This window comes from Streptomyces sp. NPDC037271, from assembly GCF_055603605.1.
Genome location: NZ_JBVJVN010000029.1, coordinates 1 through 56,065, shown reverse-complemented (window position 1 = coordinate 56,065; position 56,065 = coordinate 1). Strand labels below are relative to the sequence as shown.

The 56,065-nt window shown below is 73.2% G+C and carries 45 protein-coding genes and 1 pseudogene (1 of these 46 cut by a window edge); 30 read left to right on the top strand and 16 right to left on the bottom strand.

Annotation, left to right across the window (positions count from 1 at the left end):
- On the bottom strand, positions 1-618 hold the 5' portion of the coding sequence (locus ACZ7G3_RS32005; RefSeq protein ID WP_470929855.1) for a WD40/YVTN/BNR-like repeat-containing protein. It extends 492 nt beyond the left edge of the window; only the first 618 of its 1,110 coding nucleotides appear in the window; its start codon is at positions 616-618; its stop codon lies beyond the left edge, outside the window.
- A gap of 266 nt (positions 619-884) precedes the next feature.
- Here ACZ7G3_RS32005 and ssgD point away from each other — a divergent pair, with 266 nt between their 5' ends.
- Positions 885-1,301 (top strand): spore wall synthesis regulator SsgD, encoded by a 417-nt coding sequence (gene ssgD, locus ACZ7G3_RS32000; RefSeq protein WP_426597303.1) that lies wholly within the window; start codon positions 885-887, stop codon positions 1,299-1,301.
- A 224-nt stretch (positions 1,302-1,525) separates the two neighbouring features.
- Here the strand turns inward: ssgD and ACZ7G3_RS31995 are convergent, their stop codons facing one another.
- A complete protein-coding gene (locus ACZ7G3_RS31995) occupies positions 1,526-2,224 on the bottom strand; it encodes a GOLPH3/VPS74 family protein (RefSeq protein WP_470929852.1) in 699 nt (232 codons plus the stop codon).
- 322 nt (positions 2,225-2,546) lie between these two features.
- Between ACZ7G3_RS31995 and ACZ7G3_RS31990 the strand changes: the two genes are divergently transcribed.
- The 4 genes from ACZ7G3_RS31990 (at position 2,547) to ACZ7G3_RS31975 (ending at position 8,494) form a co-directional block, all read left to right on the top strand.
- Complete coding sequence (locus ACZ7G3_RS31990) at positions 2,547-4,172, top strand: ABC-F family ATP-binding cassette domain-containing protein (RefSeq protein WP_470929850.1); 1,626 nt, start codon at positions 2,547-2,549, stop codon at positions 4,170-4,172.
- A gap of 10 nt (positions 4,173-4,182) precedes the next feature.
- A complete protein-coding gene (locus tag ACZ7G3_RS31985; RefSeq protein ID WP_470929848.1) occupies positions 4,183-6,441 on the top strand; it encodes an ATP-binding cassette domain-containing protein in 2,259 nt (752 codons plus the stop codon).
- Between the two features lie 94 nt (positions 6,442-6,535).
- Positions 6,536-7,312, top strand: coding sequence for a dimethylargininase (gene ddaH, locus ACZ7G3_RS31980; RefSeq protein WP_470929846.1), 777 nt, complete (start codon positions 6,536-6,538; stop codon positions 7,310-7,312).
- 207 nt (positions 7,313-7,519) lie between these two features.
- Positions 7,520-8,494 (top strand): acyl-ACP desaturase, encoded by a 975-nt coding sequence (locus tag ACZ7G3_RS31975; RefSeq protein ID WP_426597308.1) that lies wholly within the window; start codon positions 7,520-7,522, stop codon positions 8,492-8,494.
- Between the two features lie 142 nt (positions 8,495-8,636).
- Here ACZ7G3_RS31975 and ACZ7G3_RS31970 read toward each other — a convergent pair whose 3' ends face one another.
- Together ACZ7G3_RS31970 and ACZ7G3_RS31965 are read right to left on the bottom strand one after the other, a co-directional pair.
- On the bottom strand, positions 8,637-11,996 hold the full coding sequence (locus ACZ7G3_RS31970) for a hypothetical protein (protein WP_470929844.1): 3,360 nt from the start codon (positions 11,994-11,996) through the stop codon (positions 8,637-8,639).
- Positions 11,997-12,080: 84 nt separating this feature from the next.
- Complete coding sequence (locus ACZ7G3_RS31965) at positions 12,081-12,326, bottom strand: WhiB family transcriptional regulator (RefSeq protein WP_470929842.1); 246 nt, start codon at positions 12,324-12,326, stop codon at positions 12,081-12,083.
- A gap of 190 nt (positions 12,327-12,516) precedes the next feature.
- Here ACZ7G3_RS31965 and ACZ7G3_RS31960 point away from each other — a divergent pair, with 190 nt between their 5' ends.
- Positions 12,517-13,305: a VOC family protein gene (locus ACZ7G3_RS31960; protein WP_470929840.1), complete on the top strand. Its 789-nt coding sequence runs from the start codon at positions 12,517-12,519 to the stop codon at positions 13,303-13,305.
- Positions 13,306-13,375: 70 nt separating this feature from the next.
- Here the strand turns inward: ACZ7G3_RS31960 and ACZ7G3_RS31955 are convergent, their stop codons facing one another.
- Positions 13,376-14,383 carry a multicopper oxidase domain-containing protein gene (locus ACZ7G3_RS31955; protein WP_470929838.1) on the bottom strand — a complete coding sequence of 336 codons (1,008 nt, stop codon included), beginning with the start codon at positions 14,381-14,383 and terminating at the stop codon, positions 13,376-13,378.
- A 206-nt stretch (positions 14,384-14,589) separates the two neighbouring features.
- Between ACZ7G3_RS31955 and ACZ7G3_RS31950 the strand changes: the two genes are divergently transcribed.
- Together ACZ7G3_RS31950 and ACZ7G3_RS31945 are read left to right on the top strand one after the other, a co-directional pair.
- Positions 14,590-17,067, top strand: a complete 2,478-nt coding sequence (locus tag ACZ7G3_RS31950; protein WP_470929836.1) for a ThuA domain-containing protein — start codon at positions 14,590-14,592, stop codon at positions 17,065-17,067.
- Positions 17,068-17,081: 14 nt separating this feature from the next.
- Positions 17,082-19,271 carry an OmpL47-type beta-barrel domain-containing protein gene (locus ACZ7G3_RS31945; RefSeq protein WP_470929834.1) on the top strand — a complete coding sequence of 730 codons (2,190 nt, stop codon included), beginning with the start codon at positions 17,082-17,084 and terminating at the stop codon, positions 19,269-19,271.
- Position 19,272: 1 nt separating this feature from the next.
- Here ACZ7G3_RS31945 and ligD read toward each other — a convergent pair whose 3' ends face one another.
- From ligD to ACZ7G3_RS31930, 3 genes are all read right to left on the bottom strand, one after another.
- Complete coding sequence (gene ligD, locus ACZ7G3_RS31940; protein WP_470929832.1) at positions 19,273-20,298, bottom strand: non-homologous end-joining DNA ligase; 1,026 nt, start codon at positions 20,296-20,298, stop codon at positions 19,273-19,275.
- Between the two features lie 106 nt (positions 20,299-20,404).
- Positions 20,405-20,779 (bottom strand): hypothetical protein, encoded by a 375-nt coding sequence (locus tag ACZ7G3_RS31935; RefSeq protein ID WP_426556653.1) that lies wholly within the window; start codon positions 20,777-20,779, stop codon positions 20,405-20,407.
- Positions 20,780-20,842: 63 nt separating this feature from the next.
- Positions 20,843-22,543, bottom strand: a complete 1,701-nt coding sequence (locus ACZ7G3_RS31930) for a TlrC/CarA/OleB/SrmB family ABC-F type ribosomal protection protein (protein ID WP_470929831.1) — start codon at positions 22,541-22,543, stop codon at positions 20,843-20,845.
- Between the two features lie 259 nt (positions 22,544-22,802).
- Here ACZ7G3_RS31930 and ACZ7G3_RS31925 point away from each other — a divergent pair, with 259 nt between their 5' ends.
- On the top strand, positions 22,803-23,870 hold the full coding sequence (locus tag ACZ7G3_RS31925) for an ATP-dependent DNA ligase (protein WP_426597318.1): 1,068 nt from the start codon (positions 22,803-22,805) through the stop codon (positions 23,868-23,870).
- Between the two features lie 16 nt (positions 23,871-23,886).
- Here ACZ7G3_RS31925 and ACZ7G3_RS31920 read toward each other — a convergent pair whose 3' ends face one another.
- Complete coding sequence (locus ACZ7G3_RS31920) at positions 23,887-25,077, bottom strand: zinc-dependent alcohol dehydrogenase (RefSeq protein WP_426597319.1); 1,191 nt, start codon at positions 25,075-25,077, stop codon at positions 23,887-23,889.
- A 209-nt stretch (positions 25,078-25,286) separates the two neighbouring features.
- On the opposite strand from ACZ7G3_RS31920, the gene ACZ7G3_RS31915 reads away from it, so the two are divergent.
- Positions 25,287-26,270, top strand: a complete 984-nt coding sequence (locus tag ACZ7G3_RS31915) for a DUF3048 domain-containing protein (RefSeq protein WP_470929828.1) — start codon at positions 25,287-25,289, stop codon at positions 26,268-26,270.
- Here the strand turns inward: ACZ7G3_RS31915 and ACZ7G3_RS31910 are convergent, their stop codons facing one another.
- Positions 26,271-26,738 carry a MarR family winged helix-turn-helix transcriptional regulator gene (locus ACZ7G3_RS31910; RefSeq protein WP_470929826.1) on the bottom strand — a complete coding sequence of 156 codons (468 nt, stop codon included), beginning with the start codon at positions 26,736-26,738 and terminating at the stop codon, positions 26,271-26,273. It abuts the gene before it with no gap.
- A 230-nt stretch (positions 26,739-26,968) separates the two neighbouring features.
- Here ACZ7G3_RS31910 and ACZ7G3_RS31905 point away from each other — a divergent pair, with 230 nt between their 5' ends.
- Genes ACZ7G3_RS31905 through pcaDC form a run of 7 tightly spaced genes read left to right on the top strand, consistent with a single transcriptional unit; the run spans position 26,969 to position 33,431 of the window.
- A complete protein-coding gene (locus ACZ7G3_RS31905; protein WP_470929824.1) occupies positions 26,969-27,724 on the top strand; it encodes a CoA transferase subunit A in 756 nt (251 codons plus the stop codon).
- Positions 27,724-28,368, top strand: a complete 645-nt coding sequence (locus ACZ7G3_RS31900; RefSeq protein WP_470929822.1) for a CoA transferase subunit B — start codon at positions 27,724-27,726, stop codon at positions 28,366-28,368. The genes ACZ7G3_RS31905 and ACZ7G3_RS31900 overlap by 1 nt, the downstream gene beginning before the upstream one ends.
- Positions 28,365-29,567: a thiolase family protein gene (locus ACZ7G3_RS31895; protein ID WP_470929820.1), complete on the top strand. Its 1,203-nt coding sequence runs from the start codon at positions 28,365-28,367 to the stop codon at positions 29,565-29,567. The genes ACZ7G3_RS31900 and ACZ7G3_RS31895 overlap by 4 nt, the downstream gene beginning before the upstream one ends.
- A gap of 23 nt (positions 29,568-29,590) precedes the next feature.
- Positions 29,591-30,364, top strand: coding sequence for a protocatechuate 3,4-dioxygenase subunit beta (pcaH, locus tag ACZ7G3_RS31890; RefSeq protein ID WP_426597325.1), 774 nt, complete (start codon positions 29,591-29,593; stop codon positions 30,362-30,364).
- A gap of 6 nt (positions 30,365-30,370) precedes the next feature.
- A complete protein-coding gene (pcaG, locus tag ACZ7G3_RS31885; RefSeq protein ID WP_426597326.1) occupies positions 30,371-30,976 on the top strand; it encodes a protocatechuate 3,4-dioxygenase subunit alpha in 606 nt (201 codons plus the stop codon).
- Positions 30,973-32,313, top strand: a complete 1,341-nt coding sequence (gene pcaB, locus ACZ7G3_RS31880) for a 3-carboxy-cis,cis-muconate cycloisomerase (protein WP_470929818.1) — start codon at positions 30,973-30,975, stop codon at positions 32,311-32,313. Before pcaG ends, pcaB begins: the two co-directional genes overlap by 4 nt.
- Positions 32,314-32,315: 2 nt before the next feature.
- On the top strand, positions 32,316-33,431 hold the full coding sequence (gene pcaDC / locus ACZ7G3_RS31875) for a bifunctional 3-oxoadipate enol-lactonase/4-carboxymuconolactone decarboxylase PcaDC (RefSeq protein ID WP_470929916.1): 1,116 nt from the start codon (positions 32,316-32,318) through the stop codon (positions 33,429-33,431).
- Between the two features lie 39 nt (positions 33,432-33,470).
- Here the strand turns inward: pcaDC and ACZ7G3_RS31870 are convergent, their stop codons facing one another.
- Positions 33,471-36,143, bottom strand: coding sequence for an ATP-binding protein (locus tag ACZ7G3_RS31870; RefSeq protein ID WP_470929816.1), 2,673 nt, complete (start codon positions 36,141-36,143; stop codon positions 33,471-33,473).
- Between the two features lie 264 nt (positions 36,144-36,407).
- On the opposite strand from ACZ7G3_RS31870, the gene ACZ7G3_RS31865 reads away from it, so the two are divergent.
- A complete protein-coding gene (locus ACZ7G3_RS31865) occupies positions 36,408-37,448 on the top strand; it encodes a DUF2510 domain-containing protein (RefSeq protein ID WP_470929814.1) in 1,041 nt (346 codons plus the stop codon).
- 145 nt (positions 37,449-37,593) lie between these two features.
- Here ACZ7G3_RS31865 and ACZ7G3_RS31860 read toward each other — a convergent pair whose 3' ends face one another.
- Positions 37,594-38,208 carry a TetR/AcrR family transcriptional regulator gene (locus ACZ7G3_RS31860; protein ID WP_426597330.1) on the bottom strand — a complete coding sequence of 205 codons (615 nt, stop codon included), beginning with the start codon at positions 38,206-38,208 and terminating at the stop codon, positions 37,594-37,596.
- Between the two features lie 212 nt (positions 38,209-38,420).
- Between ACZ7G3_RS31860 and ACZ7G3_RS31855 the strand changes: the two genes are divergently transcribed.
- Positions 38,421-39,227, top strand: a complete 807-nt coding sequence (locus ACZ7G3_RS31855) for a phosphatase PAP2 family protein (RefSeq protein WP_470929812.1) — start codon at positions 38,421-38,423, stop codon at positions 39,225-39,227.
- Positions 39,224-40,258, top strand: coding sequence for a DMT family protein (locus ACZ7G3_RS31850; RefSeq protein WP_470929810.1), 1,035 nt, complete (start codon positions 39,224-39,226; stop codon positions 40,256-40,258). The genes ACZ7G3_RS31855 and ACZ7G3_RS31850 overlap by 4 nt, the downstream gene beginning before the upstream one ends.
- A 457-nt stretch (positions 40,259-40,715) precedes the next feature.
- Here the strand turns inward: ACZ7G3_RS31850 and ACZ7G3_RS31845 are convergent, their stop codons facing one another.
- Both ACZ7G3_RS31845 and ACZ7G3_RS31840 read right to left on the bottom strand, forming a co-directional pair.
- Positions 40,716-45,764 carry a DNA-binding protein gene (locus ACZ7G3_RS31845; RefSeq protein ID WP_470929808.1) on the bottom strand — a complete coding sequence of 1,683 codons (5,049 nt, stop codon included), beginning with the start codon at positions 45,762-45,764 and terminating at the stop codon, positions 40,716-40,718.
- A 38-nt stretch (positions 45,765-45,802) separates the two neighbouring features.
- Complete coding sequence (locus tag ACZ7G3_RS31840) at positions 45,803-46,687, bottom strand: DUF4132 domain-containing protein (RefSeq protein WP_470929806.1); 885 nt, start codon at positions 46,685-46,687, stop codon at positions 45,803-45,805.
- Positions 46,688-46,894: 207 nt separating this feature from the next.
- Here ACZ7G3_RS31840 and ACZ7G3_RS31835 point away from each other — a divergent pair, with 207 nt between their 5' ends.
- Genes ACZ7G3_RS31835 through ACZ7G3_RS31825 form a run of 3 tightly spaced genes read left to right on the top strand, consistent with a single transcriptional unit; the run spans position 46,895 to position 49,115 of the window.
- Entirely contained in the window at positions 46,895-47,968 is a 1,074-nt protein-coding gene (locus ACZ7G3_RS31835; protein ID WP_470929805.1) for an aromatic ring-hydroxylating dioxygenase subunit alpha, read from the top strand.
- Positions 47,965-48,180: a hypothetical protein gene (locus ACZ7G3_RS31830; RefSeq protein ID WP_470929804.1), complete on the top strand. Its 216-nt coding sequence runs from the start codon at positions 47,965-47,967 to the stop codon at positions 48,178-48,180. The genes ACZ7G3_RS31835 and ACZ7G3_RS31830 overlap by 4 nt, the downstream gene beginning before the upstream one ends.
- Complete coding sequence (locus ACZ7G3_RS31825; RefSeq protein WP_470929802.1) at positions 48,177-49,115, top strand: PDR/VanB family oxidoreductase; 939 nt, start codon at positions 48,177-48,179, stop codon at positions 49,113-49,115. The genes ACZ7G3_RS31830 and ACZ7G3_RS31825 overlap by 4 nt, the downstream gene beginning before the upstream one ends.
- On the opposite strand, the pseudogene ACZ7G3_RS31820 reads toward ACZ7G3_RS31825, so the two are convergent.
- A pseudogene (locus ACZ7G3_RS31820) lies at positions 49,066-49,490 on the bottom strand (helix-turn-helix domain-containing protein). The gene ACZ7G3_RS31825 and the pseudogene ACZ7G3_RS31820 overlap by 50 nt on opposite strands.
- Positions 49,491-49,773: 283 nt before the next feature.
- Here ACZ7G3_RS31820 and ACZ7G3_RS31815 point away from each other — a divergent pair.
- Genes ACZ7G3_RS31815 through ACZ7G3_RS31800 form a run of 4 tightly spaced genes read left to right on the top strand, consistent with a single transcriptional unit; the run spans position 49,774 to position 53,112 of the window.
- On the top strand, positions 49,774-50,742 hold the full coding sequence (locus ACZ7G3_RS31815; protein ID WP_470929800.1) for an ABC transporter substrate-binding protein: 969 nt from the start codon (positions 49,774-49,776) through the stop codon (positions 50,740-50,742).
- A complete protein-coding gene (locus ACZ7G3_RS31810) occupies positions 50,739-51,512 on the top strand; it encodes an ABC transporter permease (RefSeq protein WP_470929798.1) in 774 nt (257 codons plus the stop codon). Before ACZ7G3_RS31815 ends, ACZ7G3_RS31810 begins: the two co-directional genes overlap by 4 nt.
- Positions 51,509-52,288, top strand: a complete 780-nt coding sequence (locus ACZ7G3_RS31805; RefSeq protein ID WP_470929796.1) for an ABC transporter permease — start codon at positions 51,509-51,511, stop codon at positions 52,286-52,288. Before ACZ7G3_RS31810 ends, ACZ7G3_RS31805 begins: the two co-directional genes overlap by 4 nt.
- A gap of 20 nt (positions 52,289-52,308) precedes the next feature.
- A complete protein-coding gene (locus ACZ7G3_RS31800; RefSeq protein ID WP_470929795.1) occupies positions 52,309-53,112 on the top strand; it encodes an ABC transporter ATP-binding protein in 804 nt (267 codons plus the stop codon).
- 79 nt (positions 53,113-53,191) lie between these two features.
- On the opposite strand, the gene ACZ7G3_RS31795 is transcribed toward ACZ7G3_RS31800, so the two are convergent.
- On the bottom strand, positions 53,192-53,845 hold the full coding sequence (locus tag ACZ7G3_RS31795) for an MmyB family transcriptional regulator (RefSeq protein WP_470929793.1): 654 nt from the start codon (positions 53,843-53,845) through the stop codon (positions 53,192-53,194).
- A gap of 231 nt (positions 53,846-54,076) precedes the next feature.
- On the opposite strand from ACZ7G3_RS31795, the gene ACZ7G3_RS31790 reads away from it, so the two are divergent.
- The 3 genes from ACZ7G3_RS31790 to ACZ7G3_RS31780 all read left to right on the top strand — a co-directional run bounded on the left by ACZ7G3_RS31790 (position 54,077) and on the right by ACZ7G3_RS31780 (position 55,678).
- Positions 54,077-54,733, top strand: a complete 657-nt coding sequence (locus tag ACZ7G3_RS31790; RefSeq protein WP_426517810.1) for a helix-turn-helix domain-containing protein — start codon at positions 54,077-54,079, stop codon at positions 54,731-54,733.
- A 32-nt stretch (positions 54,734-54,765) separates the two neighbouring features.
- Entirely contained in the window at positions 54,766-55,305 is a 540-nt protein-coding gene (locus tag ACZ7G3_RS31785; protein ID WP_426517812.1) for a toxin-antitoxin system, toxin component, read from the top strand.
- A gap of 136 nt (positions 55,306-55,441) precedes the next feature.
- Complete coding sequence (locus ACZ7G3_RS31780) at positions 55,442-55,678, top strand: hypothetical protein (RefSeq protein ID WP_426597345.1); 237 nt, start codon at positions 55,442-55,444, stop codon at positions 55,676-55,678.
- Positions 55,679-56,065 lie beyond the last annotated feature (387 nt).

Sequence of the window (56,065 nt, the reverse complement as noted above, 5' to 3'; positions counted from 1 at the left end):
ACTGGCCGCGAACCCGGCCTCGCCGTCCTGCGCGGACGGCATGCCCTCGCTCGGCAGCACCGTCCAGGAGCGCCCGCCGTCGCTGGTCGACAGGATGCGGAACTTCCCGTCCACCGGGTCGCTCATGGCGAGGCCGTGGCGGCGGTCGAAGAAGGTGAGGCAGTCGTAGAAGGCGCGCGCGTCGGTGTTGCGGAAGGACTCGGTCCAGGTCGCTCCGCCGTCGTCGGTGCGGTAGACGCGGGACGCCTCGCCCTCGCCGATGGCCAGGACCACGGCCCGGCGGGCGTCGAACGCCTCGATGTCCCGGAACTGCAGCTCACCCGCGCCCGGTGGGGAGACGTTCCGCCAGCTGTCGCCGCCGTCGGTGGTGCGCAGGACGGTGCCCTGGGTGCCGGCCACCCAGGCGGTGTGCCGGCTGACGGCCGCGAGCCCCCGGAACCGGACGTCGGACGCCCCGGTGCCCCCGGTGTCCTTCAGCTCCCAGTGCGGGCGCTGGTGCGCCTGCGCGGGGGCGGCCGCCGTCAGCGCGGCCAGCGCCGCCGCGCACACCGCTCCGGCGATCACCACCCGTCCCGCGCGCCCGCCGCCGGTTCGGGCGGACCGTGCCGTGCGTCGCATGCTCCCCAAGCGCCTCATGGCGGGCGAAGCTAGCCCACCGCCCCGCCGCCGTCCAGAGGCCCGTGTGCGGCACGCGCGTGCGGGCACGAGTGCCATCAAGTTCCTTACGGGGCACATGAGAAGAGTCGCGTCACCTCCGCGCATGAACGCGGTGACAGAGGTCACTCGGTCATCGTGTGCACGGATTGGCTGATTCCGTCGTCTCTTCCAGTGCCCGGCCCGCACGACCCCGCAAGCACGTCCAGCCGTCACGAGGGAGCAAGGCGTTGTCCACCGTCATCGAGCAGCCCGTCGAGGCGCGTCTTGTCGCCGCCGCGCCGCGTATGCCGAGCATTCCCGCCACGCTGCACTACGACCGCAGCGACCCGTTCGCCGTCCGCATGACCTTCCCGGCTCCGGCCACGCTCGAGGGCGTGGAGGTCTGCTGGACCTTCTCCCGCGAGCTGCTCATCTCGGGGATGCGGGAGCCGGACGGTCACGGTGACGTGCGGGTCCGCCCGTACGGGTACGACCGCACCGTCCTGGAGTTCCACGCGCCCGAGGGCACCGCCGTGATCCACGTGCGCTCGGGCGAACTGCGCCGTTTCCTGCAGGCCACCGGCGAGCTGGTGCCGGTCGGCCTGGAGCACCTCCAGCTGGACCTGGACCACGATCTGGCGGAGCTGATGCGCGGGACGTGCTGACGCGGCCCCGCCGCCGCCACACACGCCGACCGCGGGAGCTGCCGACGCGGCCCGGGACGCCGCCGCACGGCACCCGCCGGCGCAACCTCGCACAACCACGCACGGCACCCGCCGGCGCAACCTCGCGCAACCACGCACGGAACCCGCCGGCGCAGCCCCCGCCGCCACGCACGCCGACCGCGGGACCGGCCGGCGCGGCCCGGGACGCCGCCGCACGGGCCGGCTCACCCGCCCGCCGACGCCACGGCCCGCGCCGTCTCCGCGCTCACCGCTCCCCGCACCTCGTCGACGATCCTCCGCAGCCCGGGTGCCGCCGCGCCGCCGCGCCCGGCCAGCTCGGCGACGCGGTCGTCCCGGCGCGCACCGGTCACGGCGGACTCGACGGTGCGGAACCCGAGGGTGCGCGGTTGCGCGGCGGCCGCCAGTGCGGCCACGGCCGCGTCCCGCTCCGCGACCTCCCCGGCCGGTACCGGCCCCTCCAGGACGTACCGCGTCTCCTCGCGCAGCGCCCGCGCCGCCGCAGCCCGCGCCAGGACGTACTCCACGGACGGGAAGACACCGAGGACGCGCTTCTTCTCGGCGCGCAGATACCCCTCGGCCACCAACTGCTCCCGGACCGCGTCGAAGGTGACCCGCGCGTGCAGCCGCACCCAGGTACGCCACCGGTGCGGCATCGACTCGCGGACGAGGTCCAGCAGTCCGTCGAGGACGGTGTCCCCGGTGCGGGAGTCCAGGTCGACGGGGGTGGCGATCCCGTCGTCGTCGGTGAGCAGACCGCGCTGGGCCAGTTCGGTGAGCGCGCCGGCGCGCACCAGGTGGTGGAGCAGGGCGGCGTCGGCGGCGCCGGGCCGCGCCGGGTCCCAGGCCAGCAGGCAGAGCCTGGCCGGCAGTGAGAGCGAGTCGTCGGGCGAGCCGTTGGGCACGGGGCCTCCTTGGGGCCGTGAAACCGATCCGCGGTAAGGCGTTGACAGCCCACCCGGTTTCTCGTACGGTGTACAGCGCTTCTGTTGCCGCCGATTGGAGAAGGACGTTGCTCGTCTGAGGTCCTGAGACACCGCGTCACACATGTCATGTGTGTACGCCGCGTGCGACCTCGGCGTTCGAGCCGTCCTTGCGGAGCAGGGCTTTTTTCATGCCCGAGCACTCCCCGTGACTCCTCCTTCCCTCGCCCGACGGCGTCGCCGCCTCCCGGTGTCTCGATACGCGTTTGCCCCTGACCGCTTCAAGCAACCGCGGAGACCCTGTATGTCTGCTTCCATCACCTGTACGTCCCTTTCCTTCGCCTGGCCCGACGGCACGCCCGTCTTCGAGGGACTCGACACCGCTTTCGGCCCCGGCAGGACCGGGCTCGTCGGTGTCAACGGGTCGGGCAAGTCCACCCTGTTGAAACTGATCGCCGGGCAGCTCACCCCGGCCGACGGCACGGCCCGCGTGGCCGGTGAGGTCGGATACCTGCCGCAGAACGTCACGCTCGACACCGCGCTGCGGGTCGACGAGGCGCTCGGCATCGCCGCTCGACGCGCCGCGCTGCACGCCATCGAGGCGGGCGACGTGGCCGAGGAGCACTTCGAGACGGTCGGCGACGACTGGGACGTCGAGGAGCGCGCCCTCGCCACGCTCGGCGAACTCGGTCTCGGTCACGTCGGGCTCGACCGCACCGTCGGCGAGGTCTCGGGCGGCGAGTCGGTACTGCTGCGCCTGGCCTCGCTGCTGCTGCGCCGGCCCGACGTCCTGCTCCTGGACGAGCCCACCAACAACCTCGACCTGTACGCACGCAGGCGGCTGTACGCGGCCGTGGCCTCCTGGCCCGGGGTGATGGTCGTGGTCAGCCACGACCGCGAGCTGCTGGACCTCGTCGACCAGATCGCCGACCTGCGCTCCGGTGAGATCACCTGGTACGGCGGCAACTTCTCGGCGTACGAGGAGGCGCTGGCCGTGGAGCAGGACGCGGCCGAACGCATGGTGCGCGTCGCCGAGTCGGACCTGCGCAAGCAGAAGCGCGAGCTGGCCGACGCCCAGGTCAAACTGGCCCGCCGCAAGCGGTACGGCCAGAAGATGTGGGACCAGAAGCGCGAACCGAAGATCGTCATGGGCGCACGCAAGCGCGCGGCGCAGGAGTCCGCGGGCAAGCACCGGATCATGCACGAGGAGAAGCTCGCCGAGGCCAGGGAGCGGCTCGACGACGCGGTGGAGGCGGTACGGGACGACGACGAGATCCGCGTCGACCTGCCGTACACCGCCGTGCCGCCGGGCCGCTCGGTGCTGACGCTCCGGGACCTGGAACTCCTCTACGGCGCGCGGGTGGAGGGCGGTTTCGATCTGCACGGCCCCGAGCGGATCGCGCTGATCGGGCGCAACGGCGCGGGCAAGACCACGCTGCTGCGCACGGTCGCCGGCGAGCTGGAGCCGGTGGCGGGCGAGGCGACGGCGCACGTCCCGATGCGGTTCCTGCCGCAGCGCCTGGACGTCCTCGACGGCGAGCTGAGCGTCGCCGAGAACGTGGCCCGGTTCGCGCCGGGCGCCACCAACAACCGGATCCGGGCGCGGCTGGCCCGCTTCCTGTTCCGGGGCGCCCGTGCCGACCAGAAGGCGGCGACACTGTCGGGCGGCGAGCGTTTCCGGGCGGCGCTGGCCGCGCTGATGCTGGCCGAGCCCGCCCCGCAGCTGCTGATGCTGGACGAACCGACGAACAACCTGGACATGGCGAGCGTGCGGCAGCTCACCACCGCGCTGGAATCGTACGAGGGGGCGCTGATCGTGGCCAGCCACGACCTGCCGTTCCTGGAGTCGATCGGCATCACCCGATGGCTGCTGCTGGAGGAGGGAGAGCTGAAGGAAATCACGCCAGAAGCTGTCGGGTATCCCGCCTAGCGTCGCTCGCATGAGCGAGTTCATCAGCATCACCGGAGCCCGGGAGAACAACCTCCAGGACGTCACGCTCCGCATTCCGAAGGGCCGGCTGACCGTGTTCACCGGCGTTTCGGGGTCGGGGAAGTCGTCGGTCGTGTTCGACACGATCGCGGTCGAGTCGCAGCGCCAGCTGAACGAGACGTACACCTGGTTCGTACGCAACCGGCTGCCCAAGTACGAGCGGCCGCGCGCGGACGCCCTGGAGGATCTCTCCCCCGCCATCGTCGTCGACCAGCGGCCGGTCGGCGGCCACTCCCGTTCCACGGTCGGCACGATGACCGACATCCACTCGGTGCTGAGGGTGCTGTTCTCCCGGCACGGCACCCCCAGCGCCGGGGCGGCGACGGCGTACTCGTTCAACGACCCGTCGGGCATGTGCCCCGGCTGCGACGGCCTGGGCCGCAAGGTGCAGCCCGACTGGGACCGCGTCCTCGACCCGGCCAGGTCCCTGGCCGGCGGGGCGGTCCGCTTCCCGCCCTTCGCGGCGGGGACCTGGCAGGGGCAGACGTACACCAACACCGGCGAACTGGACCCGGACAAGCCGGTAGGTGACTTCACGGACGCCGAGCGCGCGTTCCTGATGCGCGGACGGCCCGGCAGCAAGGTCACCGTCAACGGCACGGGCGGCACCTGGATCACGGAGTACGAGGGCCTCGCCGACCGTTTCGAGCGGCTGTACCTGAAGCGAGACCTGTCGGCGATGAGCGACAAGACCCGGGACCTGGTGCGTGAGTTCATGGTCGAGGGCAGCTGTCCCGACTGCGGCGGCGCCCGGCTCAACGCGGCGGCACTCGCGACGCGCATCGGTGGGCACTCCATCGCCGACTGTTCCCGCATGCAGATCACCGACCTCATCGCCGTACTGAAGGAGATCGACGACCCGGTGGCACGGCCGGTCGCCGGAGCCGCCGTCGCCGCGCTGGAGCGCATCGAGGCGATCGGCCTCGGCTACCTCAGCCTCGACCGGGAGACCGCCACCCTCTCCGGTGGCGAGGGACAGCGGCTGAAGACCGTGCGACACCTCGGATCCAGCCTGACCGGGATGACGTACATCTTCGACGAGCCCAGCGTCGGGCTGCACCCGCGCGACGTCGGACGCCTCGGCGACCTGCTGCTGCGGCTGCGCGACAAGGGCAACACGGTGCTGGTCGTCGAGCACGACCCGGACGTCATCGCGCTCGCGGACCACGTCGTCGACATGGGGCCGCGGGGCGGCGCGGGCGGCGGCCGGGTCGTCTTCGAGGGGACGCCGGGTCAACTGGCCGCGGCGGACACGCTCACCGGACGGTTCCTCGGACGCCGTACGAGGGTGAAGGAGGAGACGCGGACGGCGGCCGGGGAGCTGTGGGTGAAGGGCGCCGGCCGGCACAACCTGCGGGACGTGACGGTGGCCTTCCCCACCGGGGTGCTGACCGCGGTCACCGGCGTCGCCGGATCGGGCAAGAGCACGCTGATCGCGGAGCTGATCGCCGCCCACGCGGACGCGGTGGCCGTCGACCAGTCCGCGATCGGCATCTCGGCACGGTCGACCCCGGCCACGTACCTCGGGATCATGGACACGGTACGGAAGATCTTCGCGCGGGAGACGGGCGCCGAGCCCGGGCTCTTCAGCTTCAACTCGGCGGGGGCGTGCGACACCTGCGAGGGACGCGGAGTCATCCACACCGACCTCGCCTTCATGGACCCGGTGACCACCACCTGCCACGACTGCGAGGGGCGGCGCTTCCGGGAGGAGGTGCTGCGGCTGACGATCGACGGCAGCTCCATCGCCGACGTGCTGGCGATGACCGCCGACCAGGCACTGGACTTCTTCGCCGACACCGGCGTACGGCGGCGGCTGCGGGCCCTGCGCGACGTCGGCCTCACGTACCTCGCACTCGGGCAGCCGCTGTCCACGCTCTCCGGCGGAGAGAGACAGCGCATCAAGCTGGCCACCCGGCTGCACCGCACCGGCGCCGTGTACGTCCTGGACGAACCGACCACCGGACTGCACATGTCCGACGTCGAGGGGCTGCTCGCCCTGCTGGACCGGCTGGTCGGCACCGGCAACACGGTCGTGGTCGTCGAACACAACCTGGACGTGGTGGCGCACGCCGACTGGGTGATCGACCTCGGCCCGGACGGAGGCCGGGACGGCGGCCGGGTGCTCTTCGAGGGCACCCCGCGCGAACTGCTCACGGCCCGCGGGTCCAGCACGGCGGAGCATCTCAGGAGGGCCGCGGGACACTGACGGGGGTTACGTCGGCGCGGGCCCGCGCTGCATGATGGCCGACCGGCGCCGCGACACGGGCGCCGGAAGCCTGCGCCGATACGGAGACCCCCTCGTGCCCAGTAAGAAGGCCCTCGTCCGCCGCCCCGGCCCGCGACTCGCGGAAGGACTGGTGACCCACGCCGAGCGGCGGGAGGTCGACCACGGCCTCGCGGTCGAGCAGTGGGAGGCGTACACCGAGGCCCTGCGCACGCACGGCTGGGAGACGCTGGAGGTGGATCCGGCCGACGACAGTCCCGACTCCGTCTTCGTCGAGGACACGGTCGTCATGTTCCGGAACGTCGCGCTGATCACGCGGCCCGGCGCCGAGTCGCGGCGTGCGGAGACCGCCGGTGTCGAGGAGGCCGTGGCCCGGCTGGGCTGCTCGGTCAACTGGGTCTGGGAACCGGGGACCCTGGACGGCGGCGACGTCCTGAAGATCGACGACACGGTCTACGTCGGACGCGGGGGCCGCACCAACGCGGCCGGCGTCCAGCAGCTGCGGGCGGCCTTCGAACCGCTGGGCGCCCGGGTCGTCGCCGTGCCCGTGAGCAAGGTGCTGCACCTGAAGTCGGCGGTCACCGCGCTGCCGGACGGGACGGTGATCGGACACATCCCGATGCTGGACGTGCCGTCGCTGTTCCCCCGTTTCCTCCCGGTACCGGAGGAGTCGGGCGCGCACGTGGTGCTGCTCGGCGGCGGCAGGCTGCTGATGGCGGCGAGCGCCCCGAAGACGGCGGAACTGCTCGCCGGCCTCGGTCACGAGCCGGTGGTCGTGGACATCGGCGAGTTCGAGAAGCTCGAGGGCTGTGTGACGTGCCTCTCGGTCCGCCTGCGGGAGCTGTACGTCTGAGTCCTGTGGACGTCACCCGTTCGGCCGCGTGGACCTGCGTGTCCCGGCACCTTGCCGTACCCCGGTGGACGGTGGCTGATCAGGGGCCTTTACAGTGCGTTTAACCTACGGTCTCGTAACCTACGGTTTCGTAGCCTACGATCCCGTAGGTTCCCGGCACCGCTCGCCGGCGCTTTCCGCTCTGTCGCACGTCCCCTGGAGTTCTCTGTGACGATCGTCTCCCCGCACCTCGGCAATTCCGCCGAATGGACCGACGCCCGGCTGCTGTACGCGCTGGAGGAAGTGGTCGAGACCGAACTCAACCGGCATCTGAAGGTCGCCAAGGACTGGATGCCGCACGAGTACGTGCCGTGGACCGACGGCCGGAACTTCCCGGGGATCTTCGAGGACGGCGAGGCCTGGGAGAAGGGCCAGTCCAAGGTCACCGACATCGGGCGGATCGCCCTCGTGGTGAACCTCCTGACGGAGGACAACCTCCCCAGCTACCACCACGAGATCGCGAGCCTCTTCGGCCGGGACGGCGCGTGGGGCACCTGGGTGCACCGCTGGACCGCGGAGGAGGGCCGGCACGGCATCGTGATGCGCGACTACCTGCTCGCCTCGCGCGCGGTCGACCCGGACCAGCTGGAGCAGTTCCGCATGGCCCACATGAGTGAGGGCTTCGAGTCGGACAACCGTCACTCGATGCTGCACTCGGTGGCGTACGTCGCCTTCCAGGAGCTGGCCACCCGCATCTCGCACCGCAACACGGGCCACCAGTCCGGCGACCCGGTCTGCGACCGGATGCTGGCCCGCATCGCGACCGACGAGAACCTGCACATGGTCTTCTACCGCAACCTGCTCAAGGCCGCCTTCGAGATCGCGCCCGACCTGACGATGCAGGCGGTGCGGGACGTGGTCGTGAACTTCCGGATGCCCGGTCACGGCATGCCCGGCTTCGAGCGGGCCGCCGCCCAGATGGCGATCGGCGAGGTCTACAACCTGCGCATCCACCACGACGACGTGATCCAGCCCGTGCTGCGCTTCCTGAAGATCATGGAGATCGACGGCCTCGGCCCCGAGGGGCAGGCGGCCCAGGAGGAGCTGGGGCTGTACATGGACGGGCTGGACGCCGAGGCGTCCAAGTTCGACGAGAAGCTGGCCGCGCGCAAGGCGCGGATGGCGGCCCGGGCGGCGGGCTGACCGCACCCGCCTCCCCCGTACCGCTCGGCCGTGCCCGGCCCCGCCGTCACCCGTCGGCCGCTGTCTCCCATGGACCGACGGTAGGCCGCCGCCACCGACAGGCCGCCGTCTCCCGTAGACCGCCGCCGCCCGCAGGCCGCCGTCACTCGTAGGCCGTGGTCTCCTCCAGCGCCGCGTCGCGCACGTCGGGGAGCGGGTGGCGGCGCAGCGTCCGCAGCAGTTCGCGCCAGGGCGCGGGCCACTGCTCGCGGCTGCCGAGCGCGCCGGTCACGGCGACGGCCATCAGCCCCTCGGCGTGGCCGCCGTGCTCGGCCAGGGCCAGCGCCTCGACGCGCAGCGCCTCGAGGTCGCCCGGCTGCCCCCGGCGCTCCAGACGTCCGCGCAGTTCCCCGGCGACGCGCGCGGCGAGTGCCGGGCGGTCGGCTCCGGCCAGGGCGGTCACCCGGTCCAGGCGCGGCGGTACGGCGGTCAGGTCGAGGTGGGTCGCCGCCAGGACGGCGGCCTGCACGGCGTACGCCTCGTACTCCGCCAGCAGGTCGGCGGCGGCGAGGCCCGTCGGGCGGACGGCCGACTCGGAGCCGGAGAAGGTCGCCCCGAGCCGGGCGACGAGGAACTCGACGCGCCGCCGCGCCGGCCGGTCGCGCCGCGCCGTGGCATCGCTGTCGTCGTCGGACGCCGTGCCGGCGAGCGTGCGCAGCGCGTCCAGGAGCCCGGCCAGGCCGTGCGGGGCGGCCGATGCCGCGCTGATCAGGGCGTTGGCCGCGGAGTGCCAGCTTCCCCTCTTCGCGAGGTCCGTGACGGCTCCGGCCAGCACCGCGGGCGCCTCGGCCGACCAGGGGGTCCAGCGGGCCAGCGCCTCGTAGGCGAGGGCCGCGGTGCCGGGGTCGTCGGTGGCGGCGACCCCGCGGACCAGGCGGGCGTAGCGCGCGCGGTACTCCTCGGGCAGGTCCAGCGGCGCCGTCCGCAGCACCGCGGCCCGCAGGACCGGCGCACCGGCGGCCGCGTCGCGCAGCAGTTCCCAGACCTCGTCGCGCGCGAGCAGGCCGCCGGCGAAGGCGACACAGGCGGCGCGTACGTCGGGGTGGGTGCCCGGCCGGGTGTAGACCTCGCTGATCAGGGCAGCCGCGTCCGGGACGGGAAGCCGGGCCGCGGCGAGCCGGACCGCCTCCTTACGGCTGGTCACCTTGGCGTCCGGCGATCGCAGTACGTCCCCCAGGTGGGCGGCGAGGCGCGACGGGCGCACCTGCCGGGACACCTGGGTGACCGCGTACACGGCGACGCGGGCCCGGTCGCCGCCGGCGTGCGCCAGCAGCTCGGGCAGCGCCTCGGCGGCCCGGTCGGTGCGGGCCAGGCCGGCGAGCGCGGCCTCCGAGAGGACGACGTCCGCGGACCCGGTCCAGCGGCGCAGGAGGCCGGCGCCCCCGTCGGACACGGCGGCGGCCAGGGTGAGGGCACGCGCGCGGTGGTGCAGCGGCAGCCCGGAGTCGGCGACCGCCTCGGCGCACCGGCGGAGCAGGGCGTCCCGCTGGCGCGGCACCCACCGGCGCACGTCGTACGCGGACACCGGCAGGGACCAGGGGGTGCCCTTGGTCAGGAAACGGCCGTGGGGCGGGGTGCCGGCGAGCAGCGGGTCGAGGAGGTCGGTGCGGCGCCGGACGACCACGTCGCGGACCGGCGGCAGGGCGGCCGCCGACGGTTCGTGGGCGAGGACGCGGGCCGCTCGCTCGTCGCGGGTGGCGGGCGGTTCGAGCCACAGACCGACCGCGGTGCGCGCGGTCGTGTCATCGCCGTACCGCACGGCCCGCCAGAGCATGTCCTGCAGTTCGGCCATGCCGGCGGCCCGGGGGCCCACCGCGCGGGCGAACGCGAGGACGAGGCCGTAGTCCGCCCTCTCGGCGCCCGCCTCGATCCACGGCCTCAGGGCCTCGTACACCCGGTGCTCCTGGCCGCGCCGCAAGGTGCGGTCGAGACGGCCGAGGTCGGCGCCGCCGGTGGTGCCGGATATCCGTACGAGGGTGCGCAGCGCCCAGTTCACCAACGCGGGTGTTCCGTCCGCCGCGTGCTCGCGCAGCACGCCGAGGGCGAGTGAGCCGAGCAGTTGCCGGGTTACGGGCGAGGAGTCGCGGGCCTCGACGGCGTCGGTGGCGATGCGGTCCAGATGGTCGGCCGCCTCCTGGGTGAACAGCGTGGCCCGGAGGGCGCCCGCGGCCCGCAGCGCGGCGGCCCGTACGGGGTCCTGTTCGTTGCGCAGCCGCGCCATGTCCCTCAGGACGGCGGTGACGGCGTCCGGGTCGCCGGAGCGGGCGGCGTTGCGGATCAGCAGCGGCCAGGCCGTGGCGCGGTCCTCGGCGTCCGGGCGCCCGGTGGCGGCCAGCAGCCGGTCGCGCACCTCGGCGACGGGCAGGAAGGACTCGGCGCTGAGGACCGTGTTCTCGGTGGCGCCGGCCGCACGCGCGCGTGCGGCCGTCTCCCGGGCCTGCTGCGCTGCGTGGTGGCGCGGCAGCACCTGCAGCAGCATCTCGTCGATACCGACCGCACCGGGGCCCCGTCCCTCGCGGACGGCCGTGTACAGGGCGGGGCGCCGGGCGGGCGGGAGCGCCTTCAGCAGCCACGGGAGACCGCCGTAGGGCAGCAGGGTGCGGCCGTAGGCGACGAGTTCGGGCGAGTCGGTCCGGGTCAGCCGGTGCAGCACGGTTCGCCCGAGCCGGTGGACGGTCACGACGGGGGCCCAGGCGGGCGTGGGCAGGAGTCTCAGTACCAGCCGCGGGTCCACGGCGGCGAACGCGGGGAGGTGGCCGCGCAGTTCGTGCGGCAGGCGGCTCGGACCGTGCCGTTCCAGCAGCCGCAGCACCCACGCGGGTTCGGCGGGCGCGAGGGTGGCCATCGCGTGTGCGTACCGGTGCCACCAGTTGTCGCGCAGGGCCTCGGGCAGCGCGGTCAGCTCCTCCTCCAGCACGCCGAGCAGTGCGGCGCGGTGCCGCTTGGCGAGGGGCGCCCACCCGCGGACGGCGTGGAGCAGGCCGGGCAGCAGCCGGGCGACCGTCGGCGCGGTGCAGCCGGGCAGCAGACGGGCCGCCTCGGCGTCGCCCCGGTCACGGCGGAGGCCTTCGACCAGCCGGTCGGCGAGGCCGCGGCGTCCGTCGGACACGACGGCGCGCAGCAGGTCGCGGCGTGCCGCCTCGGGCGCGTCGGCGAGCGCCGCCTCGAAGGCGGTGTCCGGCACGCCCAGGCTGCCGGCGACACGCAGGGCATGACCGCGCACGTACGGGTCGGCGTCGGCGATCCGGTCCGCGATCCACTCGGTGTCGCCGGCGGCGGACGCGGCGACGACGGCGAGCCCGCGCCCGTAGGCACCGTGCCGTTCGAGTTCGGTCAGTACGGGGCGCAGTGCGTCCGACTCCCTCGCGCGCAGGACGAGTTCCCGCATCCGCCGCGGATGGGCGAGCGGATCGAGGAGGTGCAGCAGGCTCTCGGCCTCGTGCTGAGCGGCGGTTCGCGACATGGGGGGATTCTGCCTGCCGGGGCGGGCGCGGCCCAGCGAATTAGCGGCGCGGGCGGTGCGGCACGCTCTGCGGAAGGGCCTGGCTCAGCGCGGGACGCGCCGCAGTGACAGCCGTTCCTTCTCCGACAGCCCGCCCCAGACGCCGAAGCGCTCGTCGTTGCTCAGCGCGTACTCCAGGCAGGCCGAACGGATCGGGCACAGGGCGCAGATCCGCTTGGCGTCCCGTACGGAGCTGCCGGGCTCCGGGAAGAAGAAGTCTCCCCCGGTCTGTGCGCACAACGCCTCCTCCTGCCAGGCGAGGTCGGGCGTCGCGATCGTCTCGATGTGCATGCCCGAGAGCGTGCCGGGCCGCGAAAAACGTTCGATCAACGCCGGATCAACGCCCGGCGGCCGGGCCCCGGGCCGACCCGATGGTCCCCCGCCTCCCGGATGGGCGCACGGCGGCGCGCGGAAGCGGTCGTCAGTGGTGGGTGGAAGACTCGGCAGTGCAGGCAGCGGGACCCTTCCGAGGAGGGCGAGGATGCTCACCACCCGTTTCGTCACCGGCGCCCCGAACTGGATCGCCGTCGGCACGTCCGACATCGACGGCGCCACTTCCTTCTACGGCGGCCTCTTCGGCTGGCGGTTCCGGCCGGCGGGGGGCGGAGCCGGGGGTTACGGCTTCTTCGAGCTGGACGGCCGGATCGTGGCCGGCGGTATGCCGGCCACGCCGGGGCAGCGCCCACCGTCCTGGACGGTGTACTTCCAGACCCCGGACGCGGAGGCCGCCGCCGAGGCCTCCGCGCAGGCCCGGGGCGGTGTGCTCGTGCGGCCGGCGGACGTGCTGGGCCAGGGCACCACGGCGATCCTCGCCGACCGGGCCGGGGTGCCGTTCGGCGTCCGGCAGCCGGAGCGGACGGGCGGCCTGACCGTGGCCGGCGAGACCGGTGCGCTGTGCTGGGTCGAGCTGTACACGGCGGACGTGGCGGCCGCCGCCGCGTACTACGACGCGGTGCTGGGGCTGGAGACCTCCGCCGTGCCCTTCCCCGGGGCCGGGACGTACACGTGTGTGAACCCGTCCGGGGAGGGCGAGGAGAGCATGTTCGGCGGCGTCGTCCCGCTCGCCGACGACCCGGTGGAGACGGATGCCCACTGGCTGCCGTACTTCGCGGTCGACGACACGGACGCCGCGGTCGCCCGGACCCGGGAGCTGGGCGGCACGGTGCGGTTGCCCGCGACGGACATCGAGGGCGCCGGGCGCCTGGCCCGGCTCGCCGACCCGTACGGCGCCCGGTTCGCGGTGCTCAGGCCGATGCCCCGAAAGGCGTAGGGGGCCCGGTCCGGCCGGAGGAACGCGGCACCGAGTGGGGCCTGTTCGACGCCGGCCGGCCCGCGTCGCCTCAGTGCTCGTGCGCGGGAGCCTCCCCGGTCGCGGTCTCCTGCCCGTGCCCGTGCCCGTGCGGGTCGTACCCGGGAATGGTGCCGTCCGGCTTCTTCACCAGGAACAGGCCCACCATCCCCATGTCGGAGTGGCTCTGCACGTGGCAGTGGTACATCCACGCCCCGGCGCCCACCCCCTCCCCCGCGATGATCTGGAAGCCGAAGGAGTCCGCCGGCCCGGTGATCTTGTTGTCGATGACCCGGCTCGGGTCGTCGGGGCCGGTGAGCATGCCGGTGCGGTTGTCGGCCCAGCGGTGACCGTGCATGTGGAAGGTGTGGTAGTACTCGCCGTGCGTGATCATCACGATCTCGACCCGGTCGCCCACGGTGGCCTCGAAGTCCGGCCCGGTGTGGGGATCACGGTTGTTGATGAGCATGTCGTTGAAGACGATGGTGTGCGTCGCGTCCGGCAGTACGTCGCCCTTGCGTCGGACGATCACCGGGCCGTACAGGCCCTTGCGGATGCCGCCCGTGCCGTGCTCGGTGCCGACGACGTGGTCGTGGTAGTGCCAGTAGCCCGCGCTGCCGGCCCGCCAGGTGCCGTCCGCGCGGCGGCCGGGCTTGTGGGTGCGCCAGGTGTAGGTGCGGGTGCCGCCGGGCTCGACGTCGCTCTTGTTCATCGCCGTGCCGTCGCTGGAGATCTCGTAGTCCAGGCCGTGGACGTGCAGGCTGGCCCGGACGTCCATCGTGTTCGTGAACTCGATGTGCAGGGTGTCGCCCTCGTTGAGCTCGATGAGCGGGCCGGGGACGGATGCCTTGCCCTTTTCGAGGCCGTAGCCCATCTGACCGTCGGGCAGCTTCTCGGCGTACATCTTGATATGTCTCACCTCGCCCCCGGCCGGTGCCGTCCGCACCGGTGCCGCCTTCGCCTGGTGGGCCGCGCCCGCGACCTCCGGAGCGATGGACAACGATGTCGCGACGGCCGCGCCGCCCAGCAGCACCCGCCGGTTGAAACCGCGTCTGTCCATGCCGAACTCCCCCACTGGTATGGAATGTGCGCAGACGTAGCCATGACTGTTCGTGATGATGCGTGTTGAACCTGGGACGGTATCCGCTGCACCCGCGTTTATCCACACTCAGGACAAAGTTCGTTCAATGCCGGTCATACCTATTGGCGAACCACGCAAAGAGGTCTAACTTCCTTGGCGCTGCTGCCGTGACCGAGGAGGTGCCCATGCACTTACGAGGGTTGAGCGCGAGAAGAAAGGGCTGGGCGGCGTTCGCGACCGCCGGTTTCGTCGCCGCGGGACTGCTGGCGGGCCCCGCCGCCAGCGCGCGTCCGGCGCCGGACCCGTCTCTGACAACGATGTCGATCAAGTCGCCGCCGGGCGGCGCCAACGTACGGGTGCTGATCTTCTACGGATCCGCCGCGGCCGGGGACGAGTCACCGGTCGTGAACGCCGGGATCGCGGCCATCGAGCGGATCGGGCTGTCCGGCCCGGCGAAGGAGCGCTTCACGGTCGAGGCCACGGACAACGCCTCGGTCTTCACCAACGAGAAGAGGCTCGGCCGTTTCAACGCGGTCGTGTTCCTGACCGGCGGCGGTGACGTCCTCGATCCGGCGCAGGAAGCGGGCCTGGAGGCCTACATGGAGGCCGGCGGCGGTTTCGTCGGCATCCACGACGCGGCCCGCGCGGAACCGTACTCGGACTGGTTCACCGGCCTGGTCGGGGCCCGCCCCGCCGCGTCCAGCCCCACCAAGGTCCAGCGGGCCACCGTCGAGGTCGGTGACCGGCGCCATCCGGCCACCAAGGACCTGCCGACACAGTGGAAGCGGCCCGACCAGTGGATGAACTGGGTGGAGAACCCGTCCGGCGACGTGCACACCGTGGCCCGGGTGCGCGAGTCGACGTACCAGCCCGGGGCGAGCGCCAACGGCTGGGACCACCCGGTCAGCTGGTGCCGGGACTACGACGGCGGCCGGTCCTTCTACACCGGCATGGGCGGCACGGTGTCGTCGTACGACGAGACCGACTTCCGCGCCCATCTGCGCGGCGCCCTGATGTGGACGACCCGGCTGGCGCAGGCCGACTGCAAGGCCACCATCGACGGCAACTACAAGGCCGAACGGCTCACCGACCCCAACCAGCCCGGCCAGAACGACCAGATCGGCGAGCCGCACGGCCTGGTCACCGCCCCCGACGGCCGCGTGTTCTACATCGGCCGCGGCGGCGCGGACTCCTCCCGGCCCGTGGTGACCGACTGGAACGACCCGGACATCGGCAAGGGCAAGGGCGAGATCCACGTCTGGGATCCCAAGACCGACAAGGTCACACTCGCGGGTGAGCTGACCGTCTTCGGCAACAAGGGCGGCGGCGAGGAGCTGATCAAGGTCGAGGAGGGACTGCTCGGCATCGAGCTGGACCCGGGGTTCGAGGAGAACGGCTGGGTGTACCTGCACTACACGCCGCACTCCGAGATCAACCGCGACACGCACATGGCCGAGCGGCGGGTCTCCCGCTTCACACTCGACCGGGCGACCGACAAGCTGGACCTGGGCAGCGAGAAGGTGCTGCTGAAGTGGCCGGTGCAGATCCACAGCTGCTGCCACGCGGGCGGTGGGATGGCCTGGGACTCCAAGGGCAACCTGTACATCGCCACCGGGGACAACAACTCCAGCGGCTTCAGCGGCGGTTACTCGGGCAACAACCCCGAGCCCAACTTCAAGGGCGTGTCCTTCGCCGACGCGCGCCGCACCGCCGGCAACACCAACAACCTCAACGGCAAGATCCTGCGCATCCACCCCGAGCCGGACGGGACCTACACGCTCCCCGAGGGCAACCTCTTCACCGGCAAGGAGACCGCCGAGGGCGGCGGCAAGACGCGCGGCGAGATCTACGTGATGGGCGTACGCAACCCGGCACGGATCTCCGTCGACAAGAAGACCGACACCCTCTACGCGGGCTGGGTCGGCCCGGACGCCGGCTCTCCGTCGCCGACGTGGGGTCCGGCGAAGTACGACACGTTCGCCGCGATCACCGAGGCGGGCAACCGCGGGTGGCCGTACTGCATGGGCAACAAGCAGCCGTACCGGGACCGGAACCTGCCGGACCCGTCGAAGCCGCTGGGCTGGTACGACTGCGACGCCCCGAAGAACGAGTCGCCGAACAACGACGGCCTGGTCAACCTGCCGCCGGTGACCGGCAACAACATCTGGTACTCGCCGCAGGGCGGCGGCCCCGACTTCCCGCGCGACGAGAACGGCATCCCGTCGTACGAGCAGGACGAGGCCACCTACAAGCTGCCCTGGCTCAAGGGCGGCGGCCAGGCCGCGATGAACGGCCCGGTCTACCGCTACGACGCCGACAGCACCAGCGAGACCAAGTGGCCCGCGTACTGGGACGGCAAGTGGTTCGTCGGTGACTTCTACGACTCCGACCAGCCGCGCAACGCGGTGCTGATGGACCCGAAGACACAGGGCGACGGCGGTCTGCCGGTGCACGCGGAGTCGCTGAAGAAGATCGTGCCGGTCGGCAACGACGGCATCAGGAACCTGATGGGCTGGAAGTTCGGCCCGGACGGCGCGCTGTACGTCCTCGACTACGGCCGCGGATTCTTCACCTCGGACTCCAAGTCGGCCCTGTGGCGGGTCACCTACGAGGGCGGCGGCCCGACGCCGGCCGCCGGACAGCTGGCGAGGGGGACCGAGTGATACGCCGACGAAGAATGTGGGCCGCTCTGCTGGCCGGCCTGCTGATGGTGCTCGGGCTGCAGGCGACGTCCGCCTCCGGGCAGCCCGGAGCGGAGGCCGGGACAGCCGCCGCCGACCAGGTCCTCACCTGGACCGCCGGCGACGACATCACCAAGTACACGTCCGCGCCCGAGACGGCGGTGGCCGGTCCGGCCACGATCGTCTTCGAGAACAGCGAGGCGACCGGCAACACCACCGGCATGCCGCACACGCTGACGTTCATGACCAGCGACCCGGAGTACAACAACGACGTCCAGCTGAACATCCTGGCCAACCCGGGCGACGACCAGGACGGCAGGCACACCGCCGAGGTCACCCTCTCCCCCGGCCGTTACCTCTACTACTGCACGCTCCCCGGCCACGCGGAGATGAGGGGCGTGCTCGTGGTGACCGAGGGCGGCGGGGGCGAGGACACGACGGCGCCCGTCACGTCGGCGGACGTGAGCGGCACCCAGAACGCCGACGGCCACTACGTCGGTGCCGCGAGCGTGACGATCGGCGCCACCGACGAGGGCGGCTCGGGCGTCGAGCGGATCGAGTACGCGATCGGCGCCGACGGTGCCTGGCAGCCGTACACCACGCCCGTCGTCGTCGACCAGGTCGGCGAGCACACGGTGCGCTACCGGGCGTTCGACAAGGCGGGCAACGCCGCCGCCGAGAAGAGTGTCACGTTCACCGTGGCCCCCGCGCCGACGGACGACACGACCGCGCCGGAGACCTCGGCGACGGTCAGCGGTGAGAAGAACCCGGACGGTGCCTACATCGACATGGCGACGGTGACCGTCACCGCCTCCGACACCGGTTCCGGGGTCAACACCATCGAGTACGCGGTCGGTGACGGCGCCTGGCAGCCGTACACCGCCCCCGTGATGGTGCACCAGGTCGGCGAGCACACCGTGCGCTACCGCGCCACCGACAAGGCGGGCAACGCCGCGGCGGAGAAGAGCGTCGCCTTCACCGTCGCCGCCGCTCCCCCGCAGGACACCACCGCGCCGGTGACCGGCGCGACCGTGAAGGGCAGCAAGAACTCCGACGGCGCGTACGTCGGCAGCGCCGAGGTGACCGTCAGCGCCACCGACGAGGGCGGCTCCGGGGTGGCCGGCATCGAGTACTCCCTCGACGCCGGGCCCTACCTGGCGTACACCGAGCCGGTGGTCGTCGACCGGGTGGGCCGGCACACCGTGGCCTACCGGGCGACCGACCAGGCGGGCAACACGTCCGAGCCGCTGACCGTGAGCTTCACGGTGGTGTCGGGCCAGGTGCCGCCGCCGCCCTGCCCGGAGTACGACGAACGGCTCACGGTGATCGTCGGCACGGTCGACACGGGCGTTCCGAACCGGGTCACCGACAACCGGTGCCGGATCAACGAGCTGATCGAGGACGAGAAGGACTGGTCGTCGCAGCAGCTGTTCCTCAAGCACGTCCGCGAGGTCATGGACGCGCTGCTGGACGAGGGCGTCGTCGACCGGCGGGAGTACCGGGCGATCAACAAGGCCGCCCGCCAGTCGAAGATCGGCGTGCCCGGCCAGACCGAGGGCTACCGCGCGATCCTGGACGGCTCCCAGGAGTCCTTCGGCAAGTGGCAGCAGGTGGGCGGCGGCTCGTTCGCGCTGAACGAGGACGGCTCGATCACCTCCAGCACGAGCACACCGGGCATGGGCATGCTGTGGTTCCCGGAGCGCAAGTACGGGGACTTCTCGCTGAAGCTCCAGTGGCGGGACGACGCGCCCGGCACGGCCAACACCAACGGCGGCGTCTTCGTGCGCTTCCCGCAGGTCCACGACCACCCGGAGGAGTCCCGGCCGGAGTGGGTCGCCATCAAGTACGGGCACGAGGTGCAGGTGTTCGACAGCCCGACCGGCGACATGTACAAGTCGGGGTCGGTCTACGGCTTCGACCGGGTGGGCCTGGCCGGCGCCGGGGTGACGGAGAAGGGCACCTGGAACGACTACGAGATCCGCGTGGTCGACCAGCACTACTCCATCTACCGCAACGGCGTGCTGATCAACGAGTTCGACAACACCGGCGGCCAGGACTTCTACCCGGCGCGCTCGGACGACCCGGGCACGGACGGGCGGCGGTACGCCTCCGGCTACATCGGGCTCCAGGTCCACGGCACCACGGACGTGGTCTCGTACCGGGACGTGAGGATCAAGGAGTTGTAGGTCAGCTCTTCTGAGGGCGCGGCTTCTTCGCGCGGCTCGGCTGTACCCGGCTGGGTTCCCCCGGCATCTTCGGATACTCGGGCGGGTACGGCAGATCACCGAGCCCGTGGTCGTGCTCGTCCTTCGTCGCCAGCTCCAGCAGGGCGTCGAGGGAGTGGGAACGGTCGTCCATGCCCGCGTGCACGTCGCCGAGTTCGGCGAAGCGCGCGGGCATGGTCGTGATGTCGAAGTCCTGCGGATGGGCGACGCCCACCTCCTCCCAGGTCAGCGGCGCGGAGACCGGTGCGCCCGGGCGGGGGCGCACCGAGTAGGCGGAGGCGATGGTGCGGTCCCGGGCGGTCTGGTTGTAGTCGATGAAGATGCGCTCGCCGCGCTCCTCCTTCCACCACTTGATGGTCACCTGGTCGGGCATCCGGCGTTCCATCTCGCGGCCGACGGCGATGGCGGCGCGCCGCACCTGGGTGAAGGTCCAGCGCGGCTCGATCGGCACGAAGACGTGGATGCCGCGTCCGCCGGAGGTCTTGGGCCAGCCGCGCAGCCCGCCGAACTCCTCCAGTACGGCACGGAGTTCGTGGGCGGCGCGGGCGGCGTCGTCGTAGTCGGTGCCGGGCTGCGGGTCGAGGTCGATGCGCAGCTCGTCGGGGTGGTCGACGTCGTCGCGACGCACCGGCCAGGGGTGGAAGGTGAGGGTGCCGTACTGGGCGGCCCACAGGACCGCCGCCTCCTCGGTGGGGCACATCTCGTCGGCGCTGCGACCGCTGGGGAAGGTGATGTGCGCGGTGGGGATCCAGTCGGGCATGCCCTTGGGGGCGCGCTTCTGGTAGAACCACTCGCCGGTGACGCCGTCGGGGTAGCGCTGGAGTGTGGTGGGCCGGTCGCGCAGGGCGCGCAGGATGCCGGGGGCGACGGCCTGGTAGTACCGGGCCACGTCGAGCTTGGTGTAGCCGTGCTCCGGGAAGAAGACCTTGCCCGGGCTGGACAGCCGCACGGTCCGTCCGCCCGCTTCCAGTTCCACCGCTTCCGCCATGCGAGCCACGGTAGGCGCACCGCGGGGACCTCGCACATCAGGCGACGGCTCACCCGGACCTTCATTCGAACCCGCGTTCCCGGGCGTCTCCGTGTGCCCGGAGCGGTCACCAGCACTCGCCCGGCTTGACCACCCAGGTCCACGACCCGCACGGATCGACCGCCATGTGCGGGTCGATGTCCTTCGGCGGGCCGTCGTTGACGCGTTTCTGCTTCAGGTACCTGGCGCGTATCTCCGCCGTCGGCAGTCGCTCCCATCCTTCGGGCAGGCGCAGCCCCGCACGCGCGAGCTCCGCCCTCCACGCCTCGACCGTCTCCTGACGGCTGCGGGGCACCGGGCCCGGCGCCTCGGGTGAGCCGACCGTGACGCCCGGCGGACCGGTGAGGTCGCCCGTCGCGGCCACCATCGCGGTCACGCAGGCGCCGGTGACGGCGACGGCCGCGGTGACCACCACGGCCGCCCTGGCGGAACTCCCCGGCACGCGCGCCCTCCCTCCGTCACACCTCCTCCCACGGTCCCATGCCGCCACGCCACGCCGCCATCTCTACTCGTCCAGGCTGCCGTTGCTCATCCGGACCCGGCGGCCGGTGAAGCGCCGGGCGACCATGCGGTCGTGCGAGACCATCACCAGCGCGCCCCGGTAGTGGTGCAGGGCTTCCTCGAAGTCCTCCACCAGCGCGGGCGAGAGGTGGTTCGTCGGCTCGTCCAGCAGCAGCAGGTCCACCGGGTCCCGCAGCAGACGGGCCAGCGCCAGCCGGCGCAGCTGCCCCGTGGACAGGTCACCGACCGCCGTCGTCAGGTCGGACGGCCGGAACAGACCGAACCCGAGGAGGGCGCCGCGGTGTTCCTCGGCGACGCCGGGCAGTCCGGCGGCGAACGCGGCCAGCAGGGTCCGCCGCGGATCGGTGATCGCGGTCTCCTGGGGCAGCCATCCGACGCGGTCCGGGCGCGTGCACGTGCCCCGGTCGGGGTCCAGGTCACCGGCGAGGACCCGCAGCAGCGTGCTCTTGCCGGCGCCGTTCGCCCCGGTGACCAGGACGCGCTCGCCGGGTTCGACCGTGAAGCCGGGTACGTCGAGCCGGTCGCCCACCGCGACCCGGTGGAGGTCGGCGACCGCCCCCTTGCGGTCGCTCTCGCCGCCCGCGACCCGGGCGTCGAAGCGCAGGGGCTCCGGCGGCCGCGGCACCGGGTTCTCCTCCAGTCTCCGTACCCGCTCCTTCGCCTGCCGGACGCGCGCGGAGATCTGCTTCTCCACGCTGCGCTGGTGGCGCTGGTTGTCGCGGTCGGCGTTGGCCCGGCGCCGGGGGCCGGCGGCCATGGTGTCGGCGGCACGGCGGGCCAGGGCGCGCTGCTCCGCCAACTCCCGTTGCCAGTCGGCGTGCTCCTGCTCCCAGCGACGCCGGGCGGCCGCCTTGGCCCGGAGGTATCCCGCGTACCCGCCGCCGTGCCGGTGGACGGTGCGGCGTTCGCCGTCCACCTCCCACAGGGCGGTGGCGACGCGTTCCAGGAAGACGCGGTCGTGGGAGACCGCCAGCACGCTGCCGCGTTGGGAGCGCAGGTGCTCCTCCAGCCACTGGACGGCCGGGACGTCGAGGTGGTTGGTGGGCTCGTCGAGCAGCAGCAGCTGTGGTGCGGCCGCCAGCAGACAGGCCAGGTTGAGGCGGGCCTGCTCGCCGCCGGAGAGGCTGCCCAGCCGCCGGCCGGGCGCGATGCGCTGAAGGCCCAGTCCGTGCATGGCGGCTTCGACGCGGGCATCGGCCGCGTAGCCGTCCCGCGCCTCGAACGCCTCCAGCAGCTCCCCGTACGAGGCGAGCAGGCCGTCGAGTTCGCCGGGCCCGGCCTCCGCCAGCGCCTGCTCGGCCCGGCGCAGGGCGCGTTCCAGGGTGCGCAGGTCGGCGAGGGCGTGGTCGACGGCGTCCTGGACGGTGTCGTCCGGGGGGAGGTCGGGGGTCTGCGGCAGGTACCCGGCGCCGCCCGGGGCGTGGACGCGGATCCGGCCCGCGTCCGGCCGGTCGAGACCGGCCAGCAGGCGCAGCAGGGTCGACTTGCCCGTGCCGTTCTCGCCGATGACGCCGATGCGCTCGCCGAGCGCCACCGACTGGTGAACGCCGTCCAGCAGCGGCCGGCCTCCGGGCGCGCGGACGACGTCGTCCAGGACGACCTGGAAGGAGCCGGAGCCGGAGTCCGAGCCGGTACCGGACGAGGTGGTTGGGCAGGTGGTGGTGCCAGAAGTGGGCTGAGACATGCGTGATCCGCCATATCGGAAGGCGTGGACAGTGACCGATACGGAGGGAGGGGTCATCGGCGCGCGACGGAGCGGCGTGGGTGAAGGCCGTGCTACAGCCGAACCCGGGGACCCTGACGGGCGGCCGGAATCACACCGCGTACGCGCGGCGGCATCGGCGCCCGGTCTCCCGGGGCGGTATCAGATGTAGAAGTAGTAGAACCTGATCACCCCACAAGCCTAACAGGCGAGGCCTGCGGACCGCTCATACAGTCGGACCATGGATCTGCCCGTCATGCCGCCCGTGAAGCCGATGCTCGCCAAGTCCGTGGCGAAGATCCCGCCGGGCATGCACTACGAGGCCAAGTGGGACGGGTTCCGGTCGATCGTGTTCCGCGACGGCGCCGAGGTCGAGCTCGGGAGCCGTACGGGTAAGCCGTTGACCAGGTACTTCCCGGAGCTGGTGGAGGCGGTGCGGGAGCGGTTGCCCGAGCGGTGCGTGGTGGACGGGGAGATCGTGATCGCCCGGGAGGGGCATCTGGACTTCGACGCGCTCACCGAGCGGATCCATCCGGCGGACTCCCGGGTGCGCACGCTGGCCGAGCGGACGCCGGCCTCACTGGTGGTCTTCGACCTGCTGGCCCTGGACGACGAGTCGCTGCTCGACGTGGGGCTCGCCGACCGGCGGGCGGCGCTCGTGGGGGCACTGTCCGGGGTCACGGCCCCGGTGCACGTGGCACCGGCGACGGACGACATCGAGGTGGCGCGGAGGTGGTTCGAGCAGTACGAGGGGGCGGGGCTCGACGGCGTCGTCGCCAAGCCGCTCGATCTCCGCTACCGCCAGGACGAGCGGGCCATGTACAAGATCAAGCACGAGCGCACGGCGGACGTGGTGGTCGCCGGTTACCGTCTCCACAAGAGCGGCCCCGTCGTCGGCTCCCTCCTGCTCGGCCTCTACGACGACCGGGGCGTCCTCCAGCACGTGGGCGTGAGCGCGGCCTTCACCATGAAGCGGCGCGCGGAGCTGGTGGAGGAGCTGGCACCGCTGCGCATGGACGACGTCCGGGGCCATCCGTGGGCGGCCTGGGCCGAGGAGTCGGCGCACGAGTCGGCCCGGCTGCCGGGCGCCCCCAGCCGCTGGTCGGGGAAGAAGGACCTGTCCTGGGTGCCGCTGCGGCCGGAACGGGTCGTCGAGGTGGCGTACGACCACATGGAGAACGGGGCGCGTTTCAGGCACACGGCCCGCTTCCGCCGGTGGCGCCCGGACCGGACGCCGGAGAGCTGCACCTACGCCCAGCTGGAGGAGCCGGTCCGCTACGACCTGGCGGAGATCCTCGGCGGTCCCTGAGGGCGCCCCGGGGGCCTCACGGCTTCAGCAGCACCTTGACCGCGCCGTCCTGCTTCTTCTGGAACATCTCGTACGCGTGCGGTGCGTCCGTCAGCGGCACCCGGTGGGTGGCGAAGTCGTCGACGCCGAGCGGGTCCTCGTCCGTCAGGTAGGGGATGATCTCGTCGCTCCAGCGGCGTACGTTCGCCTGCCCCATCCGCAGCTGGATCTGCTTGTCGAACAGGGTGAGCATCGGCATCGGGTCGGCCATGCCGCCGTACACGCCGGACAACGAGATCGTGCCGCCTCGGCGCACCAGCTCGATGGCGGTGTACAGGGCGGCGAGCCGGTCGACGCTGAACCGCTCCGCCAGCGGGCCGCCCACGGCCCGGGGCATCACCGCGGCGGTCGACTGGACCAGCTTGGCGACGACGCCGCCGTGCGCCTCGGTGCCGACCGCGTCGATCACGGCGTCGGGACCGCGGCCCTCGGTCTCGTCCTGGATCGCCGCGACCAGCTCCTTCTCGCTGTCGAAGGACCGCAGGTCGTACGTCTCCACGCCCCGCTCACGGGCCCGCCGCAGCCGTTCCGGCACGAGGTCCACGCCGAACACCCTTCCGACCCCCTTGGCCCGGGCGATCCGGCAGGCCATGTCGCCGATCGGGCCGAGGCCGAGCACGGCGACGCTGCCGCCCCGCGGGACGGCGGCGTACTCGACCGCCTGCCAGGCGGTGGGGAGGACGTCCGAGAGGTAGACGAAGCGGTCGTCGGCCGGACCCTCCGGAACCTTGATCGGGCCGTACTGGGCCTGCGGCACGCGCAGGTACTCGGCCTGGCCGCCGGGGACGGCGCCGTACAGGCGGGTGTAGCCGAACAGCGGGGCGCCCATGCCCTCGCCGGTGACCTGGGTGGTCTCGCACTGGGTCGGCAGTCCGGTGCCGCACATGAAGCAGTGCCCGCACGCGATCTGGAACGGCACCACGACCCGGTCGCCGGGCCGCAGTCCGGTCACCTCGGGGCCGACCTCCTCCACGATGCCCATGGGCTCGTGGCCCAGGATGTCGCCCGGTGTCATGAACGGCGTCAGCACCTCGTAGAGGTGCAGGTCGGAGCCGCACAGCCCGGAGGACGTGACGCGGATGACCGCGTCCGTCGGCTCCTGGACCTTCGGATCGGGTACGTCCTCCACCCGTACGTCCCGCTTGCCCTGCCACGTCACTGCCTTCATGGCCTCGCACTCCCTCCGTCGCCGTGCGCATCGCTGCTGCGTGGCGGCCGGGTACCCGAGGCGCCCTCCACCGAACCGCCGCCGGTTTCGTCCCAACAGCGGATTATGTGCCGCGTTCGGCGTGCCGTATCAGATTCGGTCAGGTATGGCGCTGAATGCTTCGAAAAGTACAAAATCAATGACATGGGATGGGTGGACGGGTGGTCGGAATGCGACGAAGGACGCACGCGTGGCGCGGCGGGGCGCTACTGACCGCGGCGGTGGCGGTCTCGCTGGCGGCGGGCTGCGCGGCCGGGCCGGGGACGGTCGAGGAGGACGGACAGGCACCGCGCCCGAAACGCTCGCACAGTGCGGCGGGCAGCCCGGCCCCGGTACTCGCCGTGAAGGTCGACAACGTGCCGGCGGCCCGTCCGCAGACGGGCCTGGAAGCCGCGGACGTGGTCTACGTGGAACCGGTGGAGGGCGGACTGAGCCGCCTGATGGCGGTCTACGCGACCGAACTTCCCGAGTCGGTCGGACCGGTGCGCAGCGCCCGCGAGTCCGACCTGGAACTGCTGCGCCAGTTCGACCGGCCGACGCTGGCGTTCTCCGGTGCGCAGCGGAGACTGCTGCCGCTCATCGACGAGGCGCCCCTGCGCGCCGAGCCCCCGGGGCGAGGAGAGGCGTCCGGCGCCTACGTCCGCGACGACGACCGGCCCGCCCCGCACAATCTCTATCTGCGGCCGAGGCGGCTGCAGCCGTCACCCGCGGGCGCCGACGACCTGACCACGGGTTTCCGCTACGGAGCGGCCCCCGAGGGCGGCGAGGCGAAGTCCTCGCGCACGGTGCGCTACCCGTCGGCGTCCTTCACCTTCACCTGGTCCGAGAGCCGCGACCGCTGGCTGGTCTCCATGGACGGCGCCCCGGCCCGGACGGCCGACGGCGGGCGTCTCGCGCCGTCGACGGTCGTCGTGCAGCACGTGAACGTACGCGAGTCGGACTTCCACGACGTCCGGGGCAGCAACTCGCCGTACGTCGAGTCGGTGGGCTCCGGGCGGGCGGAGGTGCTGCGCGACGGGCGCGCGTACGGGGCGGCCTGGAAACGCGGCGCGGCCGCGGACGGAACGTCCTTCACCGCCGAGGACGGCACTCCGCTGGACTTCGCCGAGGGCCAGGTGTGGGTGGTGTTCGCCGATACGGCGAAGCGGCCCTGATCAGCTCGGTACCGCCGCGGGCTCCGCCGGGTTGCGGAGCCCTTCGGCGGCGTCCGCGACCCGCCGGACGAGGTCGAAGAACACGGCCTGCTCGTCGGCGGAGAGCGGGGCCAGGAAGACCTGGTTCATCCGGGCCGTACGCACCGCGAGCTTGCGGTGGACGCGCAGGCCGTCGTCGGTCAGGCGCAGCAGGAAGCGGCGGCCGTCCTGCGGGTCGCGGACCTTGTCCAGCAGTCCGCGGCGGCCGAGCCGGCTGATCACCTCGGCGATGGTGGACCGGTCCAGCCCCACCCTTTCCCCCACGGTTCGCTGGTCCAGGCGGTCCGGCTCGCTGACGAGCGCGTTGAGGACCGCGAACTGCGGCGAGGTGACCTCCTCCGAGACCATCGTGTTCCACAGCAGGTGGTGCGCCTGCTGCAGCCGCCGGGCCAGATGCCCGGGATGGGTGGTCAGGTCGACCGCGGCCATGTGCGCTCCTGTGGTCATTTTCGTCGGTGCACTGACGATACATCGGACGGGCGGATACTGCCCGATGTCACATCAGGCGAGCCACCAGGCCTTTTGAGAGGTATTGACGCCCTGACAGTCCGGTGGCAGCGTGTGGGAAACCTCGCTGAAATACTCAGTGCCCTGATTAATTCGCCGATTCGCCGATCGGTCCGCGATCCGGGGCGCTTGGAAGAGATGGGGCTTCTCGGATGGACAAGGTGGTGGCCACAGCCGCCGAGGCGGTGGCCGACGTGCCGGAGGGCGCGTCGCTCGCGGTGGGCGGCTTCGGGCTGAGCGGTGTACCGAACGTACTGATCCAGGCGCTGCACGAGCGTGGGACCGGCGGCTTGTCGGTGGTCTCCAACAACTGCGGGGCGATGGACTCGGGGCTGGCGGTGCTGCTGGCCGCGGGGCGGATCGCCCGGGTGACCGGGTCCTACGTCGGGGCGAACAAGGAGTTCGCGCGGCAGTACCTGGGCGGTGAGCTGGAGGTGGAGCTGATCCCGCAGGGCACGCTGGCCGAGCGGCTGCGGGCCGGCGGGGCGGGGATTCCCGCCTTCTACACACCGGCGGGGGTGGGCACGCAGGTCGCCGAGGGCGGGCTGCCGTGGCGCTACGACGGCTCCGGCGGGGTCGCGCTGGCGTCGCCGCCGAAGGAGGTCCGCGAGTTCGACGGGACGGAGTACGTGCTGGAGCGCGGGATCCGCACCGACTTCGCGCTGGTGCGGGCGGCGAGGGGGGACCGGCACGGGAACCTGGTGTTCGCCAAGTCGTCCCGGAACTTCAACCCGCCGGTGGCGATGGCCGGGCGGGTGACGGTCGCCGAGGTGGAGGAGCTGGTCGAGCCCGGGGAGATCGACCCGGACGCGGTGCACCTGCCGGGGATCTTCGTGCAGCGGGTGGTGGCGCTCACGGCCGAACAGGCCGCGGACAAGAGGATCGAGCGGCGGACGGTGAGTTCCTGATGGCCTGGACGCGTGAACAGATGGCCGCGCGAGCGGCCCGGGAACTGCGGGACGGACAGTACGTCAACCTCGGCATCGGTCTGCCGACGCTCATCCCGAACCACCTCCCGCAGGGCGTGGAGGTGACCCTGGAGTCCGAGAACGGAATCCTGGGCACCGGCCGGTACCCGACCGAGGCCGAGGTGGACCCCGACCTGATCAACGCCGGCAAGGAGACGGTGACGGTCCTGCCGGGCGCCTCCTTCTTCGACTCGGCGCTGTCCTTCGGCATGATCCGCGGCGGGCACATCGACGTCGCCGTGCTGGGGGCCATGCAGGTCTCGGCCGCCGGCGACCTGGCGAACTGGGCCGTCCCGGGCAAGATGATCACGGGGATCGGCGGCGCGATGGACCTCGTCCACGGTGCCCGCACCGTGATCGTGGTGATGACCCACACCGCCAAGGACGGCTCGCCCAAGATCGTGCGGGAGTGCACGCTGCCGCTCACGGGCAAGGCGTGTGTGAACCGGGTCATCACCGACCTCGGTGTCCTCGACGTCGGCGACGACGGCCTGGTCCTGGTCGAGACCGCACCGGGCGTGGGCGTCGACGAGATCGTCGCCGGGACCGACGCCGAACTCGTCATCGCGGAGGACCTGACATGAAGGACGTCTACATCGTCGACGCGGTACGTACCCCGTTCGGCAAGTACAACGGCTCCCTGGCGGGTGTACGCCCCGACGACCTGGCCGCACACGCGATCCGTGAACTCCTCGCCCGCACCCCCGGCCTGGACCCCTCCCGGATCGACGACGTGTACCTCGGCAACGCCAACGGCGCCGGTGAGGAGAACCGCAACGTCGCCCGCATGGCGGGACTGCTGGCCGGCCTGCCCACCACCGTCCCCGGCGTGACCGTGAACCGGCTGTGCGCCTCCGGTCTCGAAGCGGTGATCCAGGCCGCCCGTGCCATCGCCGTCGGCGACGCCCACATCGCCCTCGCAGGCGGCGTGGAGTCGATGACCCGGGCGCCGTACGTGCTGCCCAAGTCGGACCGGCCCTTCCCCGCCGGGCACACCGAGCTGTACTCCACCACCCTGGGCTGGCGCATGGTCAACCCGCGGATGGACCCGCAGTGGACCATCCCGCTCGGGGAGTCGGCGGAGCTGATCGCCGACAAGCACGAGATCTCCCGCGAGCAGCAGGACGAGTACGCCCTCGCCTCCCACCACAAGGCGGCGCGGGCACAGGCGGACGGCCTCTTCGACACCGAGCTCGCGCCCGTACCCGTGCCGCGGCGCAAGGGCGACCCCGTCGACTTCGCCGCCGACGAGTGCGTACGCCCGACCGCCTCCCTGGAGGCGATGGCCAAGCTCAGGCCGTCCTTCCGCACCACCGACGGGACCGTGACCGCCGGGAACGCCTCGCCGCTCAACGACGGCGCGGCGGCCCTCCTCCTCGTCGACGAGGAGGGTCTGAAGGCCACCGGCCGCGAGCCGCTCGCCCGCGTCCGGGCCACCGGTGTCTCGGCGACCGACCCGCACTACTTCGGCCTCGCCCCCGTCGAAGCCGTGAACCGCGCCCTCGCCAAGGCCGGCCGGACCTTCGCCGACCTCGACGTCCTCGAGCTCAACGAGGCCTTCGCCGCCCAGGTGCTGGGCTGTGTCGCCGAGTGGCCCGAGTTCGACCCCGCGATCCTCAACCCCCGGGGCGGCGCCATCGCGCTGGGCCACCCGCTGGGCGCCTCCGGTGCCCGCCTCGCCGGCACCGTCGCCCACCAGCTCGCCCGCAAGGGCGGCGGCACCGGCGTCGCCACCCTCTGCATCGGCGTCGGCCAGGGCCTCGCCCTCGTCCTCGACCGCTAGTCACGTCACCCACGGGAAACCCCATGACTCTCACCCAGCACGACATCGACGCGGAGATCGCGGCCGAGCACGCCGCGTACGAGAAGCGGGTCGCCGACGGCGCGCCCGTCGAGCACCACCCGCGCCGCGACTACGCCCCGTACCGCTCCTCGGTACTCCGCCACCCGAAGCAGCCGCCGATCGCCATCGACGTCACCAAGGACCCGGAACTGGTCGAGCTGTCCTCCCCCGCCTTCGGGGAGCGGGACATCACCGGGATCGACAACGACCTGACCCGGCAGCACAACGGAGAGCCGGTCGGCGAGCGCATCACCGTCTCCGGCCGCCTCCTCGACCGGAACGGCAGGCCCGTGCGCGGCCAGCTCGTCGAGATCTGGCAGGCGAACTCGGCCGGCCGCTACGCCCACCAGCGCGAGCAGCACGACGCCCCGCTGGACCCGAACTTCACCGGCGTGGGCCGCACCCTCTCCGACGACGACGGCTTCTACCGCTTCACCACCGTCCAGCCCGGCCCCTACCCGTGGCGCAACCACGTCAACGCCTGGCGCCCGGCCCACATCCACTTCTCGGTGTTCGGCTCGGCGTTCACGCAGCGGCTCGTGACGCAGATGTACTTCCCGAACGACCCGCTCTTCCCGTACGACCCGATCCTGCAGTCCGTGACGGACGACGCCGCCCGGCAGCGGCTCGTCGCGACGTACGACCACAGCCTGTCCGTGCCCGAGTTCTCGCTCGGCTACCACTGGGACATCGTGCTCGACGGCCCGAACGCCACCTGGATCGAAGAAGGACGCTGACCCGCCATGACGAAGATCGACACCAGCGGCCCGGAGAACGTGCTGCCCACGCCGTCGCACACGGTCGGCCCGTTCTACGGGTACGCGCTGCCCTTCCGCGGCGGCGAGGACATCGCGCCCGTCGGCCACCCGGACACGGTCACCGTGCACGGGTACGTGTACGACGGCGCGGGCGACCCGCTGCCGGACGCGCTCCTGGAGGTGTGGGGGCCCGACCCGGACGGCAACCTGCCGACGGCCGACGGCTCGATGCGGCGCGACCCCGCCTCCGGCGGGTTCCTCGGGCGCAACGGCGTGGAGTTCACCGGCTTCGGCCGCATCCAGACCGACGCGAACGGCCACTGGTACGTGCGTACGCTGCGGCCCGGGGCGCGCGGGCGGAGCGCGCCGTACGTCGGCGTGTGCGTGTTCGCGCGCGGGCTGCTCGTGCACCTGTTCACCCGGATCTACCTGCCGGGCGACGAGGCGGTGCTCGCCGCGGACCCGCTGCTGTCCCGGGTGGACGCGGAGCGCCGCGACACGCTGATCGCCGCGGACGAGGGCGACGGGACGTACCGTTTCGACATCCGCCTTCAGGGCGAGGGCGAGACGGTCTTCCTGGAGTTCCAGTGACATCAGCTCCCGAAGCTCTCGGCACGGGGGGCCTGCTCGCCCCCGGCTGGGCGGGCTCACCGGCCGCCGACGCCACCGACGACCACGCCTGTCTGCGTGCGCTGCTCGACGCGGAGGCGGCGCTGACCCGCGCTCAGGCCGGGCTGGGCCTCGCCCCCGCCGAGGCGGCGGCCGCGGTGACCGACGCGGCGGACCCGGCCCGTTTCGACGTGCGCTCCCTGGCCGGACGCGCCCGCGGCGGCGGCAACCCGGTGATCCCGCTGGTGGCCGACCTGACGGAGGCGGTCGGCGAGGAGTACGGGCCGTACGTGCACCGGGGTGCGACCAGCCAGGACATCCTGGACACGGCGACGATGCTGGTCGCCGCCCGCACCCTGGACCTGCTGCTGCCCGACCTCGGCCGTACGGAGCGGGCGCTGGCGCGGCTGGCCGCCGAGCACCGGGACACGGCGATGCCGGGCCGGACGCTCACCCAGCACGCCGTGCCGACGACCTTCGGACTGAAGGCGGCCGGCTGGCGCACCCTGGTGCTCGACGCGCGGGACCGGATCGCCGCCGTACGCGACGCGCTGCCCGCCCAACTCGGCGGCGCGGCGGGCACCCTGGCCGCCTTCGGGGCGTACGGCGCGGCGGACCCGGCCGAGCTGCCGTCGGCGTACGCCCGTGAACTCGGGCTGCGGGCGCCCGTGCTGCCCTGGCACACGCTGCGCACCCCGGTCGCCGACCTGGCCGGCTGCCTCGCCTTCGCCGCCGGCGCGCTCGGGAAGATCGCCGCGGACGTGCTCGTCCTCTCCCGTACCGAGACCGCCGAGGTCGCCGAGGGCAGCGGCGGCGGCTCGTCGGCGATGCCGCACAAGGCCAATCCCGTACGGTCCACGCTGATCGCGGCGGCGGCCCGGCGCGCGCCGCAGCTCGCGGCCACGCTGTACGGCTCGCTGACCGCCGAGGACGAGCGGCCGGCCGGGGCCTGGCACGCCGAGTGGGAGCCGCTGCGGGACCTGCTGCGGCTGACCGGCGGCGCGGCCCGTGACGCCGCGGAGCTGGCCGAGGGGCTCCAGGTCCGCCCGGACGCGATGCGCGCGCACCTCGGCCTCACCCACGGGCTGATCGTGTCCGAACGGCTCTCCGCCGAACTGGCGCCGGTGCTCGGACGGGCCCGCGCCAAGGCGCTGCTCACCGAGCTGGCCCGGCGGACGTACACCGAGGACCGCGGTCTTGGCGAACTGCTCGCCGAGGTGCCCGAGTTGTCCGGCCTTGGTCTCGGCTCCCTGACCGACCCCGCCCGTTACACCGGCTCCGCCGGAGCCCTGACCGACCGTGCTCTGGAGCGACGTTGACCATGCTCAACCACCTGTCCGAAGGCCCCGCCTCCGCTCCCCCGCTGCTGCTCGGGCCCTCGCTGGGCACCTCGTACGCGCTGTGGGACGAGGTGGCGCCCGAGCTGTCCATCGCGCACCGGGTGATCCGCTGGGATCTGCCGGGGCACGGAGGTTCGGCGGCGGAGCTCATCGGGCCGGGCGCCACCGTCGGCGACCTCGCCGGCCTGGTCCTCGCGCTCGCCGACTCGCTCGGGGTGGAACGGTTCGCCTACGCGGGCGTGTCACTGGGCGGCGCGGTGGGACTGCATCTGGCCGTGCACCACCCGGAGCGGGTGTCGTCGCTGGCCGTCGTCTGCTCGTCGGCGCACTTCAACGGTGCGCGGGCGTGGGAGGAGCGGGCCGCGACGGTGCGCGCGGAGGGGCTGGCGAAGCTCGCTCGGAGCGCGGACGACCGGTGGTTCACGCCCGGGTTCACCGTGCCGGCGCTGGTGCGGGACCACCGGGACGCCGATCCGGGGGCGTACGCCGCCTGCTGTGACGCGCTGGCCGCCTTCGACCTGCGGGACCGGCTCGGCGAGATCACGGCGCCGACGCTGCTGATCGCGGGCCGCGAGGACCCGGCGACACCGCCCGCGCATCTGCGGGAGATCGCCGACGCGGTGCCGGGCGCGACGCTGACCGAACTGCCGGGGGCCTCGCACCTGGCGCCGGCGGAGCGTCCCGAGGCGGTGCTGACCGCGCTGCGGGCGCACTTCGACGGCGGCGCCGGGCGGGGCATGGCGGTGCGGCGCGAGGTGCTCGGCGACGCGCACGTGGACCGGGCGCAGGGGCGGCAGACCCCGTTCACGGCCCGGTTCCAGGACTTCATCTCGCGCTACGCCTGGGGTGAGATCTGGACCGACGAGACCCTCTCGCGCCGCGAGCGCAGCATGGTCACGATGACGGCGCTGGTCGCCCACGGCCACTACGAGGAGCTGGCCATGCACGTACGGGCGGCGCGGCGCAACGGGCTGACGCCGGACGAGATCGGCGCGGTGCTGCTGCAGACGGCGGTGTACTGCGGGGTGCCCGCCGCGAACTCGGCGTTCGCGACGGCCCAGCGGGTGCTGGCCGAGGAGGACGGCGCCGGCGGCTGAGCCGCCGGCGTCCCCGTGGGCCGATACCGGCCCCTCGGCTCACGGGCCCGCCGCCAGTGCCTCGCGGGCCCTCGCCACCAGCCCGTCCGCGCCGCACGAGTCCGCCAGCGCCAGGCCGCGGCGCAGCTCGGCCGCCGAGCGGGCGGCGATGCCGTACTCCACGCGGGCGGCGGCGTGCTCGTACTGGCAGGGTGACGCCTCGAGATAGGTGACGGCCTGGGCGGCGAGCCGGACCGCGCGCTGACCGGTCTCCAGCGCGGCGGCGCAGCGCAGGGCCTCGCCTATGGCGGTGTCCGTGCCGAAGCGCTCGGCCTGGCGGCGGGCGTCGGAGGCCAGTCGGGCGGCGCGGGCGGGGTCTTCCGCGGCGAGGGCCCGGGCGAGCTCGGTCGCCCAGGGGGCCACCACCGGGTTGTCCCGCCCGCGAGCGGCCGCCGCCTTCTCGGCGGCCTCCAGTTCGTTGATGCCTTCCTTGGTGCGGCCGGTGGCGAGCAGCAGCCGCCCGCGTACGGAACGGGGCTCGGGCAGCACGATCGTGGCCGGGTACGGCGGGTCGAAGCCGTACTGGTCGGCGACGGACCGGGCCTCCTCGACATGGCCGCGGGCGAGCAGCGTGTCGATCAGGTTGCAGACCGCGGACCAGTACATCGGCAGGCCACGGCCGACGCGTTCCGCGACGCGCAGTGATTCGCGCAGGGTCGCCTCGGCCTCCTTGAGGCGGTCCCGCCTGCGATGGCCGAGCCCGACGTAGGTGTACGCGAGGGCGAGGTGGCCGCCGCTCCAGCCGGCGGTCTCGTAGGCGCGCAGGGCCTCGGTGAACAGTGCCTCGGCGCGGTCGAGCCGATCGGTGTAGGCGTAGCAGTTGGCCAGCATCATCGGCAGTTCCAGGCCCCACTCGTTGTCGGTCCAGCCGAGGCCGGGAGCGAGGCGGCCGTTGACGAGGGTGCGGTCGCACAGCTCGACGACCTCCTCGGCGTTCTCGCCGTGGGTCATCGCGTCGAATCCGCGCAGGATGAGCAGGGCGCGCTCGGTGTCGTCGCGCCCGGTGCAGGTCCGGGCGAGTTCGGCGAGGTGCGCGGAACGGCCGGGTGACGACGTCTCGCCGGGGTGGATGCCCTCCCACATGTACTGGACGGCCCGCATCCGCAGCCGGGCGGACGGGTCCGGGTTCCGGGCGGCCTCCGCCTCGACGGTGCGGACGGCCTCCTCCAGCTGGTTGTTGTGGAGCAGGGCCTCGGAGAGCCGGAACACGGCGTTGACGCGTTGGTCGCCGTCGAGGCCGGGCATGGCGAGGGCGGTGCGCAGGTGGCCGATGGTGGTGGCGGGCGCGGTGAGGAGGGTGGCGCAGCCCAGTTCGTAGAGGACGCGCGCGTGGACGTCGGGCAGCGGCGGTTCTCGCAGGGCGCGTTCCAGGCAGAGGCGGGCCGCGTCGGGCGCGCCGACGGCGAGGTGCTCGCGGGCGGCGTCGCGCAACTGGCCGACGACCTCCGGGTCGTCGTCGGGATGCACCCGGAGCAGGTGGCGGGAGGCGGCCGCGGCGCCGAGCCGGGAGTCGGTGACCAGCTGGGCCGCTATGCCGTGCATCGCCGTGCGCAGCGCGTCGGGGATGGAGTTGTAGACGGCGGTGGCGATCAGCGGGTGGACGAACTCCAGGTCGCCCGCGTCCGGTTGCCCGGCGGCGGGGTCGGGTGTGGAGAGGATGCGTGCGCCGCGCAGCAACTCGGCGCAGCGGGCTGCCTCGTCGCGGTCGAGGGTGGCGAGCCGGGCCACCATGTCGACGGTGATGCCGCTGCCGAGGATGGCGGCGGCCCAGGCGAACCGGGTCGATTCGACGCCGAGTTGCTCCAGGCGGGCGACGAGGCCGCCGCCCCGGGCGGAGCGGTTCAGGGCGCGCAGTTCGGAGGCCTCCGCCTCGACCGGTTCCAGTTCGCTGTCCTGGACCTTGGCGAGGAGTTCCACGGTCTCGTAGGGGTTGCCCCCGGTGACGGCCCACACCTCGCGGCAGAACGCGGCGTCGGCGTGGTCGCCCAGGGTGGAGCGGGTGAGGCCGGCCGTCGCGTCGGGGGTGAGGGCGTTCAGCGGGGCGAGGAGGCGGCCCACGGCGGTGGCCGCGTCCAGGTGGCGGGCGCTGTCGCCGCTGACGTCGCCGGGGCGGCGGGCGATCACGACCAGCACGGAGATCTCGTCGAGCCGTTCTGCGAACGCGGCGAGCCAGCGCAGGGTCTCCTGGTCGGCCCAGTGGGCGTCGTCGATCAGCAGGACCAGCGGCCACTCCCGGCGGGCGAGCCGGCGCACGGCTGCGACCAGGCCCTCGCACACGCCCTGCGGGTCGGCCTGCCGCTCCCCGGGGTCCGCGATACCGAGGGCGGGGCCCGCGATGTCGTACCAGTCGCCGAGGTACTCGCGCGCCTCCTCCGGGAGCATGGACACCAGGGCGGGCTGGAGCAGTTGGCGTACGACGTTGAAGGGGACGGACCTGAGGGTCTCGCCGCCGCGCGCCGACCAGACGGTGCAGCCCCGGGCCTCCGCGATCCGGCGGGTCTCGGCGAGCAGCGCGGTCTTGCCGAGTCCGGCCTCGCCCCGGGCCTCCAGGAGGCTGCCGGGGGACGTGCGGTCCGCGCACAGTGTGTCGACCGCCTGTGTGAGGGTGGCGACTTCCTCGTCGCGCTCCCAAAGGGCGGCCGAGGCGGCGGACCTCCGCCGTACCTCCGTCATCCCGCTACCTCCCCGAGTCGCCCGAATGACGTACAGACCTCGAGCCTAGCCGTCCGATCGCGCGCGTGGTGGGGTGTCGGGGCGGCAGTTGCCGCGACGGGTGACATGCGGTAAAGCGCGGACGACGCGCCGGGCCCGTCATCAGCGGCGGTACCGGGCGACGTCCGTCAACTCGTCGTGAACGGCGCCGGCACGGCGGGCGGCCCGGCGAGCCGGCGCGGGGCCTCTCATCACGCTTTCACCGACGCCTCATACGGTGGGCACATGACGCAGGTGACTCCCCCCGGGTGGTACCCGGACCCCGGACAGAAGAATGACGGTCCCACCACCGAACGCTGGTGGGACGGCAAGGCGTGGACGGACCAGGTCCGCCCCGCGGGGCCGGCCGCCGCGTGGGCGCCTCCTGCGCAGCCGCCCGGGCAACCGCCGGTACAGCCGCCGGCGCACGACGGCGTGCCCGCGTACGGTGCCGGGCCCGCACCGTACCCCGTGCACCCGGGCTATCCGGGGCTGCCCGTCCAGCCGCCGTCCGCCCGGCGGCACCGGCTGCGCACCGGCATAGCCGTCGCCGCCGCCGTGGCCGTGCTGGCCGGGATCGGTGTCGGCGTGTACGTGCTGGCCGACGACGGTTCGGGCGGCGACAGCGTGTCCTCGCAGGCGGACCGGCGCGGCCCCGGCGGCCAGGACGACCCCTTCGGCGACTCGGGCGGCGGCGAGGGCGGCGAGCCGTCCGCTCCCGGCTCCCCCGACGGGTCCGAACCGCCCACGATCGACAGCGGATCGGTGACGGACCCGGTCAGCGGGATCAGCCTGCCCATTCCGGACGGCTGGTCCGGACAGCGGTTGTCCGTGGGCGCGACGGTGACGTCGGACAACAGCTACCCGTGCCCGGGCGACACCTCCAAGACGTGCACCAAGGGCGGCGCCTACTCGGCTCCCGCGGTGGTGCTGGGCACGAAGGGCGGCACCGCCGAGGAGGTCGCGAAGGCCGACATCGAGGCGAACGCCGAGGAGTCCTACGGCGGCGAGTCCTACGGCGGGATCACCTCCCACGAGGAACTGGCGTCCGAGGCGGTCACGGTCGCCGGGCAGAAGGGCTATCTGGTCCGCTGGAAGGCGGTCACCGGCAAGGGTGCCGACGGCTACGTCGAATCGCTCGCCTTCCCGGCGCCCGCCGACCCCGAGCGCATCGTCGTCGTCCGGTTCGGCGTCGACGTCGGGGAGAACCAGTCCGTCATCGACGAGATCACCAAGGGCATCGAGGCGGACTCCTCCGGAGGCGGCGGCAACGGGCAGGACGTCTGACCGCCCCCGGACAGCAGTCGGCCGGGTGGGGCGCCCTTCCGCTCAGAGGGTGCCCCACCCGGCCGGTGGTGCGCGCCGCCCCCGTCCCCACGGTGCGGCGCGGGCAGGCCGCCGTCCAGTCATCCCACGGACGGCGGCCTGAGTCTCAGGGGAGGCCGAGCGCCGGCAGCACGACGGCCTCCACGAACCGGACGAGGTACGCGGCGTCGGCCTGTTCGCCCTCGACCACGGGCCGCATCCGCAGCATGCCGAACATCTGCGCGGGCACGTACTCCAGGGCCGGGTGGCCGGCGGGGACCTCTCCCCGGGCGACGCCGCGGTCGAGGATCTCCCTCAGCGCCGCGATCTCCGGCTCGACGAGCGCCTCGCGCAGCGCGCACTGGAGCTCCGGGTCCTGCATGACCGCGTGGCCGAGCGCCTGGAGCAGCCCGGTGTCCCTGGCCGCTCCCTCACCCGCGGCGCGGGCCGCCTGGCGCAGGTCCTCGGCGAGCGACCCGGTGTCGATGCCGACGAAGCGCACCCGGCGGTGGGAACGCAGCGCCGCGGCCACGAACTGCGGCTTGGTCTTCCACTGCCGGTAGAGCGTGGACTTGCTGCACCGGGTGCTGGCGGCGATGCCGTCCATGGTGACGGCGTCGTAGCCGCAGGACCGGATCTGTTCGAGCACGGCGTCGAAGAACTCCTGCTCACGCTCCGGCGTGATCTTGGAGCGGCGCGAGGCGCCGGCCGTGTCCGGTCGGTCCGCGGCCTGCGACGTCATCGGCTCTGCTCCTCACTCGGTTCCAGCGGCGGTACAGCGGCGCTCCAGCGGCCTGTACTCCAGTGTGTCGTATGTCTATCGATACGTCAGTGTACCGGTACATCAGCGTATCGGTACACTGACGTATCGGAACGAGGTCGTATCGATGAGAACCGTCACACGCCCCCGTACCCGTGAGCCACACGCACCACCGTCAGCGAAGGGGCCGGGGGATGAACGCCCGCAGCGATCCTGCAGAAGCGGCACCGGACGCACACCCGCGCCCGCCGATCGTCCGTGAGGTCCTGCTCGTGGCCGGGCTCTTCCTCGTGTACAAGTCCGGCCGGCAGCTGGCGACCGGCCACACCGCCGAGGCCTTCCGCAACGCCCGCCACGTGTGGGACTGGGAACGCGCGCTACGGCTGCCCGATGAGGGCACGGTGCAGTCCCTGCTCCTGCACGGCGACACCCTGATACACGCGGCGAACACCTACTACGCCACGGTCCACTTCCCGGCCACCGCGGCCTTCCTGGTCTGGCTCTACCTGCGGCGGCCCGCCCATTACGTCTGGGCCCGCCGGGCACTGGCCGCGCTGACCGCCGCCGCGCTCGTGCTGCACCTCCTCTTCCCGCTCGCCCCGCCGCGGATGCTGGGCACCACCGGTCTGATCGACACGGCCCGGGTGTTCGGCCCCTCGGTGTACGGCCCGCCGGGCACCGACCAGTTGTCGAACCAGTTCGCGGCGATGCCCTCGCTGCACTTCGGCTGGGCCCTGATGCTGGCGGTCGGTCTGATCGTCGCGACGCGGTCGCGCCTGCGGTGGCTGTGGCTGCTGCATCCGCTGGTGACGGTGCTGGTGATCGTGGGCACCGCGAACCACTACTGGCTCGACGTGCTCGTGGCCGCGGCCCTGCTCGGTCTCGCGCTCGCGGTGATCCGCGTGCCGCGGCGGCCCCGGTGCGCCGTGTCGCACCGCCGGCCGGAGTTCCGGCCCGGGACTGCGGCGGAACGGCACGAGCTGGTGGGGGCGGGCCGATGAGCGCCGCTCTGCTCGCCGTCCTGCTGTCCCTGGTCTCCGCCTGCGCCTACGCCGCCGCGGCCGTCGCCCAGGAGCGCCTGGCCTCCCGCAGCACCGGCACGGGCGCCCTGCGGATGCTGGCCACCGGCGCCTGGTGGTGGTCGGTCGCGCTCAACGCCGCGGCCGCGCTCCTGCATGTCGTGGCCCTCAAGTACGGCCCCCTGACCGTGGTGCAGCCACTCGGTGCGCTCACCCTGGTCGCGGCGGTGCCCCTGGGGGCGCGGCTGGCGGGCCGGCGGGTGAGCGCGGTCGAGTGGAGAGGCACCGGGCTGACGCTGCTCGGGCTGGGCGCGCTGCTGCTCACCGCGTCCGGTCCCGCGCCCGACGACGTGCTGAGCGTGTCCGAGGCGCTGGTGGTCTCCGGCGCGACGGCGGCGCTGATCGGCATGCTGTCGCGGCCCGGCGCCCGGCCGGGGCTGCGGCACGCGACGGCGTCCGGCATCGCCTCCGGAGTCGCCTCGGCGCTCACCCAGACCGTGACGGTCGCCGCCACGGACCGCTCGGGCCCGCTGCTCAGCGTGCAGGTGATCGGGGTGGCGGTGCTGGTGGCGGCCTTCGCGGCGGGCGGGCTGCTGCTGTCGCAGACGGCGTACCGGGGTGGTCTCGGCGCCCCGCTGGCGGTGGTGACGCTGGCCAACCCGCTGGCCGCCGCGGTGATCGGGTTGTCCCTGCTCGGTGAGCGGCTGCGGGGCGGCGCGGGCGGGGTACTGCTCGCGCTGACCGGTGCGGCGCTGGCCGCCTGGGGCGTGGTCCAGCTGAGCCGGGCGGCGCCCGGGCGGCCCGCCGACGCCGGGCCGATGGCCGCCGTACCGGTACTGGAGCCGGATGCGGCGGGACGGGAACCGGCCGGCCGACGGACGGCGACGGGACAGGCGGCGGCGCATCAGGAACCTGCGGGAACGGCAGCGGTGGGACAGGCGGCGGGGCCGAGGCAGGCGGGACCGGTGCTGGTGCCCCGGCAGCCGGAGCCGGGGCACCTGACGCGGCTGTAGGGCCGCCCGGCGGACATGCCACGGACGCGGGGCCGGACGCGCGGCCCGGCATGCCCGCCCCGGTCCGACGGGCGCCGCTCCCGTTCCGGTGGCGGGGGGTGGGGTGGCGCGGAAGTGGAAGTCGCCGGTACACGGAGGGTGACCCACGGGCGGAGACAGGACATGTCGCCCGGACGGGACGGCATCCTTACGCTGACCGGAGCGGTAGCGCGCGGTGCCCGCAGGCTGCGGGGCCGTGGCAGAGCGGTCCATTGCGATCGACGTGGGCGAGGCCCGCGCACGCCGACTGACGGGACCGGGCGGGCCCCGCCCCTCTCCTGTCCGCGGTTCGAATCCCGCCGGCCCCGCCGCCGAGCTCATCCGCGCCACCTCCCGTCGCGCAGGGCCGCCTCGGCGCCCCCGGCGAGGTAGACGGCGGTGGCGAGCCACTGGGCCGCGTCCCCTCCGGTGGCGGAACTCAGCGGCGGCGCTTGCGCGGTCGCGGCACCTCCAGTTCCTCCAGTCGCGGCCCGTCCCCGTCCTGGACCCGCTGCCAGGCCTCGCGGTACAGACCGGCGACGGGCCGGGTGGGCACGACGACACCCAGTACGGGGCTCTCGCCGTCGCGCAGGTCGTACATCGGCAGCTTCCACCGCTCCAGCGGCAGGTGCGGATTGCCGAGCCGGGTCCAGCCGCCGGGCAGGAACAGCGAACGTCCGGCCTTGGAGCGGTTGCCCTCGAGTACGAGGTCGGTGGCCGCGAGTTCGGCGCGGGCGGCGCGGAGCCGGGCCGTTCCCCCTCGCTGCCCGCCCCAGCCGGTCCAGCGCGCGGTGTTGCGGTCGGAGGGGTCCGGCATGGCGAGCAGCATCAGGTAGAGGACGGCGGCGTCCTCGCCGACGCCGTACCGCTCGGCGACCTCGGCGACCAGGTCGGGCACGGACCGGGCGGGGTCCTGCGGCCACCACAGCCCGTCCGCGTCGCGCTCGCCCGCCACCGGGTTGCCGGGGTCGGCGAGCAGTTCGGCGAAGCGCCGGTCGTGGACCATGCTCAGCGCGGTCTCCTGGGCGTTCGGTCGTTCACCCGTGAACAACGCCGTCAGGTGGGGGTCGTTGCCGGCCGCGTCCAGCAGCGCGGGCCGGATGGCGGGGACGGGTCCGGGCCCCCCGGTGCCCAGCACGACGGCGCCGTAGCGCACGAAGTCCTCGCCGGTCTCCGTGGGATCTCCGGCGGCCCGCCGGAACGGCTCCCACTCGGTCCGCCGGTCGAGAGCGATCAGCAGGCCCGGATGGGCCAGCCGGTCGCGCAGCGCGCTCAGTACGCCGGGCAGGGTGGCGCGGACCGGGTCGCCGGACGGGAGCCGGTGGGCGAGCCACGCGGCGAGGGCCACCGAACCCTTGAGGACGTTGTTGTCGAAGCCGGGTGTCTTCTCGGCGGATTGGACGGAGTAAGGGCCGAGCTGCCAGGTCAGGTCCCGTGTCAGGCGGGGCTCGGTGGCCATGTCGACGAAGCCGTGCAGGGCTGCGGGCGGTGCCCATCCCGGGGACACCACGGTGCGGGCCGCGTCGTGCAGCACCTCCTCGCGGACGGGTGTGCGCCGGCCCAGCCGCTCGTTCCAGACCTCGGCGGCGCGGGCGGCGTCGGGGCCGTCCGTCCACAGCCGCGTCGGCTCGGCGGGCAGGAGCGCCGCCACGACGGCCTGCCGGGCGCCCGCGTCGAGGGAACGCAGTTCGTCCTTGGCCACGCGCGCGTCGGCCGCCTTCACTCCGATCGCCTTGAGCGTCGCGGAGGGCACCGCCTCGCGCTTGTCGTCGACCATGGGCATACCCGCGACCACCAGCCGGGCCATGGTCGGGGTGACACCGGTGAGTCGCGCGAACTCCTCGGCAGCCGCCGGGAACCAGGGTGCCGGGCCGCGCTCGGCGAGCTCGGCGCGGAACGCCGCCGCCCAGCCGGGAGCTCGCGTCCGCTCCGGCACGAACGGCCCCGCGGCGACCAGGGTGTAGGGCGCGGGTACCTCGAACCGGCCGGACGGATCATGGAAGACCGCTCCGTAGCGATGGCCCGTGGGGTCGTCCTCCAAGTCCCATTCGCCGAGGAAGTCGAACGCGCGGTGGGGAAAGAGCAGGAACGCACCGCCGTCGAGGGGGAGCACGGTCTCGTTCGTGCCGCCCCGCACGGCGTGGGGCCCCTCGAACAGGCTCCTGTCCAGCCGCAGCCGGACGCGGCGCCAGTGGCCCGGGTCCAGGTCCGTGAGTTCCTGCGCGTCGAACTCCGCGAGGTACGCGTCCAGTGCCTGCCGGTGCTCCTCCAGGACGGGCACCGAACCGGCTCGCAGGGCGAGTATCGCGGGCAGCTCGGGCAGGGCCAAGGCGTCGATCTTCTCCAGCGACTTCTGCCCGGTCAGCTCTTGGTGGATCCGGCCCGCGGGCGCCGGCTCGGCCGCGCTCCGCATGGACCGGCCCAGCAGGCGCGGCAGGTCGTAGAGGTGGTGTTCGCTGGCCCAGTAATGGGGGCGCCAGCCCCGGCCGGTCAGGCCGACGCCGTTCACCGCCGCCTCGAGCAGCTCGTCTCCCACCTCGGGCCGCGGTTCCTGCGGGACGACTCCGGCGATCGCGGAGTCGAGCCGGGCCAGCGCCGCGTCCAGGGTGCGCTGCTGCTCGGCGGCGAACCGCACCACCCCGGTGATGCCCGCGCGCAGCGCCTCGTGGCCGACCTCCGGCAGGAGCGTGCGGACCAGGTCGGACACCGCGTCCCGGCCGTCCGTCCCGGCCCGTTCCTTCCCCGGCTCGTCGTCGTTCTCGGCGTCCAGCGCGGCCACGGCCCCTGCCAGGAGTGCCGCCGCGGTGTCCTCGCCGACCTGACGCAGCGCGGCGGACCCCTGCGGGTCGCGCGGCTGGAGGAGGTGCCAGTAGCGCAGGTGCGGAAGCAGGGCCGTACCCGCGTGGAAGGGGCCCGCCTTGTAGCCGCTCCCGCTCTCGGCGACCAGCACGCCGTCGGTGTCGAGCAGTTGGACCGTGCGGGACCTGGAGATCACGGTCAACGGCCGGTCGGCGCCGGGAAAGACCAGCGCGTGCTCGGGGTCCGCGCCCACCGCGGGCGGCACGACGACCGCGCGTCCGGCCAGGTCCTCGCCCCGCCGCGAGCCGTCGGGGAGGGTCACCACACGCCAGCCGAGCACGCCGTCCACCGGGGCGCACACCGGGCCCGGTACGGCGGACGGGGCGGGCAGCAGCCAGGCGTTCCCGAGGGTGCTTCCCTCCGGGGCGGTGTTCAGCGCCCCCTCGATCCACTCCGGTGCGCCGGGTTCGCCCAGGGTGTCGCCGACCGGGTCGTACGCGCGCCAGGTGTACCGCTCCTTCTCCCCGTCCTCCTTGGCCCACACCCAGTACGCCGTGCCGTCGCTGATCACCCGCCGCGTTTCCGGTACGAAGGCGTCCCCTCGGCGCAGCACCCCGAGACCGGTGGTCCGGCCGCCTCCGGGAAGGGGAAGGGACGCGGGGGCCATACCGCCGTTGACTCCTCCGCTCCCGTCCACCTCGCACGGCCACCAGGCGTGGACGTCACCCTCGACCGCCATGCGCGGCGAGTCGGTGCTGTCGTGCCAGTACCCCTGCCAGGTGAGGGTGGAGCCGACCGTGGAGGACAGTCGCCACCAGACGAGCAGCCCGCCGTCCACGTACTGGCAGGTGAACGACCCGAACAGGTCCGAAGGGGCCGGGAGGCTCGGCTCGCATGCGAGAACCGTGCCCTCCGCCCCGATCACCCGTACCTCGTCGCCCGACATGACGATGAGGTACGGCCAGCCGTCGATGACCCTGATCCCCCGGTTCTTCTCCCGCGAGGCGGGGGATCGCAGGGCTTCCTCCCAGGCGGGCCAGCCCAGCTCGTCGAGGACGCCGGTGCGCAGGGTGCGGGCCAGCGCGGGTGCGACGCCGGTGGCCAGGGCTTCCCGCACCTCGTCGGCGGCGACGGCCAGCGCCTCTCCCGGCAGCCAGGACAGCGTGCGCAGCGGGCCGGAGTAGCCGAGGAACTCGGCCAGTTCGCCGGTGAGGTACTTGCGGGCGGCCTCTGCCACCCATGGGGCGAGCATCGGACGCCCGCCGGGGGACGCGGCCAGGTTGACGACGGTCTCCTCGCTGTTGCCCCAGTGCCCGTCGGGACAGCCGCGCCGGAACGCCGGACGGAAACGGGCGTCGGCTGCCAGCGCCAGGAGGTCCCGACGGTGCTCGCGGGCCGCCCACGTACTCAGCGCGAGCCGCTGGCCGTCGCCGGGTTCCGCCACCGGTATGTCCAGGGACAGCAGCTGGTCGAGCAGGTCCACATCGCCGACCGGCGGCTCGAAGGTGTCTCCCTGAGCCCGGAGTTCGGCGCGCAGCGCGTCGGCCATGCGGTCGACGAGCGGGTACAGCTCCGGCGGTGCGGCGCGATGGCCGTCGGCACCGCACAGCGCGACGACCCTGCGCGTCCATCCGACCGTGCCGTCGGGGGACCGGGCCTCGGCGGGCAGCCTGGTGTCGCACAGCCCGGCGGTGGCTCCGGCGTCCTCCAGCAGGGCCAGCCACTGGGGCAGCTCGTCCCGCTCCCACTCCGTCGGCAGCAACCCGAGCAGGGTGCCGCGGACGGCGGGCTCCCGCCGGGCCAGTTCCAGCAGGGCGGCCCGGTGGGCCTTCCACCAACCGGGCGGTGCCTTGACCGTGCCGGGCAGCGGCAGCATCTCGCGGAGGTAGGCCATCTCCTCGGCGAGCGCGTTCCTGCCCGCGACCGCCTTCGCCAGTCGGCGCAGGTCGGCCGCGCCCGGACTGGACGGCGGCACGCCGTGCGCGGCGAGCCGGACGAAGAGCCCGCGCAGGTGCCGGAAGGCCGTCTCGGCCGGTACCCGGGACGACAGCCCCTTGGCGTAGCTGGAGAGGATCTTCGTCGGCACGGCACGGGCCAGGGCGAACTCGAGGAACACCGCGTCCATGCGCGCCTCGTCGAACGGCAGCGCGTGTGCCGTCTCGGCCTTGCGGGCGTTGACGAACATCTGGGTCGCGTAGGCCGTCTGGTCGGCCCCCAGGAACACCCGGCCGGCCTGCTCGTAGAAGGTCGGCAGGAAGTGCGGTACGGAGCCCGCGAGCCGTTCGCCGATCGACTCGTAGGTGGCGCGGGCCTTCTTCGCCCGGGATCTCACCAGCCGCGCGACCTTGTTCATCTCCTCGACCAGGGACATCGCCAGGTGTCCGTCCGAGGGGTGGCGGGCCAGCACCCATTCGGGGAAGCCCATGGCCCGGTGCTGCCCGACACCGACCTCCACCGGCTCGCCCTCCGGCTCGAGTCCGAGGAAGCCGGTGTCCGGGTCCCCGGTCCCGTCCTCGGCGATCAGGCGCACCACGGTCCGGCCGTCCAGACCCGGATGCCGGTAGGCCCGGGCGAACACGGGCACGGCCCGGTCGCCTCCTCCGGTGGTGCCCGGCGGCAGTACCGCACCGGCGCGCAGCAGCTCCTCCACCTCTGCCGTCGCCCCGTCCCGTGTCGTACCGTCGCTCATGCTCGCGTGCCTTTCGTGGGTGTGCGTACCGCTGCCGTTCACTCGGCGCCGTCCGTGGTCACGGTGCGGCCGGCGTGCAGCGCCGCGGCCATGCGCATGCCCTCGGACCAGGCCACGGGGCCGACCTCGGTCAGCGGCAGGCACCGGTGCCCGTCCTCGTCGCTCCAGGTCAGGCTGCCGGTCCAGGCCTTCTCCTCGGTGTAGGGATCGCTCATGCCGACCGTGGCGGTGAAGACGCGCCCGGCGTCCCGGATCCTGTCGACGACGCTGCTGCCGGAGATCTTGTAGCCGAGGGACGTGGCACGGGAGGAGAGGTGGAACCACGAGCGGTACTCGGCGTTGGCGAATTCGGTGACCCCGCGGGCCCCGCCGTCGGTCCCGTCGGCGGGTTTGCTCCAGGTGGCCCGGTGAATCTGTTCGACACCCTGGACCACCCCCAACTTCGCCGCGAACAGGCGGAGTTCCTCGAGATCGGGGAGGAGGACCGGGTGGGGCATGGTCACCGTCCGGGCCGCCAGGCGGATGGTCTCGCCGTCCAGGTTCACCACCCGCAGTTCACCCGAGTCGTCCGCGTCGCGCAGGAAGCCGGCCTCTTGTGGGGTGGCACCGACGATGACGATGTCGCGGAGCGCCGCCTGCCATGCCTCGTCGGGCCAGACCCGGGCCAGCAGGCCGGTCGGCACCGGCAGCGAGGACACCATCCAGTTGGTGACCTGCGCCGCGCACTCGGCCGCGTGCCGGTCCAGCCACTCGGCGAAGCGCTGGAGTTCGACGACTTCGGGGCGGTCCCGGATCTCCGCCGGCAGGGTTCCCTCCTGCTTGCCCTCCCGCCCGGCCGGGGCCCCTCCCGGCGCGGTCCGGGCCACCACCCGTCCATCCACCAGCGCGACTTCGTAGGTGCCGCCCGCTGCCAGCCAACCCATAGGTTCTTCGCCTCTCCCACCGCTCGGAACACGGCACAGCGCCCGAGGCGGCCCCAATCGGCGTGCCCCGCTGTAACGTTGGCGAAAGACTAGGGGCACCCACCGACAGTCCCCGTGGAACCCCTTCCGTGAGGCGGAAGGAGCGTTGCCCGCCCGCGACGTCCTCGCCGACGATGCCACCACCCACGACGGACGGGAGCCGCAACGATGCCGCACATGACCGCCTTCGCCAGGAACCAGTGGTACGTCGCCGCCTACAGCCAAGAGGTCGGCCGCGAACTGCTGGGACGCACGGTCCTCGGTGAGCCGCTCGTCCTCTACCGCACCGAGGAGGACGGGACTCCGGTCGTTCTGCACGACCGCTGCGTGCACCGCCGCTACCCGCTGTCCGAGGCGCCGACGCGGCTCGACGGCGACCGGATCGTGTGCGGGTACCACGGGTTCACGTACGACACGACCGGCACCTGCGTGTACGTGCCGGGCCAGAAACGCGTCCCGCGCACCGCCCGCGTCGCCTCCTATCCGGTGGCGGAGCGGGACTCCCTGGTGTGGGTGTGGATCGGCGACCCGGCACTGGCCGACGCCGGGGCCGTGCCGCGGGCCCGGCACCTGGACTCCCCCGGCTGGGTCACGGTCCGGGGCATGGAGCCGATCGACGCCGACTACGGGCTGCTGGTCGACAACCTCCTCGACCTCTCCCACGAGACGTATCTGCACGGTGGTTACATCGGCACGCCCGAGGTCGCCGAGACGCCGATCACCACGGAGGTCGACGAGGGCGCCGGCATCGTCCGGGTGAGCCGGCACATGGACGACGCCGAGTGCCCGCCGTTCTACGCCAGGTCGACCGGCATCAGCGGACGCATCGACCGGTGGCAGGACATCGAGTACCACGCGCCCTGTCTGTACCTGCTGCACAGCCGGGTCGCCCCCACCGGTGCGGTGCCCGAGGCGGACGGCAGCGATCCGAACGGCTTCCACACCGAGATCACGTACGCCATCACACCGTCCGGCGAGGGCAGGGTGTACGACTTCTGGGCGGTCTCGCGGGACTGGGCGACGGACGACGCCGAGGTCACCGAGTTCCTGCGGGAGAACAACCGCACGGTCGTCATGCAGGACGTCGACGCGCTCAACCTGCTCCAGCGCACGCTCGGCTCCGAGCGCACCGGCTACCAGGAGCTGAGCATCAACATCGACACCGGCGGCCTGGCCGCCCGCCGCATCCTCGCCCGGCTGGCCGAGGAGGGCGACAAGCCCGTGGAACGGGCGGCCCGGTGAGCGGGCGCACCGGCGAGGTCTACCGCGTCGACTGGCTGCCGGGCACCGACGTCCTGCACGGCACCTGCCACTGCGGTGCCGAGCACACCGCCGAGGACCCCGTCGCCATGTGGGACTGGATGCTCGCCCACCCACAAGGACACCCGCAAGGACCCCCGCAGGGCCTCCCGCAGGGCCTCCCGCAGCGAAAGCACCGGGGAGACGGCTCATGAACCCGTACGAAGCCGAACTCGTCGTCGACCGCCGGGAGACCGCGGCCGACGGCGTGCTCGCCCTCACCCTGCGCCATCCGCTGGGCGAACCGCTGCCCGCCTGGGAGCCCGGCGCCCACATCGACGTCGTCCTCGGCCCGGGCCTGGAACGGCAGTACTCGCTGTGCGGCGACCCGGCCGACCGGCAGGTGTGGCGGATCGCCGTCCTCCGCGAGGCCGAGGGTCGGGGAGGGTCCGCCTACGTGCACGCCGAGTTGCGGTCCGGCGGCAAGGTCCGGGTACGGGGGCCCCGCAACCACTTCCCGCTGGAGCCGGCCGCCCGGTACCGCTTCGTCGCGGGCGGCATCGGCGTCACCCCGATCCTGCCGATGCTGGCAGCCGCCGAGGCGGCGGGCGCCGAGTGGACCCTGCTGTACGGCGGACGGACCCGGAACTCCATGGCGTTCACCGGGGAGCTGGAGCGGTACGGCGACCGGGTCACGATCGCCCCCGAGGACGAGTCGGGACTGCTGGACCTCGCCTCCGTGCTCGACGACGTCCCCGAGGGCACCCTCGTCTACTGCTGCGGACCCGCGCCGCTGCTGGACGCGGTCGAGGCGCGCTGCCCGGCGGGGGTGCTGCGCCTGGAGCGGTTCCGCCCGAAGGAGGCGGCGGCGAGCGGCCCGGAGGCCGAGTTCGAGGTCGTGCTCGCGCGCAGCGGGCGCACGGTCGCCGTACCACCCGGCGTCTCGGTCCTGGACGCCGTCCGCACGGCCGGCGTCGAGGTGCTCTACTCGTGCACGGAAGGCACCTGCGGCACCTGCGAGACCGACGTCGTCGAGGGCGAACCGGACCACCGGGACTCGGTGCTCACCGACGAGGAGCGGGCCGCGGGGGAGACCATGCTCATCTGCGTGTCCCGCTGCCGTGGCCGGCGGCTCGTCCTGGACCTGTGATCCCGGGGCCGGTGATCCTGAGGTCCGCGTCGATCCGGGCGGCGGTGGCGAGGAGGTGCGGCAGCAGGTCCCGGCGCACGGACTCCAGGGAGTTGCGGCCGGCGTGCACCGCGATGTTCACGCCGGCCACCACCTCGCCGTCGCGGCCCCGCACCGCGCGGCGACGGACCTGAGGCCGAGCTCCACGACGCGCGGGGTGAGGCGGAAGAGCCGGCCGTCGGTGTGGACGTAGCCGAGGCCGGCCAGGGTGAGCAGGAAGCGGCGGGCCGCGGCGCGGGGCGGCCCGCAGGCGCGGGCGACCTCGCTCAGGGTCAGCGCCGGGTGCTCGGCGCCGAAGACCCGGATGACGGCGGGGCCCCGTTCGAAGGACCTCACGAAGTGCGGTGCGCGGGCTGCATAGGGCGTCTGGCCTCCGGCAAGAGCCTCACGGCAGGACGTACGGTACGAACGACCGTACGCGGTGCGCGCACGCTACGAGTGCGCGTCCCGTGCTGTCGACGACTCGCGGTTGAATCCTCAACGGCCCATCTCGGCAGGGGCATTGACCCGGACTCCGCACGGGCCCTACGTTCCCGCTGAACACGTTCTCGCTGAGCACATCCGTACTGTCTGCGCACAGCCTGTCGGAGTACCTGGTCCGGTCCCACAGGGGGAGTTCATGCGTCGTCTGTTCGTCGGCCTCACGGCCGTCTCCGTCCTGGCCGCCGCGACGGCGTGCGGCTCGTCCGGTTCCGGCGGGCCGGACGGCGCCGGTGCGTCCGGTGGCACCACCACCGTCGAGGTGGGACTCATCCCCATCGTCGATGTCGCACCCCTCTACCTGGGTCGGAAGAAGGGGTTCTTCGAGGAGCGCGGGCTGGAACTGTCCTTCTCCAGCGCGCAGGGCGGCGCGGCGATCGTGCCCGGAGTGGTCAGCGGCCAGTTCGAGTTCGGCTTCAGCAACATGACCTCCCTCATGATCGCCCAGTCCAACGACGTGCCCGTCAAGGCGGTGGCCAACGGCATCGCCTCGACCGGCGTGGTGGGCGAGGACTTCGAGGCGCTCACCGTCAGGGGCGACAGCCCGATCAAGTCGGCGAAGGAGCTGGAGGGCAAGAAGGTCGCCATCAACACCCTGAAGAACATCAACGAGACCGCGGTGCGCGCCTCGGTCGGCGCCGCGGGCGGCGACCCCGACAAGGTGGACTTCGTCGAGCTGGCCTTCGACCAGATGCCGGCCGCGCTCGACGGCGGCCGGATCGACGCGGCGATGGTGGTGGAACCGGCGCTGGCCACGGTCAAGAGCCAGGGCGGCCGGGAGATCGCCTCCCCCATGGTCGACGTCGCTCCGAAGCTGACGGTCGCCATGTACTTCACCTCCACCCGGTACGCGCGGGAGAACCCGGAGGTGGTGAAGAGGTTCCAGGAGGCCACCGCCGAGTCCCTCGCGTACGCCGACGCGCACCCCGACGAGGTCCGCGAGACCGTCACCACGTACACCAAGATCCCGGCGGACGTGCTGGCGAAGGTGACCCTGCCGAAGTGGCCGGCCGAGCCGGACCGCTCCTCCCTCACGGCGCTGGCGAAACTCGGTTACGCGGACGGCCTGTTCGAACGGTTCCCCGACCTGGACGCGCTGCTGCCGTGAAGGGGACGAACGCCGCGCTGGGCGCGGCCGGCCTCGCGGCCTTCCTCGCCCTGGGCGAGGCGGTACCCCGCCTCGGCCTGGTCGAGGAGGCGTACTTCCCGCCGACCAGCCGCATCGCCGGCGCGCTCGCCACGGAGGTGGCGGACGGCGCCTTCTGGGCGGCGCTCGGCGACACCCTCACCGGCTGGGTGCTGGGCCTGGCCCTCGCGGTCGGCGCCGGGATCGTCGTGGGGCTACTCCTCGCGGTGGTGCCGTATCTGCGCGAGGCGACGGCGTCCACGATCGAGTTCCTGCGCCCGATCCCGTCGGTCGCGCTGATCCCCCTGGCGGTGCTGCTGTACGGCACCGAGCTGGGGTCGGTGCTGCTCCTGGTCGTCTACGCCGCCTTCTGGCAGGTACTGATCCAGGTGCTGTACGGCGTCCAGGACGTCGACCCGGTCGCCGAGGAGACGGCGCGGTCGTACGGTCTGGGCACCTGGGCGCGCATCCGGCACGTGCTGTGGCCGACCGCGCTGCCGTACGTCATGACGGGCGTGCGACTGGCGGCGGCCGTCGCGCTGATCCTGGCCATCACCGCCGAACTCGTCATCGGGGCACCGGGGCTGGGCGCGCGGATCGCCGTCGCGCAGACCTCGCAGGCCGTGCCCGAGATGTACGCGCTGATCGTCGTCTCGGGTCTGCTCGGGCTGCTGATCAACGTCGGGGCCCGGTCGGTGGAACGGCGGGCGCTGGCCTGGCACCAGTCGGTGCGCGGGGAGGTGGCGGTGTGAGGCGGGCGCTGCTGCGACTGGTGTTCGTGCTCGCGCTGCCCGTCGCGCTGGTGGCCGCCTGGTGGGCGGCGTCGGCCGGCAGCGAGAACGTGTACTGGCCGCCGCTCGGCACGATCCTGGAGACCTTCCCGCAGGTGTGGACCGGCGAGCGGTGGCGCGCGGACGTGCTGCCCAGCATGCTCAGGCTCGCGGCCGGCTACGCGCTCGCGGCCGTCGCCGGTGTCGCGCTCGGCACGCTCGTCGGCTCCTACCGGCGGGTCCGGGCGGTGTGCGAGCCGGTGCTGGAGTTCCTGCGGGCGGTGCCGCCGCCGGTGCTCGTACCGGTGATCATGCTGTTCGCGGGCATCGGCGACACGATGAAGATCGTCGTCATCGCCGCCGGCTGTGTGTGGCCGGTACTGCTCAACACGGTCGAGGGGGTCCGGGCGGTCGACGCGGTGACGGCTGAGACGGCCCGCTCCTACGGCATCACGGGCGTGGCGTGGCTGCGGCACGTCGTACTGCGCTCGGCGAGCCCGCAGATCTTCGCGGGTCTGCGCCAGGCGCTGTCGGTCGGCATCATCCTGATGGTGATCAGCGAGATGTTCGCCGCCAGCAACGGGCTCGGTTTCACCATCGTGCAGTTCCAGCGCTCCTTCGCCATCCCCGGCATGTGGACCGGCATCCTGCTGCTCGGTCTGCTCGGCTTCGTGCTCTCGGTCCTCTTCCAGCTGGTCGAGCGGCGGGTGCTCGGCTGGTACCACGGCCTGCGCGCCGCCGCCCGGCGGTCCGGGTGACGCTCCTGAAAGGGCGGTCCATGCTCGACGTACGCGGCCTGAAGAAGGTGTACGAGGGGTCGGGGCGGCGCGTGGAGGCGGTGCGCGACCTGACCTTCACCGTGGCGGCCGGGGAACTGGTCTGTCTGGTCGGCCCGTCGGGCTGCGGCAAGACGACGTTGCTGAAGTGCGTGGGGGGACTGCTCGCCCCGACGGCCGGTGAGGTGTTCCTGGCCGGCCGGAGGGTGGACGGGCCGCCGCCCGGGATGGCGTTCGTCTTCCAAGAGTACGGGCGCAGCCTGTTCCCCTGGATGCGGGTCGGTGAGAACGTCGAACTCCCCCTGCGGCAGAAGGGCCTGAGCAGGCCCCGGCGCCGGGAGCTGGTCGCGGACTCCCTCGCCTCCGTCGGCCTCGCGGACGCCGCCGGGGCCTACCCGTGGCAGCTGTCCGGCGGCATGCAGCAGCGGGTGGCCATCGCGCGGGCCCTGGCGTACGAGCCCGAGGTGCTGCTGATGGACGAGCCGTTCGCGGCGGTCGACGCGCAGACCCGTGCCGACCTGGAGGACCTGGTACGGCGGTTGTGGCGGGAGCGCGGGATCACCGTCCTGTTCGTCACCCACGACATCGACGAGGCCGTCTACCTGGGCGAACGAGTGGTGGTGCTGTCCGCCTCCCCCACCGTCGTGCGAGAGCGGCTCGAGGTCGGGCTGCCGGACGAACGGGACCAGGCGCACACGCGGGCGGACCCGCGCTTCGCCGCACTGCGCACCCATGTGTACCAGGAGATCCAGGCGGCGAAACGCGAGGCGGGGGTGACGAAGACGGACTCGCCTCCCCCGCACTGACCAGGCCGCCGGGCAGCCGCGTCGAGCCCCGGGCGGGTGGCGTACCCGCGGACCGGGCCGACGGCCGCTCGGCGGTGGGTCACTCGGGGGCGGGGACCACTCTCAGGTGGGCGGCGGTGCGGCGCGCGGGGCGGTACGGGGTGCGGCGCCGCTCGCGCAGGACCAGCGTCAGACGGGTGTAGCCCAGCTCCTCCAGCGTCCGGGAGGTTTCGATCACGATCCGGCAGTCGGTGTCGCCCCAGCGCGGGTCGGGGTGGTGCAGCGGCCGTACGGCACCGTCGTGTTCGACGGCCTCCGCGCCGACGGCCCGGATCCAGTGCGGCAGGCCCTGGCGGTAGGCGGCCTCCATGATCGGGTCCTGCGCGATGTCACGCCGGACGGCCTGCAGGCCGGGATCGTGGCCGTACCGCTCCAGGGCGGCGGCGAAGTGCGCCAGCATCGGCAGGCACCAGCTCGACTCGTGCTCCCCGAGGACCGCGGACGCGTCCGGGTGGAAGAGGACGAACCTGAGGAAGTTGTCGCCCGGCATGGCCGTCGGATGCGGTCCGGCCCCCCGGAAGAGTGTCCGGAAGGCACCGTTGCAGAGCACCACGTCCCAGCGGCGGTCGACGACGAGGGACGGAAAGGGAACGCCCTCCAGGAGCGCGGTGTAGTCCTGGAGGTACGCCTGGGCCCCGGAGGTCGCGGGGGCGGGCGGCGGCGCCGGCCGCTGCCCTCCTGCCTGAAATGCCATCGGGAGGTCACCCCTCTTGCCTATGCGGCCTTCTCGCGGCGTCCCGATCCTGGTGCCCCGACAGAGGCGTGTCAACTATCGTGGCATTTCGTGCCTGTTGACGGCTGAAACTGGCCACAGTTGTGGCGAGACCTGGATGTGAGTTCGAGCGGCACGCTACTCTCCCGGAAGTTCACGGCAACCGCTTGTGAGAAGCCTGTGAGGCCTGTGAAAGACGTAGAAGAGCTGTCGGTGGCGGGGGGCTTCGAGGGTCCGTGCGCCGTGCCGACCACCGCGCTGCCCGCCGTCGTCGCCCGCGTCACCGCACTCGCGGACCGGCTCGGCGTGCCGCACGCCGAGGTCTTCGACGTCGGCCGCCTGTCCGCGGCCTCCGGCGTGCCCGAGCGCGTGGTGGGGGCCCTGCTGGCCGGCCGGCCGGCGGGTGAACCCGATGTGCAGGCCCGGTTCGTGCAGCGCCTGGACCTGCTGCGCCGCACTCGGGTGAAGCCGAACGGCCGCAAGTACACCCAGCAGGAGATCGCCGACGGCGCCGGCATGTCCCGGCAGCAGGCGGGCGCCCTCATCAACGGCGACCGGCGGCCCACCATGGAGCACTGCGACGCCATCCAGCGCTTCTTCCGGGTGCACGCCGGGTTCCTCACCGCCGAGGACCCCGAGGCGCTCGCGGGCGCCCTGCAGCACACCGAACAGGAACTGCTGCAGCAGCTCGCCGGCCGGGAGCGGGAGGCGGCAGCCGCCGACAGCGACCCGCTGGAGCGGCTGTTGCAGGACCACGGCGTGCGCGGCATCGCCTGGCGGGCCGCTCAACTGCCCACCGACCAGCACCGCGACAAGGTCGCCGAGTGGCTGGACATGCTCCTGGAGAGCGTCAAGCGGCCCGAGTCGTGAGCCTGGGGAGAGACGTGGGCATCGGTAAGGAGATGCGCCGCCTGTGCGGCGAGCTGGTCGAGGAGCTGACGCTTCCCGCCCCGGCGCGGCCGGCCGAACTGTACGCCGCGCTGTGCGAGGCGATGAGCAGACGGCGGGGCCGGCCGGTGCTGTTCCGGATGGCCGCCTTCCCGCCCGGGACGGCCAGCGGCCTGTGGCTCGACATGGCCGACCAGGACCTGGTCGTCGTCGAGGAACGCACCGCGCCCGACCACCAGTTGGTGATCCTGGGGCACGAGCTGTGGCACATGAAGGCCGGGCACCGCGGCCACCACGTCGAGGGCACCGCGGTCGCGGCCCGGCTCCTCGCCGGAGACGGCCCGGACCGGGACGAGGAAGCGCTGCGCGCGACCGTACGCACCGTCGCCGCGCGTTCCCGCTTCGACCTCGCCGACGAGAAGGAGGCAGAGGCCTTCGGACTGCTGCTGGCCAGCAAGTGCCGGACGTGGCTGGCCGGTTCGTCACTGCGCGGACCGGTGCAGCGGGACCACCTGGCCGGGCGGATCGGGGCGTCGCTGGGCTACCTGGGCTGATGGCTCGATCGGCTCGTGCCGGGCGGCGGGCGGGCGCGGCTCGGGGGAATTGTCAGTGGTGGGCGGCAAGCTGGGTGTGTGCCCCCGCCGTGCGGGGACGCGTGACCGCTGACGTCGTTGTGGGGAGAGCCGACCGATGACCATCGCCGTACTGACCGACCACGAGCGCACCGCCGTTCAGGCCTACCTGCGGCTCCTGCACACCGTGCGGGCCGGATTCGACACCGCGCCGGGACCGGCCGACGCCGCTCGTCCGCCCGTCGTGCCGCCCTCCGTCCTGGCCGAGGCGGAACAGGCGCTGGCGGCCGCGGGGCTGGCGGGGAACGAGGAGGCGTTCTTCCGGCTGGTGCGGAGCTGGGGCCCCCGAGCGTGACGCGGCACCGCCCCGCGGTTCACGCGCCGCACGGGGGGGCTGGGCAGAGGGTCCGCGCGCCGGGCGTGAGGCCGGGCAGACGGTCCACGCGCCACACGCAGGGCCGAGCAGACGGTCCGCGCGCCGCGCGTGAGGCCGGGCAGGCACTGCTTCGCCCTGCGCCCGCCGGCGTTCCGCCCCCTCGCCCGGACCGGCGGGCGTGCGTGCGTGCGCCCGCGGCCGGGCCGGTGGACAACGCAGCAGGCAGCGGGGCAGGGGGCGGAAGGACGCCAGGGCGCGCGCACAGGGAGCTCGGGCCCGGGGGGGGGGGGGGGGGGGGGGGGGGGGGGGGGGGGGGGGGGGGGGGGGGGGGGGGGGGGGGGGGGGGGGGGGGGGGGGGGGGGGGGG

Excerpts from the sequence above, each read along its gene's own strand:
- ACZ7G3_RS31990 (WP_470929850.1), top strand. The coding sequence starts at position 2,547 with ATGTCTGCTTCCATCACCTGTACGTCCCTTTCCTTCGCCTGGCCCGAC.
- ACZ7G3_RS31985 (WP_470929848.1), top strand. The coding sequence starts at position 4,183 with ATGAGCGAGTTCATCAGCATCACCGGAGCCCGGGAGAACAACCTCCAG.
- ACZ7G3_RS31970 (WP_470929844.1), bottom strand. The coding sequence starts at position 11,996 with ATGTCGCGAACCGCCGCTCAGCACGAGGCCGAGAGCCTGCTGCACCTC.
- ACZ7G3_RS31965 (WP_470929842.1), bottom strand. The coding sequence starts at position 12,326 with ATGCACATCGAGACGATCGCGACGCCCGACCTCGCCTGGCAGGAGGAG.
- ACZ7G3_RS31960 (WP_470929840.1), top strand. The coding sequence starts at position 12,517 with ATGCTCACCACCCGTTTCGTCACCGGCGCCCCGAACTGGATCGCCGTC.
- ACZ7G3_RS31955 (WP_470929838.1), bottom strand. The coding sequence starts at position 14,383 with ATGGACAGACGCGGTTTCAACCGGCGGGTGCTGCTGGGCGGCGCGGCC.
- ACZ7G3_RS31950 (WP_470929836.1), top strand. The coding sequence starts at position 14,590 with ATGCACTTACGAGGGTTGAGCGCGAGAAGAAAGGGCTGGGCGGCGTTC.
- ACZ7G3_RS31945 (WP_470929834.1), top strand. The coding sequence starts at position 17,082 with ATGTGGGCCGCTCTGCTGGCCGGCCTGCTGATGGTGCTCGGGCTGCAG.
- ligD (WP_470929832.1), bottom strand. The coding sequence starts at position 20,298 with ATGGCGGAAGCGGTGGAACTGGAAGCGGGCGGACGGACCGTGCGGCTG.
- ACZ7G3_RS31930 (WP_470929831.1), bottom strand. The coding sequence starts at position 22,543 with ATGTCTCAGCCCACTTCTGGCACCACCACCTGCCCAACCACCTCGTCC.
- ACZ7G3_RS31925 (WP_426597318.1), top strand. The coding sequence starts at position 22,803 with ATGGATCTGCCCGTCATGCCGCCCGTGAAGCCGATGCTCGCCAAGTCC.
- ACZ7G3_RS31920 (WP_426597319.1), bottom strand. The coding sequence starts at position 25,077 with ATGAAGGCAGTGACGTGGCAGGGCAAGCGGGACGTACGGGTGGAGGAC.
- ACZ7G3_RS31915 (WP_470929828.1), top strand. The coding sequence starts at position 25,287 with ATGCGACGAAGGACGCACGCGTGGCGCGGCGGGGCGCTACTGACCGCG.
- ACZ7G3_RS31910 (WP_470929826.1), bottom strand. The coding sequence starts at position 26,738 with ATGGCCGCGGTCGACCTGACCACCCATCCCGGGCATCTGGCCCGGCGG.
- ACZ7G3_RS31905 (WP_470929824.1), top strand. The coding sequence starts at position 26,969 with ATGGACAAGGTGGTGGCCACAGCCGCCGAGGCGGTGGCCGACGTGCCG.
- ACZ7G3_RS31900 (WP_470929822.1), top strand. The coding sequence starts at position 27,724 with ATGGCCTGGACGCGTGAACAGATGGCCGCGCGAGCGGCCCGGGAACTG.
- ACZ7G3_RS31895 (WP_470929820.1), top strand. The coding sequence starts at position 28,365 with ATGAAGGACGTCTACATCGTCGACGCGGTACGTACCCCGTTCGGCAAG.
- pcaH (WP_426597325.1), top strand. The coding sequence starts at position 29,591 with ATGACTCTCACCCAGCACGACATCGACGCGGAGATCGCGGCCGAGCAC.
- pcaG (WP_426597326.1), top strand. The coding sequence starts at position 30,371 with ATGACGAAGATCGACACCAGCGGCCCGGAGAACGTGCTGCCCACGCCG.
- pcaDC (WP_470929916.1), top strand. The coding sequence starts at position 32,316 with ATGCTCAACCACCTGTCCGAAGGCCCCGCCTCCGCTCCCCCGCTGCTG.
- ACZ7G3_RS31870 (WP_470929816.1), bottom strand. The coding sequence starts at position 36,143 with ATGACGGAGGTACGGCGGAGGTCCGCCGCCTCGGCCGCCCTTTGGGAG.
- ACZ7G3_RS31865 (WP_470929814.1), top strand. The coding sequence starts at position 36,408 with ATGACGCAGGTGACTCCCCCCGGGTGGTACCCGGACCCCGGACAGAAG.
- ACZ7G3_RS31860 (WP_426597330.1), bottom strand. The coding sequence starts at position 38,208 with ATGACGTCGCAGGCCGCGGACCGACCGGACACGGCCGGCGCCTCGCGC.
- ACZ7G3_RS31855 (WP_470929812.1), top strand. The coding sequence starts at position 38,421 with ATGAACGCCCGCAGCGATCCTGCAGAAGCGGCACCGGACGCACACCCG.
- ACZ7G3_RS31850 (WP_470929810.1), top strand. The coding sequence starts at position 39,224 with ATGAGCGCCGCTCTGCTCGCCGTCCTGCTGTCCCTGGTCTCCGCCTGC.
- ACZ7G3_RS31845 (WP_470929808.1), bottom strand. The coding sequence starts at position 45,764 with ATGAGCGACGGTACGACACGGGACGGGGCGACGGCAGAGGTGGAGGAG.
- ACZ7G3_RS31840 (WP_470929806.1), bottom strand. The coding sequence starts at position 46,687 with ATGGGTTGGCTGGCAGCGGGCGGCACCTACGAAGTCGCGCTGGTGGAT.
- ACZ7G3_RS31835 (WP_470929805.1), top strand. The coding sequence starts at position 46,895 with ATGCCGCACATGACCGCCTTCGCCAGGAACCAGTGGTACGTCGCCGCC.
- ACZ7G3_RS31825 (WP_470929802.1), top strand. The coding sequence starts at position 48,177 with ATGAACCCGTACGAAGCCGAACTCGTCGTCGACCGCCGGGAGACCGCG.
- ACZ7G3_RS31815 (WP_470929800.1), top strand. The coding sequence starts at position 49,774 with ATGCGTCGTCTGTTCGTCGGCCTCACGGCCGTCTCCGTCCTGGCCGCC.
- ACZ7G3_RS31800 (WP_470929795.1), top strand. The coding sequence starts at position 52,309 with ATGCTCGACGTACGCGGCCTGAAGAAGGTGTACGAGGGGTCGGGGCGG.
- ACZ7G3_RS31795 (WP_470929793.1), bottom strand. The coding sequence starts at position 53,845 with ATGGCATTTCAGGCAGGAGGGCAGCGGCCGGCGCCGCCGCCCGCCCCC.
- ACZ7G3_RS31785 (WP_426517812.1), top strand. The coding sequence starts at position 54,766 with ATGCGCCGCCTGTGCGGCGAGCTGGTCGAGGAGCTGACGCTTCCCGCC.
- ACZ7G3_RS31780 (WP_426597345.1), top strand. The coding sequence starts at position 55,442 with ATGACCATCGCCGTACTGACCGACCACGAGCGCACCGCCGTTCAGGCC.